The organism is Streptomyces sp. BK239 (assembly GCF_004217285.1).
Classification (GTDB): domain Bacteria; phylum Actinomycetota; class Actinomycetes; order Streptomycetales; family Streptomycetaceae; genus Streptomyces.
Window position 1 is genome coordinate 1 of the sequence record NZ_SHKS01000002.1, and the last position, 57,083, is coordinate 57,083.

Consider the following 57,083-nt stretch of genomic DNA (forward strand, 5'->3'; position numbering starts at 1 on the left):
CCACCAGATACGACAAGACCGCCACCTCATACGAAGCAGCGGTCAGTCTCGCGTCATTCCTGCTCTGGGCAAGATCCGTTTGAAGACGGACCCTAACCGCCTCTGACAGCTCGGCGCGAGAATGCCCGGGCCTTTCGTTCACCCGGTGCTCGCGCGACGCCCCCTGCGGTCCGGTCCGCCGCGTGTGCTGGACGCCGGCCCGCCGGGTGAGCCAAGGGGGCGCGAGGCCGTCACCGGGACGGGCTGTGGCCGTTCACCGCTCACCCGCGAGGTCGAGATCACCGCTGTCAGTCTCGGCCGCGTCGTCGGCGCGTCGGGGGCGGCGCCATGGGCGGGCGATCGGGCCGGACACCGTCTGCCACCAGGCCTCCGCGGGTACCTTGCCCGCCGGTTCGAACGGCTCGCCCGGGCGGGGGAGCGCCACCGCCTGGCCGGCCTCCTCGGCCGCGTCCTTCGTCCACTCCCCCGGCTCCGCCCAGGCGTGCATCGCCAGGTTGAACGTGGCCCAGTGGATCGGCAGGAGTACGCCCGTCGGCTCGCCGCCCTGGAGGTCGAGGTGGGCGCGGAGGCCCTCCTCGGGCGTCATGTGGATGTCGGGCCAGAACTCGGAGTACGCGCCGATCTGGATCATCGTGGCGTCGAACGGGCCGTGCTCCGCGCCGATCTCGCGGAAGCCGTCGAAGTAGCCCGTGTCGCCGCTGTGGTAGATGCGGTGCTCCTCGCCCGTGACGACCCAGGAGGCCCACAGGGTGTGCTGCGTGTTGCGCAGGCCCCGGCCGCAGAAGTGGCGGGCCGGGGTGGCGGTGAGGGTGAGTCCGCCGACCTTCGTCGACTCGTGCCAGTCCAGCTCGCGCACCCGGTCCGCCGAGACGCCCCAGTGTTCGAGGTGGGCGCCCACTCCGAGCGGCGCGGCGAACAGGGTGTCGGTGCCGGCCAGGGCCTTGATCGTGGGCAGGTCCAGGTGGTCGTAGTGGTCGTGCGAGATGACGACGACGTCGACCGGGCCCAGGGCCGCGAGCGGCAGCGGGGCGGGGTGCAGCCGCTTCGGGCCCGCGAAGGGGAAGGGGGAGCAGCGCTCGCCCCACACCGGGTCGAAGAGCACCCGGTGTCCGTCGATCTCCGCCAGCACGCTGGAGTGGCCGAGCCAGGTCAGCCGCAGGCCCGTCGCGGCCGGCTTGGCCAGGTCGGCGACGGTGGTGGCGTGCACGGGGAGCGTGCCGGCCGGGGCGCGGCGGGTGCGGGTCTCCTTGTCGAGGAACGCCTTGGCCAGGTCGAGTGTGGAGCCCGAGGGGCGGGTGCGCGCGGGGCCGCCGGGGTTCTGGAAGACGCCGTCGGTGAAGTGGGGCGATCTGCGGATGCGCGCCAGGCGCTCACCGCTCGGATCCGCGCCGAAGGCCTCGGGCCGGAGCGCGCGAAGCCCTGAGCGCGGGGAACGGGAACCGGCCACGGTACCTCCAGGGTGGAATCGCTGAGGGTTCCATTATGGGCGGCCCCTGTGACGACGCCGGGGCCGACCCCGTGCGCCCCGTCGGCCGACATGCCGGGGAAGCAGACGCGCAAGCAGACCGTGACCCGGCGCGGGCGCCGCCCCCGCATCGACCATGGACGTCCGGCACCGCGCCGGCACGAACGTCCGGCGCACGCCCCCGCCGCGTCACCACCGGCGCCCCGCCCCGCGTTGACACGGCGGTCCGCCACTCCCGATACTGACCTGCCGTTCAGTAATGGCCCCAGGTCGAGGAGCCCGTATGACCGCCCCCCTGCTGTCCCTCACCTGGACCGACGACGTCACCGGCCGGCAGGGCTTCCTGGTCGTCGACCGGCTGGTGCGCGGCGTGTGCAGCGGGGGCCTGCGGATGCGGGCGGGGTGCACCCTGGAGGAGGTGACCGGCCTCGCCCGCGGCATGAGCTTCAAGGAGGCGCTGCACTACGACCCCGAGGCCCGTTACGTCCCCCTCGGCGGCGCCAAGGGCGGCATCGACTGCGATCCGCGGGACCCTGAGGCGTACGGGCTGCTGGTGCGGTATCTGCGGGCGGTGCGGCCGTACGTCGAGAGCTGCTGGACCACGGGTGAGGACCTGGGGCTCACGCAGGACGTCGTCGACCGGGCCGCCGCCGAGGCGGGTCTGGTGTCGTCGGTGCAGGCCGTCTATCCGCTGCTCGACGACGAGGAGGCGGCCCGGCGGCGGCTCGCCGACGCCTTCGCCGTCGAGGTGGACGGCATCGGCCTGGACGAGCTGGCCGGCGGCTGCGGGGTCGCCGAGTCGGTGCTCACGGCGCTGGACCGGGCGGGAATGCCGTACGCCGGGACGCGCGTCGCCCTCCAGGGGCTGGGCACCATGGGCGGGGCCACCGCCCGCTTCCTCACCCGCGCGGGGCTGACGGTGGTGGCCGTCGCCGACGTCAAGGGGACGATCGCCAACCCCGAGGGCCTGGACGTGGAGGCGCTGCTGGCCGCGCGGGACGCGTACGGCACCGTCGACCGCGCCGCCCTGCGCCCCGGCGACCGTGAACTGCCGGGCGACGCCTGGCTCTCGGCGGACGTGGAGGTGCTGGTGCCGGCGGCGGTGTCGTACGCGATCGGGGTCGAGGAGCAGGGCCGGATCACCGCCCGGTGGATCGCCGAGGCCGCCAACATGCCCGTCCTCCCGGCGGCGGAGGAGCTGCTCCTCGCGCGCGGGGTGTGCGTGCTGCCGGACGTCGTGGTCAACTCCGCTACCAACGCCTGGTGGTGGTGGACGCTCTTCGGCGACATCGGCGCGGACGCGGACGAGGCGTTCGCGCACATCCGCCGCTCGATGCGGGCGCTGGTCGACGGCGTCCTCGCGCGCGCGGAGAGCGACGGCACGACCCCCTCGCGCCGCCGCCCACGCCCTCGCCGCCCGGCGGCTGCCGGCGATCACTCGACGGTTCGGCAGCCACCGCTGAGGCGGGGCGCACCGGGTGACGGCGCGGGCCTGTGCGGAGGCGGCTGTGAGCACGTCGGTGCAGGTCGCGGGGGGGTGTGTAGGGTTGCCGCGTGGCGAGAGTCCGGTTGAGCGTGGCCGAGCGGCGTGAGGAGCTGCTGCGGGCGGCCATCGAGCAGATCGAGGCGCGGGGCGTCGCGGCGGTCAGGATCGCCGACGTGGCCGCGTCGCTCGGGGTGAGCAACGCGCTGGTGCTCTACCACTTCGAGACCAAGGAGAAGCTGGTCGCCGCCGCCTTCGCGCACGCCGCCCAGGACGATCTGGCCCGGCTGCGCAAGCTGCTGGGCCGCCGGACCAAGGCCCTGGTCCGGCTGCGGTCGGCCGTGCGCTGGTACGCGCCCACGGGCCAGGCCAAGGGCTGGCGGCTGTGGATCGAGGGCTGGGCGGTGTCGCTGCGCGAGCCCGCGCTGCGGGAGGTCGCGCGTGATCTCGACCGGCAGTGGAAGGCGGCACTGGCCGAGGTGATCGCCGAGGGCGTGGCCGCGGGCGAGTTCCGCTGCCCCGACCCGGCCGGCACCGCCCTGCGCCTGACGGCCCTGCTCGACGGTCTCGCCGTACAGCTGACGTCCTACCGGGGCGGGGTGTCCCGGGCGAAGGCCCACGACTGGGTCGAGGAGACGCTCACCCGGGAACTCGGTCTGCCGACGGGGAGTTGATCAGCAGGCAGCGTCCGGGTGGACGCGCCCGCGCACGGCCGGCGACGCGGAGGGGCCGCTCGCGCCGACGCGGTCCCTCCGGCGGACGGCCTCTCACGCCACCGACTGGATCCACATCTTGATGTCGTCCGGCGACAACGCGCCCTTGGCCGTGACGTGGTCCCCGGAGGACTCCCCGCGCAGCCTGCGGCCGATCCACGGCACGAGGTACTCGCGCGCCCATTGCACGTCGTCGCGGCGGACGTCGAGGGCGCCGCGCGGCGGCAGCGGCGGCCAGGGCTGCTCCGGGTCGGCCGGGATCTCCAGGCCGAGCACCTGGCCGGCGCGCAGCGCCACGCGTGTGTGCCCCTCCGGGGAGAGGTGGAGCCGGTCGTGGTCCCAGGCCCGCCGGTCCTGCACGGACTTCAGCGACCACAGGTCCAGCACCGGACAGCCGTAGCGGTCGGCGACGGCGCGGACGTGCCCGTTGTAGGTGGCGATCTTGCCGCGCAGGTGCTTGAGGACGGGGACGCCCCGGGTGTCGAACCCGGTCGTCACCATGACCGTGCCGCACACCGCGGTGAGTCGGGCGATCGCCTGCTCGAACCGCTCGGCGACCTCGTCGGGGTCGGTGCCGGGACGGAGGATGTCGTTGCCGCCCGCGCAGAAGGAGACGAGGTCGGGCGCGAGTTCGACGGCCCTCGGCAACTGGTCGGCCATGATCTGGTCGAGCAGCTTGCCGCGCACCGCGAGGTTCGCGTACCGGAAGTCGCCCTCCGGGCGCCGGTCCGCGAGCAGTACCGCGAACCGGTCGGCCCAGCCGACGAACGCCCCGTCGGGCCCGGGGTCGCCGACGCCCTCGGTGAAGCTGTCCCCCACCGCCACGTACGACCCGATCACTGATCTGCTGTCACTCTTCGAATCGTCTGCCACAACAGTGCATGATTCACCTTCGAATGTGACCTACGCGACCGTAAGCAAGGGTTGACTGACGGTGAGAAAGGACACCCTTAAAGAATTTGCCAATCAAGGAATAAGGGACCACACGCGGAAGTCGTCGATGCGGAAGTGGCTCCACGTGGTGCGGAACGCGAAGTGCCCGCCGGTGTAGGGCTCGGGGTCGGTGTGGTCGAACACGAGCCGCCCGTTGTTCCACCACTGGACCGTGGAGCCGTCGGACACGATGCGGACATGGTTCGGCTCGCCCGCGACGAGCAGCGGCTCGGTGTAGTCGTGGAGCAGCGGCCGCTCCCCCGGCCGACCGACGTAACGGCGCATCCGGGTCGTGGTGTTGGAGTTGGCGCCGTAGCCGACGTAGTACGTCGTGAGGTGGTCGTACTCCGCGAGGGCGCCGCCCCTGGGCGTGGCGAAGAGGTCGTCCGGGGAACGGACGTCGACGGCGTTCCAGAAGTTGTTGAGGTCGGAGACGCGGTCGTTGGCCCCGCCGGCGGAGACAGGGGTCGCGGTGTACTGGAGGACGTACGGTCCTTCGAGCCGCTCCCGGTACCAGATCGTCGCGCCGGCGGGCACGTCCACCTCGAGGGTGCCCCGGGAGGCGGTGACCGTGCCGCCGTTCTCCAGTTCCACGGCCCACCGGCACAGGCCGTGCCGGAAGTCGTCGTGGGCGACGAGCCGACGGCGCCGGGGCGCGCCGCCTGCGGGGGCGGCGTTCGCGGTGGCCGCGGGGGCGATCGCGGCGAGGGCGGCGCCGGCGGCCAGGGCGCCGAACGCTCTGCGCGAGGTCGTCATGGGGGAACGGCTCCTTCGGGACGCGCGGAGTACGGCGGACAGCGCGGAAAGCGCTTGCCCGCCGAGGGGCGGAGCTCACTGTGCCCTCGCCCCGCCACCGCTGTCGACACCCCGGGAGCCGTGCCACGAGACCGCAACACGACGGTCACGAACTCGTGGCGGCCACGGGGGGCCCGTCAGCCGACGGAGACGCCGCGCGCGCGGAGGTAGGCGACCGGGTCGACGTCGGAGCCGTAGTCCGGCGTGGTGCGGATCTCGAAGTGCAGGTGCGGTCCGGTCACGTTGCCGGTCGAGCCGGAGAGGCCGACCTGCTGGCCGGGGAAGACGCTCTGGCCGGCCGAGACGGAGAGCGCGGAGAGGTGGGCGTACTGGGCGTAGTGGCCGTCGGCGAGCCGGATGACGACCTGGTTGCCGTACGCGCCGCCCCAGCCCGCGGAGACGACCGTGCCCGCGCCGACGGCCTTGAGGGAGGTGCCGGTCGGGACGACGAAGTCGACGCCGGTGTGGTAGCCGCTGGACCACATGCTGCCGGACATCCGGTACGGGGTGCCGACGGACGCGTCGGACACGGGGAGGCGGAAACCGGAGACGTTGCCGCCGCCGCGGGTGGACTGCCCGGCCGACGCCTTCGTGGCGGACCGCGAAGAGTGCGAGGACTTCGAGGAGCGCGAGGAGTGCGAGGACTCCGAGGAGTGGGAGGACTTCGGGGCGGACGACTTGGAGGAGTGCGCGGAGCGCGATCCCTTCGACGCCGTGTCACCGGAATGGGCGGTGCCCGCGGAACCGGCCGCCGCCCGCTTGCCGATCGACAGCTTCAGTCCGGGGTGGATGAGCGAGGGGTCCTCGCCGACGGCCTCGCGGTTGTCGGCGTACAGCTTCTGCCAGCCGCCGCGCACGTGCTGCTCGTCCGCGATCCTGGAGAGGTAGTCGCCGGAACGGACCGTGTAGGTCGTGGTGTTCGCCGCGGCCGGGGCCTCGGCGGCGGCGGTGCGCTGCGCGACCGGGACGGTCTGCACGGGCTTGTCCGAGACGGAGGAGACGGACTGGGCCGCCGACTGGGCGGGAGCCGCGTGGGCGCCGGCGGCGCCGATCAGCGGGAGGGCGAGAGCCGCGCCGCCGGTGCCGGCGGCGGCGATGGAACGACTGAAGCGCGGGGCCTTGGGACGGCGGTGCTTACCCTTCGCGGGCATGGCGGGTTCCTCTCCGGCGCCTGCGAGGTGAGCTGTCGGGTGCGGGCTGGAGATGCCCGGCCGCGCCGGAGCGCGGCTTTACCCCAAGCCTGTTCCGGAGACCGGAACAGGCGGTCTTGCCTGTGGGTCCCCCGCTCCTGCCGTGGACGGGTGAGTGTCTGCGGGTTCCGGTCGGCGGCAGGATTCGGCGTCCGTCCGGATTGGCGTGAAACCTAAGCGACCCGGACACGCGGCGACAAGCGACACGTGCCCCGGTGACGTCCGCGTCGTGATCCGCTGCGCCGCGCTCCCGTCACACTCCGTGCACCTGGTGACGGATTCTGCTGGAAACGCCCATGAAAACTCCACGAATTACGTGAACATGGCTAATGACGCACGGTCACGAATATGACGCTGCTCACGCCGCACCGTTCCAGCGGCCCTTATTCCAGACCGAGTTGAACGAAGAACTCCAATTCGGGCAGAGCGCTCAGATGCGACGCAGACGGACAACCGTCGCATCCAGGTCACCGCGCAGTCCCGTACGCAACCCGTGATGCAACAGCACCGCCCCTCGGTGCACTTCGCCCGTTTCGAGGCATTCGTACGACGCCTTCGGGTCCAGGCCGCGCAACCGCACCGCCGGCGCCGGCTCACCGTAGCGCTGCGCCTGGAGCCAGGCGAGGACGACGCTCTCGTCCCCGCGCACGTACTGCACCGCGCTCAGGCCGCCCTCGGGGGCGCGCAGCCGGTGGAGGTCGCCGTGCTGGACGAGGGGCCGGATCTCCTTGTAGAGATCCACCCAGCGCCGGGCCTCGGCGAGTTCCTCCTCGGTCCACTCGGACAGGTCGCCGCCGACGCCGAGCACTCCCGCCATCGCGCTGACGAACCGGAACCGCAGCGAGCTGACGCGGCCGTTGAGCTGGGTGTTGGGGCTGTCGGTGACCCAGGCGGCCATCACCCGCGCGGGGTGGACCTGACTGAAGCCGTGCTGGATGGCGAGCCGGTCCAGCGGGTCGGTGTTGTCGGAGGTCCACACCTGGTCGGTACGGCTCATGATCCCGAGGTCGATCCGCCCGCCGCCGCCCGAGCAGGACTCGAAGGCGACACCGGGGTGCGCCTCCCGCAACCGGTCCAACAGGGCGTACAAGCCGCGCACATGGTCCACCCAGAGCCGCTGCGGATACGGGTCGTCCGGCCAGCCGGCGTCGGTGAAGCAGCGGTTGAAGTCCCACTTGACGTAGTCGACGGGCGCACTGGACAGCAGGGTGTGGAGCCGCTGCCAGAGGTACTCCTGAACGTCCTCGCGGGCGAGGTTGAGGACCAGTTGGTTGCGCAGTTCCGTCCGCTTGCGTCCCGGCTGGAACTGCACCCAGTCGGGGTGCGCCCGGTACAGGTCGCTGTCCGGGTTGACCATCTCGGGCTCGACCCAGATGCCGAACTGCATGCCGAGCGCGTGCACGTACTCGGCGAGCGGCTTCAGGCCCTTGGGGAAGCGGTCGGGGTTGGGCGTCCAGTCGCCGAGCCCCGCGTGGTCACCGGTGCGCGCGCCGAACCAGCCGTCGTCGACCACGAACAGCTCGACGCCGACGGCCGCGGCGCGGCGGGCGAGGGTGGCCTGCTGCTCCTCGGAGATGTCGAAGTAGGTGGCCTCCCAGGAGTTGAACAGCACCGGCCGGTCGCGCTCGGCGTCGGGGATCACGTGGGCGCGCTGGTAGGCGTGCCAGGCGCGGCTGGCGCCCCCGAAGCCCTCGTCGGTCCACAGGCCGGCGAAGACGGGCGTGGTGAAGTCCTCGCCGGGCGCGAGCAGCAGCAGGCCCGAGTCGTCGTGGCCGGCGCCGCCGGTGATCTGCACGCGCGCGTCGGGCAGTTGGGCGACGGAGATCCGCCACGACCCGGACCAGCCCAGGGCACAGCCGTAGACCTCGCCGCGCTCCTCGGTGGCGTCGGCGTCCAGGGCGACCCAGGGCAGGTGCTGGTGGCCGGTGTGGCCGCGGCGGCTGCCGATGACCTTCTCGCCGTAGGTGAGGGGCGCGCGGGTGAGCCGGGACTCCGCGGCCCAGCGGCCGTGCAGCTGGGACAGCCGCCAGCCGTCGCGGTCGGGGAGCGTCCAGACGGCGGAGTCGGCGCGCAGCAGCTCCAGCGGCTCGTCGCCCTGCCCACCCTCGTGACGAAGGGTCGCCCAGCGCTCCACGACGTCGCCGCGCATCCGGTAGTGCAGGGTGACGGCCAGTGGGCCGTCGCGGAAGCGCAGCCTCAGCTCGTCGCCCTCCTCGCCGCCGTCCGTCTCATGGCCGACGAACGTCCACTCGGTGCCGCGCCGTCCGGTGGTGCGTACCGACAGGGCGGGCCGCACGAAGCGGGCCCCGCCCTCCACGGGGTACTCCTCGCGGCCGTCGAGGGGGGATTCGAAGGCCCAGTAGTCCGGCAGCGGGCGCACGGCGAGCGCCTGCGCGTCGGCGAGCTCGATCCGGGGGCCCCAGTGCAGGTGCACGAGCTCGTCGGACTCGGTGACATGGACGGCGTAGCTGCTGGCGGGGCCGGAGAGGAGCCAGGTACGGCCGTCGGCGTCGGACTCGGGCATCAAACCCCCACTGATTCGAACAGGTGCGATCAATCGCCGACATCATCCGACGTGGACGTTCGCTGAGCAAACGTCAGGGGGTGCGCTTCACCCGTGGACGCCGGGACAGCAGCGGCAGCACTCCGTGGACGGTGCGGATTCGTCGCCGGGTGCGGGGTCGTCGTGGCTCGTCGCGCGGTTCCCCGCGCCCCCGAGGCCCGCGGCGCGTGAGCCGAGCCTCGTGGGTGGCTGTTCGGGCCTTGGAGGGTAGGGGGTGCGGGTCGTGGGAAGCGGTGGGCTTCGGCCTGTGGTGGTGGGGGGTGGACGGCTGCCGGGGGTGTGAATCGATGTCGTATCGTCAAGGAAGTTCCGTCGGTCACCGAGCCGCGCCGGCGGGGACCGACCGGGAGGGAGCCCCCGTGACGCAGCAGATCCCGTCGACCGAGCCCGAGCTGGCCGGGGTGCGCAACTTCCGCGACGTGGGCGGTCTGCCGACCACCGACGGCCGCAAGGTGCGGCACGGCGTGCTGTTCCGCAGCGGCCACCTCGCGCACGCGACCGGCGAGGACGCCGCGTTCCTGGCCACCCTCGGCCTGCACACCGTCTTCGACTTCCGCAACGCGGCGGACCTCAGGCTGGAGGGCCCGGACGTCGAGCTGCCGGGCGTACGCAACGTGAACCTGCCGCTGTCCGACCCGGCGGACGGCGCGGAGTTCTGGAAGATGGTCCGGGACGGCGACATCGAGCAGCTGCGCCAGATCCTCGCCGACGGCAAGGCCGCCGGCCGGATGATCGCCTCCTACCGCTCGATCATCACGCAGCGCACGGCCGAGCACTCCCGGGTGCTGCACGCGCTGGCCGAGGACAGCGTCCCCGTGCTGATGCACTGCGCGGCGGGCAAGGACCGCGCCGGACTGTCCGTCGCGGTGACGCTGCTCGCGGTGGGTGTGGAGCGCGACGCGATCCTCGCCGACTACCTGGAGTCCAACGCCAAGCACCGCCGCTACAAGGTGCGCCGCAGCGGCACCTCCGCGGACGCCTACTCCCCGGAGGTCATGGAGCTGCTCGGCCCCCTGTTCGACGCCCGCGCGGAGTACCTCTCGGCGGCGCTGGAGACCATCGAGACGACCTGGGGCGGCGTCGACCCCTACCTGGAGCAGGGGCTCGGGCTCTCGGAGCAGACCCGGGAGCGGCTCCGGGAGCGGCTCCTCGACTGAGGGGCCCTCGCGCCGCCCTCCGGGCGGCCCCGCTACTTCGCGCCGACCTCGAACAGCAGCCAGATGAACGCGGCGAGGACGTGTCCCACGGCGATGTAGATGATCAGACGGATCCAGATCCCGCGCGGGAACCTCTCCTCGATGTCACTCATGACGTCTCTCCAGGGGTGGGGCCGAGGCACAGGGCGGCCGTCGGGCTCTGCAGCAGGGTGTGGACGAAGAGCAGGTCGACCCCGTCGGGGTCGCGGGCCGCGATGCGGTGCGGGGTCAGCGAGTCGAAGTGGGCGCTGTCACCCGGCCCGAGGCGGTGGGTGGCGTCACCGAGCCGGAGCACCAGCCGGCCGCGCAGGACGTGCAGCCACTCCTCGCCGGGGTGGACGCGCACGATGTCGCCCTGGGAGCCGTGGGGGACGTGGACGCGCAGGGCCTGCATGCCCCGCCCGGACGCGCCGGCCTGCCAGTACGTCCAGCCGCCCGCGCGGGTCGGTTCCATGTCGTCGGCGCGCACCACGGCGTCCCGGTCGGCGGCCGTCTCGCCGAGCAGGTCGGAAACCGTCGTACCGTAGACGCGGGCGAGTGCCAGCAGCATGGGCAGCGAGGGTTGTCGCCGCCCGGTCTCCAGGCGGGAGAGATGGGCGGGCGAGAGCCCGGCGGCGCGGGCCGCGGCCTCCAGGGTGAGACCGGCCAGGCGGCGCAGGGAGCGCAGCCGCGGCGCGACGACCGGCAGGACGTCGCCATCGCCCCCGCCCTCGCCGGGTTCGGCGTCGGAGGGTGTCATGCCTCCATTCAGCCCGAGTTTTGCCTCTGCGGCAAACTTCTTGCCTCAGAGGCAAAGCCTCACCGCTCGGTGACCGCCTGCTTGACGAGGGTCTTGCCGAAGTCCCACATCAGCCCGCCCCCGTTGTGCGCGTCGTCCATCACCTCGGTGAAGGCGGCGACGAACCGGTCGACCTCCCGCTCCCCGATGACGAGCGGCGGGATCAGCTTGATCACCTCCAGGTGGTCGCCGGAGACCTGGGTGAGGATCCGGTGCCGCTGGAGCAGCGGTACGACCACCATCTGGGCGAACAGCCCCTTGCGGGCGGCCTGGAGCATCGCCCACCGGCTCCGCAGCTTCAGCGACTTCGGCCGGCCGAACTCGATGCCGATCATCAGCCCCCGGCCGCGGACGTCGGCGAGCAGCTCGTACTCGCCGGTGAGCGCCGCCAGCCGCGACTTCAGCAGCTCGCCGGTGGCGCGGGCGTTGGCGACGATCTGCTCGTTCTCCATGACCGACAGCACGGCGAGGCCGGCGGCCATGGCCTGGGCGTTGGACCCGAAGCTCGCCGAGTGGACCAGCACCCGGTCCATGGAGGAGTAGACCTTCCTGAAGATCCAGTCCTTGCCGAGGGTGGCTCCGACCGGCACATAGCCGCCGGAGAGGGCCTTCGCCACGCACACCAGGTCGGGTTCGACGCCGTCCTCGTGCTGGTGGGCGTAGAAGTCGCCGGTGCGGCCCAGGCCCGTCTGCACCTCGTCGGCGACGAGCAGCGCCTTGTGCCGGTGCAGGAGTTCCTGGGCGGCGCGCAGATAGCCGGGCGGGGCCTCGTGCACGCCCTTGCCCTGGATCGGCTCGACGATCAGTGCGGCGACGTCGCCCTTGGCCAACTCGCGGGCGAGGGCGTCGAGATCACCGAGGGGCACGGCCGTGTCGGGCAGCAGCGGGGCGAAGCCGTCGCGGAAGCCGGACTCGCCGTTGACGGACAGGGAGCCCGTGGTCAGTCCGTGGAAGGCGTGGTCGCAGTAGAGGACGCGGGGTCTGCCGGTCGCGTAGCGGGCGAACTTCAGCGCGGTCTCGACGGCCTCCGTGCCGCTGTTGCCGAAGAACACGCGGTCCAGGTGCGGGCTGTGGGCGAGGAGTCTCTCCGCGAGCAGTCCCGGCAGCGGCTGGCAGTCGAAGCGGGTGAGGTCGGCGAGCTGCGCGTCGAGCACGTCGTGCAGCGCCCGGCGGACGACGGGATGGTGCCGGCCCAGCCCCATCACGCCGAACCCGGCGAGCATGTCGAGGTAGTCGTGCCCGTCGGCGTCCCAGAAGTAGGCGCCCTCGGCTCGCTCGTAGACCTTGTCGAAGCCGATGGTGTGCAGCATGCGCGGCAGCTGGTGGTTGAGGTACCTGTCGTGCAGTGCGTAGCGTTCGGCTCCGCGCTCGGCCAGGAGCGCGCCGAGGTCGAACTCCTTGCTCATCGGCTCTCCTTGACCGGACCGGCGAGGTCCCTGACGGCGGCGCTCGCACCGATCCGTCCGGCGATCTCGACGGGCGTGAGGCCGATGTCGGCCAGCACTTCCGAGCGTTTGGCGTGGGCGAGGAACTGCTCGGGGATGCCGAACCGCCTTACCGGCACGTCGACTTCGGCGTCGCTCAACGCCAGGGCCACGGCCGAACCGACGCCCGCGGCACGGCTGTTGTCCTCGACGACGGCGACGAGCCGGTGCGCGGCGGCGAGTTCGGGCAGCGCCGGGTCGACGGGCTTGACCCACCGCGGGTCGACCACCGTGCAGTGGACACCGCGTGCCGCGAGCAGTTCGGCGGCCCGCAGGCACACCGGCGCCATGACGCCGACCGCGACCAGCAGCACGTCAGGGCGTTCGCCCCGGCGCAGCACGTCCATGCCGCCCACCCGGTCGACGGCGGGGACGGACGGGCCGACGGACTCCTTAGGGAAGCGCACCAGGGTGGGCGCGTCGTCGACGGCGACGGCCTCCCGCAGCTGGGCGCGGAGCTGGTCGGCGTCGCGGGGCGCGGAGATCCTCAGGCCGGGGACGACCTGGAGGACGGACATGTCCCACATGCCGTTGTGGGAGGCCCCGTCGACGCCGGTCACCCCAGCCCGGTCGAGGACGAACGTGACCCCGCAGCGGTGCAGGGCCACGTCCATCAGCAACTGGTCGAAGGCGCGGTTGAGGAAGGTGGCGTAGACGGCGACGACGGGGTGCAGTCCGCCGGTGGCGAGGCCGGCGGCGCTCACGGCGGCGTGCTGTTCGGCGATGCCGACGTCCCAGACCCGGTCCGGGAAGCGCTCGGCGAACGGGCCGAGGCCCACCGGGTGCAGCATGGCCGCGGTGATCGCCACGACGTCGTCGCGTTCCTCGCCGATGCGTACGATCTCCTCGCCGAACACGGACGTCCAGGAGGGGCCGCCGGCCGGTACGAGCGGCGCGCAGGTCAGGGGGTCCATCACGCCGACGGTGTGGAAGCGGTCCTCCTCGTGGGCGAGGGCGGGTTCGCAGCCGCGGCCCTTCTCGGTGAGGCAGTGCACCAGCACCGGGCCGTGGAAGCGCTTGGCGCGCCGCAGCGCGGACTCGACGGCCCCGATGTCGTGCCCGTCGATCGGGCCGACGTACTTCAGGCCGAGGTCCTCGAACATGCCCTGCGGGGCGAACGCGTCCTTGAAGCCCTTCTTCGCGCCGTGCAGGGACTCGTAGAGCGTGGGGCCGACGACAGGGGTCCGCTGCAGGACGTCCTTGCCCCAGGCGAGCACCTTCTCGTAGCCGTCGGTGGTGCGCAGGGCGGCCAGGTGGTTGGCCAGGCCGCCGATGGTCGGCGCGTAGGAGCGTTCGTTGTCGTTGACGACGATGATCAGCGGCCGGTCCCTGGCGGCGGCGATGTTGTTGAGCGCCTCCCAGGCCATGCCGCCGGTGAGCGCGCCGTCGCCGACGACCGCCACGACGTGCCCCGTCTCACCCAGCACCTGGCGGGCCTTGGCCAGTCCGTCGGCCCAGCCGAGTGCGGTGGAGGCGTGGCTGTTCTCGATGACGTCGTGCTCGGACTCCTCGCGGGAGGGGTAGCCGGACAGGCCGCCCTTGCCGCGCAGCTTGGAGAAGTCCTGACGGCCGGTCAGGAGCTTGTGGACATAACTTTGGTGGCCGGTGTCCCACAGGATGCGGTCGGCCGGAGAGTCGAAGACGCGGTGGAGCGCGACGGTCAGCTCCACCACGCCCAGGTTGGGGCCGAGGTGCCCGCCGGTGCGGGCCACCGCGTGCACCAGGAACTCCCTGATTTCGTCGGACAGTTCACCGAGTTCCGCCTCGGACAGCGCCTTCAGGTCACGCGGTTGCCGGATGTTCTCCAGGATGGTCACGCTCGGGCCCCCTCTCGTTGCGTACGGCTGCTCTCACGGCGCCGGCCGGCCCGCCCTCACTCCCGGTTGCCGGAGACGGTCTCGCGCATCGCGCGCAGCGACTCCTTCAGCGAGCCCATGGTGGCGAGGACGGCGGTGGGCTCGTAGCCGCAGTGGGCCATGCAGTTGGCGCAGCGCGGGTCCTTGCCGCGGCCGTAGCGGTCCCAGTCGGTGTCCTCGACGAGCTCGCGGTACGTGGGCACGTATCCGTCGCTCATCAGGTAGCAGGGCCTCTGCCAGCCGAACAGGGAGTAGTTGGGGATCGCCCAGGCGGTGCAGGGGAAGTCGACCCTGCCTTCGAGGAAGTCCAGGAAGAGCGGGGAGTGGTTGAGCCGCCAGCGGCGCCGGTTGCCGCCCGCGAAGGCCTTCCTGAACAGCTCGCGGGTCTGTTCCACGCCGAGGAAGTGCTCCTGGTCGGGGGCCTTCTCGTAGGCGTACGCGGGCGAGATCATCATCTCGTCCACCTTGAGGTCGTCGTTGAGGAAGTTGAGCACCTCGACGATGGTCTGCGGGGTGTCGGTGTTGAAGAACGTGGAGTTGGTGGTGACCCGGAAGCCGCGCCGCTTGGCCTCCTTGATCGCCGCCACGGCCTCGTCGAAGACGCCCTCCTTGGCCACCGACTCGTCGTGGCGTTCGCGCAGTCCGTCGATGTGCACGGCGAAGGCGAAGTAGGGGGACGGGCTGAACCGGTCCATCTTCTTGCGCAGCAGCATCGCGTTGGTGCAGAGGAAGACGTACTTCCGTCTCGCCACCAACTGCCGCACGATCTCGTCGATGTGAGGGTGCATCAGCGGTTCGCCGCCGGCGATGGAGACCATCGGGGCGCCGGATTCGAGCACCGCTCCCACGGCCTGGGCGACCGGCATGCGCTGCTTGAGCACGCCCGCCGGATGCTGGATCTTCCCGCAGCCCTCACACTTGAGGTTGCAGGCGAAGAGGGGCTCCAGCTCGACGATGAGCGGGAACTTGTCGCGTTTGCGGAGCTTTTGTTCAGCCAAGTATGTAGCGACCTTGATGGACTGGCGCAGCGGCATGGCCATCTGGCTCACCTCCGGGGGAGCAGCACGTTTCGGTGCCATTCGAAGAATGCAGGCAGGACGGAGCGAAGGACGCGGAAAGCCGATATTCCACCGCGCACCGTGCCGATCCGGACGAGTTCATGTTCAGGAGCGTCCACGACCACCCGGACGGCCGCAACCGGGCGCATCGAAGCGCGGAGGGCGCTCAGGAGCGTGGCCGCGGACTCCATGTCGGCGGCGATCGCGCCGGTGCCGAGCAGGTCGGAGCGCTCCGGGCCGCGCACCACGTGGTCGGAGCCGGTCAGCGGGCCGGTGTGGACGGTGCGGCCGGGCAGGATGCGGGTGAGTTCCTTGACGAGCAGTTCGGTCCCCACGCACGCCACGGTGCCGCGCGGGTCGCGGGTCTCCTCGGCGACGACCAGGTCGCCGGGGTGCATTCCGGGGGCGAGTCCGGCGCAGAAGCCGGTGGCGATGACCGCCGCCCCGCCGAGCGGCGCGCCCGACAGGGCATGGGTGACGGAGCGTTCGGCCGCCTTCGGTCCCATCCCGGTGCGCAGGACGGTGACCGGCCCGCCGGCCCCGCCGCGGTCGCCCATGCGCAGGGCGAGGTGCTCGATGCCGAGGGCGCAGGCGATCAGCAGCGGGGCGGAGGCGGGCCGTGCGTTCATCAGCGTCCCTCGGCCTTCGCGGCCACCGTGCCGGCCGTGTCCTCGGCAGCCGCCCGGACCGTCTTCTCGGCGAACGGCTCTCCGTGGACGTAGCGGCCGAGCGCGGTCAGCGGGAACACCTGCCGGTAGAGGTGGTAGTTGATGGAGAAGTCCCAGGGGAAGCCGGTCCCGGTGAACTGCGGCTCGTCCCAGGAGCCGTCCTCCCGCTGGGTCGCGGCGAGCCAGTCCACGCCCCGCCGGACGGCCTCGGACTCGCGCTCCCCCGCCGCGAGCAGCGCCATCAGCGCCCAGGCGGTCTGGGAGGCGGTGGAGACGCCCCGGCCGCTCCAGCGGGCCGGGTCCTCGTAGGAGCGCAGGTCCTCGCCCCAGCCGCCGTCGTCGTTCTGCACCCGCTCCAGCCAGGCCACCGCCCGCCGGATCGCCGGGTGCTGGGCGGGCATCCCGGCGGCGGTCAGCGCGGGCACCACCGAGCCGGTGCCGTAGATGTAGTTGACGCCCCAGCGCCCGAACCACGAGCCGTCCGGCTCCTGTTCGGCGAGCAGCCAGTCGATGCCGCGCCGGGTGCGCGGGTCGCCGGCGAGTCCCTCGACGGCCAGCATCTCCACGACGTGCGCGGTGACGTCGGCCGAGGGCGGGTCGATGACCTCACCGAAGTCGCAGAACGGCAGCCGGTTGGGGAAGGGGCTGGTGTTGTCGACGTCGAAGGCGCCCCAACCGCCGTCGCGCGACTGCATCCCGAGGTTCCAGCGCACTCCGCGCTCGACGGCCTTGTCCAGCCGCTGCGGGTCGTGGTGGCGGACCCGGCGCAGTGCGAGGACCACCTCGGCGGTGTCGTCCATGTCGGGGTAGTTGTCGTTGTGGAACTCGAACGCCCACCCTCCGGGCGGGAGTTCGGGCCTGCGCACGGACCAGTCGCCGGGCCGTACGACCTGCTCGCCGAGCATCCAGTCGGCCGCCTTGACCAGTTGAGGGTGGTCGGCGGGCACCCCCGCATCGGCCAGCGCGATCGTGGCGAGGCAGGTGTCCCACACGGGCGACTGGCAGGCCTCGATCATCCGGGCCCCGTCCTCGCGCCGGACCGCGTACCGGTCGAGGGACTCGAGGCCCGCCCGCATCACCGGGTGCTGGAGGTCGTAGCCGAGCAGGTGCAGAGCGATCACGGAGTACACGGCGGGCGGCTGGATGCCGCCCCAGCAGCCGTCGTTCTCCTGCCGTTCGATGATCCAGCGTGCGGCGGAGTTCAGGGCGGCGCGGCGCAGCCGGCGCACCGCGACCGTGCGGTAGGCGCGCACCACCTTGTCGAGGCGCTGGAAGAGGCCGTCCCAGGTGTGCAGCGGCGCCGGCGGCCTGGGCGGGTTGGGCCGTGCGGGGTCGGTGTGCAGCTCGTCGAGCGGGAAGGGCGCCGGGCGCACCGGGCGCTTGGCCGAGACGACGGTGAGCGGGACGATCGTCTGCCGTGCCCAGCAGCCGAAGTTGTAGATGCTGAGCGGGAACCACTTGGGGAAGTAGAGGAGTTCCGGCGGGAGTTCGGGCAGGTCCTCCCACTTCCACCAGCCGAACAGGGCGAGCCAGATCCGGGTGAAGACGCGGGCGGCGGCGATGCCGCCGTGCGCGCGGACCCAGGCGGAGGCTCTCGCCATGTGGGGCGCGTCGGGCGGGTCCCCGGCCAGGCGCAGGGCGACGTAGGCCTCGACGGTGGCGGAGAGTTCGCCGGGGCCGCCATGGAAGGTGGCCCACGTCCCGTCCTCGCGTTGCTCGCCGCGGATGAAGAGGGCGGCGGCCCGGGTCGTCGACTCGTCGCGGATGCCCAGGAACTGACGGAGCAGCAGGTCCTCGGCGTCCATGCTGACGTTGGTCTCGAGGTCGCCCTTCCACCAGCCTTCGGCGTCCTGCCGGGCGAGCAGGAAGTCTCTGGCGCGCCGCATGGCGCGCTCGGCGGTCTGCTGTGCCCCGGCCGCCTCGGGGATGTCGCTGTCGGTGTCGCTGGCCGCCGCGGCCCGGGGCGGCAGGGCCCCGGGGGTCGGGTCGGTCGTCGCTGTCATGGCTTCCCCTTCGTGCAGTGTGCATGGCGTTGCGTCTGCTGTGGGTCCGCCGTCGGCCGGTGCGTCTCTTCCCTCGACACCGGCCGGCGACTACGCGAGGGCTATTCGACCGATGGGGATCATCTCTTGCGCACGACGACGAAGTCGGCGAGCGCCGTGAACCGGTCCCGCACCTGCTCGGGCATGTCGACGGCGTTCAGCGCGTCGAGGGCGATCGTGTGCTGACGGCGTGCCTCCTCGGCGGTCCACGCCCGTCCGCCGGCCTCCTCGATGAGGGCGGCGCGGGCCGCGAACTCCTCCTCGGAGAAGTTCTCGATGTCGCTGCTCTTGGCGTCGGCGGCGAGCATCTCGCCGAGCCGCTCGGAGGCGGGTCCGCCCGCGGCGAGCGCCGCCACGACCGGCAGGGACTTCTTGCGCTGGCGCAGGTCGCTCCAGGTCTGCTTGCCGGTGGAGACCGGGTCGCCCCAGATGCCGAGGAGGTCGTCGATGGCCTGGAAGGCGAGGCCGAGGTGGTAGCCGTAGCGCTCCAGGGCGTCGGCGGTGGGGTCGTCGGCGCCGCCGAGCACGGCGCCGACGGAGCTGGCGCAGGCCAGCAGCGCGCCGGTCTTGTTGCCCTCCATCTCCAGGCACTCCTCGACGCTGACCCGGTCGCGGTGCTCGTAGGAGATGTCCTGCGCCTGACCGTCGATCAGGGCGCGGGTGGCGGTGGTCAGCCGCCGGGTGGCCCGTGCGGCCTCGGCCGTGCCGAGCTCCAGCAGGACCTCGCCGGCGAGGGCGAACAGGGCGTCGCCGACCAGGATGGCCTGGGCGGGGCCGTGCACCTTCCAGACGGTGTCGCGGTGCCGGCGCTGCTCGTCGCCGTCCATCAGGTCGTCGTGCAGGAGCGAGAAGTTGTGGACCAGCTCCACGGCGACGGCGCCGGGCACGCCCACCTCGGGGCGGGCGCCGGCGACCTCAGCGGAGAGCACCGCGAGCGCGGGACGCACGGCCTTGCCGCCGTCGCCTTCGGTCGGGTTGCCCTGGGCGTCGATCCAGCCGAAGTGGTAGGCGGCGACGGTGTCCATGGGGGGCGCCAGCCGGTCGACGGCCGCCCGAAGCACCGGTGTCGCCAGGGTCCGGCCGCGCTCGAGGAGCGCGGCGACGTCCACCGCGGTCTTACGAGCGGCCGTCGTGGCCGTGGGCACAGGGGGCACGGTTTCTCCTCTTGTCGCGGTGCCGGAGGGGGTGCGGGAATGTGCCGAGCCGTGCTGATCTCGTTCGAGCGTCATGCGGCCTCCTCGATGGCGAAGAGGTGGCGGGGGCGGGACCGGCCGAGGGCGCCGAGCGCGGCGTCCGCCGCGCCGACGCCGCTGCGGACCGCACTCTCCATGGTCGCGGGCCACCCTGTGGCGGTCCACGCTCCGGCCAGGTACAGGCCGGACGCCTTGGTGCGGGCGCCGGGCCGCAGACGCCCGACGCCGGGGGCGGGGGCGAACGTGGCCGTGCGCTCCCGGGTCACGAAGAAGTCGTTCACGCGTGCGCCGCGGGCACGGGGCAGCAGCCGCTCCAGCTCGGGCAGATAGCGCTCGCGCAAGGCTGCGACGGGCTCGTCGATCTCGTTCCGCGCGGCCGACTGCGACAGCGCGAGGTACTGCCCCTCGCGCAGCCCGGAGGCTTCGGTGCGGTCGAAGACCCACTGCACGGGCGTGCCGAGCGCGGCGAGGAACGGCGCGGCGAGGACCTGGCGGTCGTAGACGACGTGCACGTTGAGGATCGGGGCGACACCGATGTCCAGGAGCCGCTCGGGGGCGTCGAGCGCCCCGTCCGGCAGCAGGTCGTAGGTCTCGCGCTGGGGTACGGCGAGGACGACGGCGTCGGCGCTCAGCGTGCCGTCGGCCGTCCGCACGGTCCAGCCGCCCTGTCCGGCCGGGGAGACGGAGGTGACGCGGGCGCGGACCTCGGTGCGCACGCCGGCCGCGGCGAGCGCCTCGCGGGCCAGCCCGTCGTGAAGGTCGCCCAGCGGGACGCGCGCCCAGCCGATGTCGGCGGCGCCCGGTTCGGACAGCAGGCCGGTCTTGAAGACCATCGCGGCGAGCTGGAGGGAGGCGTCGCGGGCGACGGCGTTGAGGGTGGCGACGCCGACCAGGTCCCACAGGGCCTCGACGGCGCGCGGGGACTGGCCGTGCGCGGCGAGCCAGCCGCCGAAGTCCTGGTCGTCCAGGGCGGGATCGGCGAGGTCGAGCCGCTTGAGGGCGAGCGCGGCCCGGCCGACGCGGGCGCGTTCGGCGAGCGAGAGGTGCGGGTAGGCGGCGAGGCCGCGGCCCAGGTGGAGGGGGACGGGCAGGGCGTCGCGGCGCAGCCTGCCGAGCCGTCGCCCCTCGGGCCGCGCCAGGTCGACAACGGGCACGTCGAGACGTTCCTGCAGGGGCGCGAGCCCCGTCGCGCCGATGCGGTCGAGGAACCAGCGGTAGGCGGTGCAGCAGCGCAGGTAGACGTGCTGGCCGTTGTCGACGGTGAGTTCGCCGCGCCGGAAGGAGAAGGCGAGGCCGCCCAGCCGGGGCCGGCCTTCGAGCAGAGTGACACGGACGCCGGCGTCGGCGAGCGCGAGCGCGGCGGTCACCCCGGCGAGCCCGCCGCCGACCACCACCGCCTCGTGCGGCGCGTCCGGGCGGGGACGGCGCAGCGGATCGTCGCTCATCACGCACCCTCCCCCGCACGTCCGCCGTGACGTGTCCGCCTGCGGCGGGCCGTCGCAGTCAGGGACGCCGCGGCGCGCCGGAGGGTTGCGTGCCGCCGCGTCCCGGTCGCCTCGCCGCGGTCCGGCCGGGACGCCGCGGCGCGCCGGAGGGTTGCGTGCCGCCGCGTCCCGGTCGCCTCGCCGCGGTCCGGCGCGCCGCCCGTCACAGCGGCCTCCTGACGGTCAGCCGGGACACGTGGCGGGCGTCCAGGCCGGACAGTCCGCGCACGGCGACGTACGCCTTCTCGCGCCCCGGCAGCGAGACCCGGCCGCGCAGCACCGCCTCGGGGTCGCGTTCGATGCGGTCCAGCAGGCGGCGGTAGATGCCGGCCATCGCCGCGACGCACGCGCCGCTGCGCCGGTCGAGCAGGGGCAGCAGGCGGTAGCCCTCGGCGAAGAGGGCGCGGGCGCGCCGTACTTCGAAGTGCACGAGGCCGGCGAAGTCGGAGCCCTCCGGCGGCGTCGGCCCGTCGAACCCGGCCGAGCAGCCGAACTTGGCGAGGTCGTCGGAGGGCAGGTAGGTCCGGCCGCCCGCGGCGTCCTCGCGTACGTCCCTGAGGATGTTGGTGAGCTGGAGGGCGAGCCCGAGGGTGTCGGCGTACTCCGGCGCGCGTTCGGCGCCGCGTGCCCCCGGTTCGGTGCCGAACACGCCGAGCGAGAGGCGTCCGATGGCGCCCGCGACGCACCGGCAGTACGCCTTGAGGTCGTCCCAGGTCTCGTAGGTCTCGCCGCGGACGTCCATCAGGACGCCGTCGATCAGCTCGTCCAGGCCGCCGAGCGGGATCGGGAAGACCCGCGCGGCGTGCGCCAGGGCGACCGCCACGGGGTCGGTGTCGTCCTCCTCCACCTCGCCCTCGCGGACGCGGGTGAGCAGCGCGCGGGTGTCCTCCAGCCGGGCGGCCTTGACGTCGTCGTCGAGCGGGCCGTCGCCGATGTCGTCGACCCGGCGGGAGAACGCGTACAGCGCCGACATCGCGCGCCGCTTCGGCGTGGGCAGCAGCCGGATGCCGTAGGCGAAGTTGCGGGCCTGCTGCCCGGTGACGGCCTCGCAGTAGCCGTAGGCGGCGAGTACCGGTGCCGACGCGTGTGGCGCGGAGTCCACTGCCTGGCTCACCCCTCTCCTCGCAGGGTCGCGCCCGTCTCGCGCAGCAGCCGCAGTCGGCCGGGGCGGGGCGGGCCGGGAAGGACGTCGTACTGGGCGGCGGCGATCGCGTGGAGCGCCGCCCTCCCTCCGGCCACGAACCCGGCGAGCAGCAGCCTGAGCCTGCCGTGGACGCTGTGCACCAGCGGGGCGCCGTCGGCGAGGAGGTCGTGGGCGCGCTGGGCCTCGAAGGCGATCAGGGCGCGCACCGAGGCGCCGGCGGTGGGCGCGGCGAGGTCGGTCTCCTGGACGTGGAAGCGCTTCATGTCGGCGGCGGGCAGGTAGACGCGGTCGCGGTCGAGGTCCTCGGCCACGTCCTGGAGGTGCTCGACGATCTGGAGCGCGGTGCAGATCGAGTCGGAGCGGCGGATCCGCTCGGGGGTCGCGGTGCCGGTGACGGCGAGGACGAGCCGGCCCACGGGGTTGGCGGACAGCTCGCAGTAGGCGAGGAGGTCGTCGTAGGTCTCGTGGCGCGTGACGAGCTGGTCGCGGCGGTTGGCGGCGATCAGGCCGAGGAAGGGCTCGGGGGTGAGCCGCCGGCGGCGGACGACGGGCTGGAGGCGGCGCAGCAGCGGGTGGTGCGGGGCGCCGTCGAAGACGCGGCGCAGGTCGGCCTCGAAGGCGTCCAGCAGGACCAGCCGGTCGTCGGCGTCCGCGTCGTCGACGCCGAGCAGGCGGGCGTCGGCGCCGCCCGGGGTCAGGTCGCCGTCGCCGATGTCGTCGACGAGACGGGCGAAGCCGTAGACGGCCATGAGGTCGTAGCGCCAGGCGCGCGGAAGGAAGAAGGGGGCCACGGGGAAGTTCTCGTCCGCGGCCTTGGCGAGGGTGTCGCGCTCCGGGTGCCCGGTGCGCGACGCGGTCGGCGCCGTCACCGTCGGCTGCCCCGGACGGGAACGGCACGTGCTGCGCTGAGCTGGGGAGTTTCCGTAGCCATTGCCGTCACATCTCCCGTTCTACACCGACAACCCGATACCCACTATTTCGGACACGCCGCCCAGCCGCCGCACGGCGGCCCGCGTGAGGATGTCGCGCCGCAGGGGTCCTTGCACTACGCCCGTCCGGGTCGCGTGGCCTGGCACCGCAACTCGCCACCAGACCACGCGCCCTCATCGGACGCTCATAGTACAAGGACCCCTTATCGCCACACTTGCACGTGTTTCGGGACCGGTACAGCTTACGTTGTACAACGGCGTACGGTTCGCGGGGGTGTCCCGCAGATCACAAGAACACACCGATGGGCGTCAAGCATCCTGCGCCGCACCGGAGTTGACGCTTCCTTTGCAGACGCCGGGCCCCGCCGGGCAGGTTCCGGCGGGGCCCTGACGGACCGGCGGCTACTTGGCCGTGAACTTCTCGTACTCCTTGAGCACCTCTTCGGTCGGACCGTCCAGGCGCAGTTCGCCGCGCTCCAGCCAGAGCACGCGGTCGCAGGTGTCCCGGATCGACTTGTTGCTGTGGCTGACGAGGAACACCGTGCCGGCCTCCTTGCGCAGCTCCCGGATGCGTTCCTCGGAGCGCAGCTGGAACTTGCGGTCGCCGGTGGCCAGCGCCTCGTCGATCATGAGGACGTCGTGGTCCTTCGCGGCGGCGATGGAGAACCGCAGCCGGGCCTGCATGCCGGAGGAGTAGGTGCGCATCGGCAGCGTGATGAAGTCGCCCTTCTCGTTGATGCCGGAGAAGTCGACGATGCCCTGGTAGCGCTCCTTGATCTGCTCCCGGGACATGCCCATGGCCAGACCGCCGAGGATGACGTTGCGCTCGCCGGTGAGGTCGTTCATCAGGGCCGCGTTGACGCCGAGCAGCGAGGGCTGGCCGTCGGTGTAGACCTTGCCCCGCTCGGGCGGCAGCAGTCCGGCGATGGCCCGCAGCAGCGTGGACTTGCCGGAGCCGTTGGAGCCGATGAGGCCGATGGCCTCGCCCCGGTGCGCGACGAAGGAGACGCCCCGCACCGCGTGCACCTTGCGCACACCGCGTTCCTCGCCTCGCCTGAGGATGCGGCTCAGCGCCGCGGTGGCGCTGCCCTTGCCGGTCTTCGCGCCGTTGACGCGGTAGACGATGTGGACGTCGTCGGCGATGACGGTGGGGACCCGCTCGCCCGGAGCCCGCTCAGCCACGGCCATACCTCTCCTCCGCCTTCCAGAAGTACACGAAGCCGCCGACGGCGAACAGCACCGCCCAGCCGCACGCGATCGCCCACACGTGGTCCGGCAGGTACCGGGCGCCGTACTCGTCGATGAGCGCGAAGCGCATCAGGTCCATGTAGACGGCGGCCGGGTTCCACTGCAGCAGGGTCGACAGCCACTGCGGACGGTCGGCGAGGAAGACCGGGATGGAGAACATCACGCCGGACGCGTACATCCACGTCCGCATCACGAACGGCATGAGCTGCGCGAGGTCGGGGGTCTTCGCGCCGGCCCGGGCGAAGATCAGCGCCAGGCCGGTGTTGAAGCAGAACTGCAGCAGCAGCGTCGGCACGATCAGCGCCCAGGACGCGGACGGGTAGCTGCCGAAGGCGATCGCCACCAGGAACAGCACGACCATCGAGTACAGCAGCTGCTGGAGCTGCTGGAGGGCGAAGGAGACGGGCAGGGAGGCGCGCGGGAAGTGCAGGGCGCGCACCAGGCCGAGGTTGCCGGAGATCGCGCGCACGCCGCTCATGACCGAGCTCTGCGTGAAGGTGAAGACGAAGACGCCCGTGACCAGGAACGGGATGTAGACGTCGCGGGGCATGCCCCTGCCGGCGTCGAGGATCACGCCGAAGATGAAGAAGTAGACGCCCGCGTTGAGCAACGGGGTGGCGACCTGCCACAGCTGCCCCAGCTTGGCCTGGCTGTACTGGGCGGTCAGCTTCGCCTGGGAGAAGGCCAGGATGAAGTGCCGGCGCCCCCACAGCTGCCGGACGTACTCCCGCAGCCGGGGCCGCGCACCGCTCACGGCCAGCCCGTACTTGGCGGCCAGTTGCGCCGCCGTGAGGCCCTCGTCGGGCGACGGGGGCGCGCTCACCGCGACTCCGCCGTCATGCGTTGTCTCACTCACAGGTCGGAAACTTTCGTCTTCGGGGCGCCCGGCCGGAAGGGGGCCGGGCAACAGCCGGGGGGCCGCGGCAGGCTCCGGGGCCCTCGGATGGAGCTTGTCAGATGACCGGGAGGACGGCCCAGCCGGCCTGGTCGGACGACGGGAGGACGGCTCGGCCGGCCCGGTCGGACGACGGGGGCCTGGCCGCCCGGCCAGGTCAGATGACGGGGGGCCGGCCCAGCCGGGTCAGCCGCCACACCGTACGCCACTTCATCGGCCGGCGCGGTCCGCACGGGGTGGCCCAGCCTTCGCGGAAGCCGCCGAACCAGGCCTTGAGCGCGGGCCCCGAGGGGCGGCGCAGCAGGGTCAGGAGCAGCCACACCCCGAGGTACACCGGGACGAGCGGCGCGGGCAGGTTGCGGCGGGCCAGCCAGACGCGGTTGCGGGCGACCATGCGGTGGTAGACCGCGTGCCGCGAGGGCGCGGTCGTCGGGTGGTACAGCACCATGTCGGACCGGTAGTCGATCATCCAGCCCGCGTCGAGGGCCCGCCATGCCAGGTCGGTTTCCTCGTGCGCGTAGAAGAACTCGTCCGGGAGCACGCCTGCTTCGGCGAAGACCCGGGTGCGTACGGCGTTGGCGCCGCCGAGGAAGGTGGTGACCCGGGAGGAGCGCATCGGGTCCGAGGCGCGCAGCCGGGGCACGTGGCGGCGCTGGGTGACGCCGGTCTCCGGGTCGGCGATGCGGAAGCTGACGATGCCGAGCTTGGGGTCGGCGGCGAAGGCCTGCCGGCACAGCTCGGCGGTGTCGCGCCGGGCCAGCAGTCCGTCGTCGTCCAGGAAGAGGAGGATGTCGACGTCGCGGCCGCTGGGCCCGAAGGCCTCGATGCCGACGTTGCGCCCGCCGGGGATGCCGAGGTTCTCCGGCAGCTCGACGGTGCGCACGCCCTCGGGTACCTCCGGGACGGGCGAGCCGTTGCCGACCACGACCACCTCGACCCGGTCGCCGTCCTGCCCGGCGACCGAGTCGATCAGCGCGCGCAGCTCCTCGGGGCGGTTGCCCATCGTGATGACGACCGCGCCGACCTTCAGTGGCGCGCTCACTTCAGCCTGCTCGACGCGAGGATGGACACCAGGTGCAGCACCGTCTGGAGCAGCGCGATGCCGGCCAGCACGGCGACACCGAGCCGCGAGAAGAACAGGTCGCCGCGGACCTGGTCCACGATCGCGAGGACCACGATCAGCAGGGACGCCTCGATGCCCAGGATCAGCCGGTGGAACTTGAGCGCGGCGGCGGCCTTGCGGGCCAGCGCCATGCCGGAGGAGCGCGGTTCGGACGCCGCCTCCTTGACCGGCGGCAGCCCGCCCTGGTGCCGGGCGACGCCGACCAGGTCCGTCTCGGCCTTGATCAGGATCGCGCCGAGCGCGGCCAGGGTGCCGAGGAACGCCCACAGCCAGTCGATACGGCCGCTGCCCCACAGGTCGGCGGCGCGCAGACCGAAGCCGACGAGGACGGCGGCGTCGGTGAGGTAGGCCCCGACCCGGTCCAGGTAGACGCCGGCGAGCGAGTACTGCTTCTTCCAGCGCGCGATCTCGCCGTCGACGCAGTCCAGCAGCAGGTACATCTGGACGCACACCACGCCGAGCACGGCGCCCCAGACCCCCGGCACCAGCAGTGCCGGGGCGGCGAGGACGCCGAAGACGGTCATCAGGTACGTGAGCTGGTTGGGCGTGACCCTGGTGTTGACCAGGTAGCGGTCGACCCGCAGGGACACCTCGCGCATGTAGAGGCGTCCCATCCAGTGCTCACCGCTGCGCCGGTCCTTCACCCCCGGAGGGTGGACGACCGGTCTGAGTTCAGCTACCGATGGCCTTGACATAGTCGGCGTAGGTGTCCTTGATCTGTTCGGGGGTCAGGGCGAGGTGTTCGAGGATGGTGTAGCGGCCGGGGCGGGTCTCCGGGGCGTACTCGACCGCGCGGACGAACTCCTCCACGGTGAAGCCGATCTCCTGTGCGAGCACCGGCAGCCCGTGCCGGCGCAGCACCCGCGCCATGTGGGCGGACTCCTCGTGCGCGCCGCGCAGGTACATCGCGAAGGCCGCGCCCAGTCCGCACTGCTCGCCGTGGGCCGCGGCCCGGGTGGGGAAGAGCAGGTCGAAGGCGTGGTTGATCTCGTGGCAGGCGCCCGAGGAGGGCCGCGAGTCACCCGAGACGGACATCGCGATGCCGCTGAGGACCAGCGCCTCGGCGAGCACCTGGAGGAAACCGGTGTCGCCGATCCCGCCCGGGTGCCGCAGCACCGCCTCGCCGGCCTGGCGGGCGATCGCCGCGGCCAGACCGTCGATCTTCTCGCCCTTGACCCGGTTGGCCAGCTCCCAGTCGGCGATCGCGGAGATGTTGGAGACCGCGTCGCCGATCCCGGCCCGCACGAACTTGGCCGGCGCCTGGGCGATCACGTCCAGGTCGATCACGACCGCGATCGGGTTGGGCACGCCGTACGAACCGCGGCCGGCGTCGTTGTCCAGCGTCGCCACCGGCGAGCACAGTCCGTCGTGCGCGAGGTTGGTCGGCACCGCCACCAGGGGCAGCCCGACGCGCGCGGCGGCGAACTTCGCACAGTCGATGATCTTGCCGCCGCCCAGTCCGACGACCGCCTCGAACCGGCCGGCCCGCATCTCGGCGGCCAGCCGCACCGCGTCGTCCAGCGTGCCGCCGCCGACCTCGAACCATGTGGCGCCCGGCATCGAGCCGGCCAGCCGCTCCCGCAGCCGCGCGCCCGAACCGCCGCTGACCGCCACGGCCAGCCGGCCCGAGCGGGAGATCCGCTCGTCGGCCAGCACGCCCGCCAGGTCGTCCAGCGCGCCCGCGCGGATGTCGACGACGACGGGCGAGGGAATCAACCGCGTCAGTACCGGCACGCGATCTCCCTGCCCCGTGCGAGGTCGTCGTGGTTGTCGATCTCGACCCACGACACGTCGCCGATCGGGGCCACGTCGATGCGGAAGCCCCGGTCCACCAGCTCCTGGTAGCCGTGCTCGTAGAACTGCTGCGGGTCGGCGTTCCACACGGTGTGCAGCGCGTCCGCCAGCTCGGCCGCCGCGTCGCCCTCGATCAGGGTCACGCCGATGTACTCGCCGCTCGCCTCCGCGGGGTCCATCAGCTTCGTGATCTTCGTCATCCCCCGCTCGGGGTCGACGACGACCTTCATCTCCTCGTCCGCGAGCTTCTTCACGGTGTCGACGGCGAGGATGATCTTCTTGCCGTCGCCGCGGGCGGCCAGCAGCGTCTTCTCCACCGACACCGGGTGCACGGTGTCACCGTTGGCGAGGATCACACCGTCGCGCAGCGCGTCCCGGCCGCACCACAGCGAGTAGGCGTTGTTCCACTCCTCCGCCTTGTCGTTGTCGATCAGCGTGATCTTCAGCCCGTACTTGGCCTCCAGCGCGGCACGCCGCTCGTACACCGCCTCCTTGCGGTACCCCACGATGACGGCGACCTCGGTCAGGCCGATCTCCGCGAAGTTGCCCAGCGTCAGGTCCAGCACCGTGGGCCCGTCGGCTTCGCCCTCGGGTCCCACCGGCACCAGCGCCTTGGGCAGGGTGTCGGTATAGGGACGCAGACGCCGTCCGGCGCCGGCGGCCAGCACGAGGCCGATCATGCGGGTTCTCCTTCGTCGTGTACGGCGGGCGCGCCACCCAGATGAGCGGCCACCCAGAAGCGGATGCTCTCGGTGAGCACCAGCAGGGCCACGGCCACGGCGAGGGCCGTGAGCGCGACCGTGAACTGCGCGGCGGTGAGCAGCGCGGCCAGGACGGTGACGAGCAGCGTCCGTCCTTCGTGTCCCCCTGCGGCGCGCACCAGCCAGGCCGGTGGCGGCGCTCCGGTGTCTCCCCAGTTGCGGTACACCGTGTCGTAGTGATGGTAGGCGACGGCGGCCACCAGCCCGAAAGCCGCAGGCAGCGCTCCGTCCACGTCCGACCTGGCGGCCAGGAGGAGGACGGCGCCGTACTCGGCCGCGCGGAAGACCGGGACGACCAGCCAGTCCAGGGAGCCCGTGAGGGGGCGGGCGACGGCGACGGCGGAGCACAGGACGTACACGCCGGCCGCGGCGACGACCCACCAGCCGGGTCCCTGGAGCCAGGCGACGGTGAGAAGGACCACGGCTCCGGCGAGGGCGCCGAGCGGCGCGAGGCGGGGGACGGCGGGGACGCGTCCGCGCAGGCCGCGGGCGAGGAGTTCGGCGAGCGGTCCGCTGTCGGCGAGGGCGGCGAGCGAGCGCGCCTCCCGCTCGGTCGACGCCGTACGACGGCGGAGCGAGCGCAGCACCCGCCCGGCCGTGGTGTACAGGGCGGCGAAGGCGGAGCCGGCCAGCAGCGCGTAGAACGTGACGCGCGGGGTGGTCACGGCGGTGAGGACGGCGATCATCGCCCAGCGTTCGCCGATGGGCAGCACGATGATCCGGCGCGCCCAGACGGTCCAGCCGACGCGGGCCGGCCGGTCGGTGGTGGCGGGGGCGTCGGCGCCGGCGCCGGTCGTGCCGGCGGTCTTCGCGGCGGCGGTCGCGGCTGCGCGGGCGGCGTCGCGTTCGGCTTCGTGGAAGGCGAAGTCGACGACGTGCCGGCAGGTCTGGAGCACCATGGCGGCCAGCGCGAGGGCCCATACGTCGTCGCCGTCGCGGGCCGCGCCGAGAGCGAGGCCCGCGTAGAACGCGTACTCCTTGGCCCGGTCGAACGTGGCGTCGAGCCAGGCGCCGAGGGTGGAGTACCGCAGCGAGTAGCGGGCGAGCTGGCCGTCCGTGCAGTCGAGGACGAAGGACAGGATCAGCAGCACGCCGGCCGCCACGAACCCGCCCCGGGTGCCGGTGGCCGCGCTGCCGGCCGCGATCAGCGCGGTGATCAGCGAGGCGGTGGTGACCTGGTTCGGGGTGAGGCCCCGGCGGGCGCACCAGCGGGCGATGTAGCGCGAGTAGGGGCTGACGAAGTAGGTGGTGAAGAAGCCGTCGCCGGCCTTCACGGCCGACTTCAGGCGTACGGCCTCGTCGTCGACGGCGCTGACGGCCTGCCGTGCCTCGTCGCGGGCCCGCGGGTCGGCGGGGACGGCGGCGACCAGGCTGCCCAGCTCGGGGCGGTGGACGGCGGCGCCGTCGGCGTCCAGCGCGGTGACGACACGGTCGGCCACGCCCGCGAGGCTGCCGACGGCGAGGGCGGCCCCGCCGGCGGCGGAGTGCTCCCGGGCCATCGCGCGGGTCAGGGCCTGGCGGCCGTCGGGCTGCGCGGTGAGGGCGCCCGGGATCGCCGCGAGCGGGTAGCGGGGGTCGGTCAGGCCGAGGCGCAACGCGTGCGTGTGGCCGACGAAGCGGCTGTCGACGAGGGCGACGCGCTGGTCACCGGGCACCTCGGCGAGGAGTGTCTCCGCCTCGGCGGCGTCGGCGGCGGTCCGGACGTCGAAGCCGAGGGACCGCAGGTCGCCCTCGATCGACGATCCCGGAACCGGCTGACCGGTGAGGATGGCGGTCGGCAACCGAACTCACTCCCTGGTTCCCGGCGCGCCCGCGCCGGTCGTGTGCATGGTGGGGGACGCCCCTTGGCTGCACCAGGCGGGCGGCATGTCGGCAGAGGCTATCGGATGCCCGGAAAGCGGTGCTCACCGGCCGTTCAGCCGCACTGGACACACCGAGATCATCTCGGATCATCTTGGGGGATCGACCCCCCGCCCGACAAACCGCGCCCGGCTCCCGGCCGTTCGGCGCCCGAGGGCCGGTTCCGTGCGGGCGGGACGACGAGAGCCGTGCGGCGCTGGACGGCGGGCCCGTGCGGCCCAGGGCGGCGGGCCCGTGCCGCGATCGACGGCAGGCCCGTGCGGCCCAGGGCGGCGGGCCCGTGCCGCGTTCGACGGCGGGCCGTGCGGGGCATGGCGGCGGGCCCGTGCCGCGTTCGACGACGGGCCCGAGCGGCCATGGCGGCGGGCGGGCGCGGCGCTCGGCGGCGGACCCGGGCGGCCCACGGCGGCGGGCCCGGGCGGCGCTCGACGGCGGGCCGTGCGGGGCATGGCGGCGGGTTCGAGCCGCGCTCGGCGGCAGGCCCGTGCGGCCCGTGCGGGCGCCCCCATAGAGTGGACCGCCATGACCTGGCTGATCACCGGCGGAGCCGGATACATAGGCGCCCACGTGGCACACACCATGACCGCCGCCGGCGAACCCGTCGCCGTCCTCGACGACCTCTCCTCGGGAGACCCCGCCCGCCTCCCGTCCCGCGTCCCCCTCGTCACCGGCGACACCGCCGACCCGGCCCTGCTCAAGCGCGTCCTCGCCGACCACCAGGTCACCGGTGTGATCCACCTGGCGGCCCGCAAACAGGTCCCGGAGTCCGTGGCCCACCCCACCCGCTACTACCGGGAGAACGTGGGCGCGCTGGCCACCCTCCTGGAGGCGGCGGCCGAGGCCGGAGTGCGGCGCTTCCTCTTCTCCTCCTCCGCGGCCGTCTACGGAACCCCCGACGTGGCCCTCGTCACGGAGGACACCCCGTGCGCCCCGGTGAACCCGTACGGCGAGACCAAGCTCGCCGGGGAGTGGCTGGTGCGGGCCGCCGGCCGGGCGCACGGCATGGCGACGACCTGCCTGCGCTACTTCAACGTGGCCGGCGCGGCCGCCCCCGAACTGGCCGACACCGGGGTCTTCAACATCGTCCCGATGGTCTTCGACCGGCTGACGCGCGGCGAGGCCCCGCGGATCTTCGGCGACGACTACCCAACCCCGGACGGCACCTGTGTGCGCGACTACATCCACGTGGCCGACCTGGCGGAGGCGCACCTCGCGGCGGCCCGGCGGCTGGCCGCGCCGGACACGGCCGGGGACCTGACGGTGAACATCGGCCGGGGCGAGGGCGTCTCGGTGCGGGAGCTGGTCACGCTGATCGGCGAGGTCACCGGGGACCGGCGGCCGGCCGTGGTCGAGGGGCGCCGGCCGGGGGACGCCCCGCGTGCGGTGGCCTCGGCCGCGCTGGCCGGGCGGGAGCTGGGCTGGACGGCGTCGCGCGGGGTGCGCGAGATGGTCGGTTCGGCCTGGCGGGGCTGGCTGCTGCACCAGGGCGCGGCCCGCTGAGGCTGCCCTGACCTGCGGTTCGTTTGCGCAGGTCAGGGCACATGACAACGGTGTTCAGTGCCGCGTTGCCGGATACCCCCCACCCGTAGTTGACTGTGCTTTCGGACCCGCTCCGACGGGCCCCCGACCGGCGTCGGCAGGCACCGTCGGACACGGACGGACGGCAGGAAGGCTTTCCCCATGGGGGCTGGGCACGACCACGGCCACGCGCACGGGCCGGTCACCGGCACCGCCGCGGCGGCGTACCGGGGGAGGCTGCGCGTCGCACTGTCGATCACGCTGACCGTGATGGTGGTCCAGATCGTCGGCGGGCTCCTCGCGGACTCCCTCGCCCTGATCGTGGACGCGGCGCACATGGCGACGGACGCGCTGGGTCTCGGCATGGCGCTGCTCGCCATCCACTTCGCCAACCGGCCCCCGAGCGAGAGCCGTACCTTCGGCCTCGCCCGCGCCGAGATCCTGGCCGCCCTCGCCAACTGCCTGCTGCTGCTCGGGGTGGGCGGCTACGTGCTGTACGAGGCGGTCGAGCGGTTCCTCACGCCGGCCTCCACCGAGGGCGGGCTGATGCTCGTGTTCGGCGCGATCGGCCTGGTCGCCAACTCGGTCTCGCTGACGCTGCTGATGCGCGGCCAGGCGGAGAGCGTGAACGTGCGCGGGGCGTTCCTGGAGGTGGCGGCGGACACGCTGGGCTCGGTCGCGGTGATGGTCTCGGCGGCGGTGATCCTCACCACCGGCTGGCAGGCCGCCGACCCGATCGCCTCGCTCGTCATCGGCGTGATGATCGTGCCGCGGACCGTGAAGCTGCTGCGGGAGACGCTGGACGTGCTGCTGGAGGCGGCGCCGAAGGACGTGGACATGGCGCAGGTGCGGGCGCACATCCTGGAACTGGAGGGGGTCGAGGACGTGCACGACCTGCACGCCTGGACGATCACTTCGGGGATGCCGGTGCTGTCGGCGCACGTCGTGGTCCGCTCGGACTGGTTGAACGCGAGCGGCCACGAGAAGATGCTGCACGAGCTCCAGGGCTGCCTCGGCGACCACTTCGACGTGGAGCACTGCACCTTCCAGCTGGAGCCGGGCGGGCACGCGGAGCACGAGGCGCGATTGTGCCACTGACACCGCCCTCCCGCTGACCTGGACCTCTCGCCGACGGGGCCTCACCGGGAGGGCGTCCGCACATCCGTTCAGGGCGGTTCCGTGCCCGCGCCGCAGGGCAAGATCACCTCTGCGCGGGACATGCGGGCGTTCGCGCGAAGTGCCGGAGGCGCCGGACGCGTACGGCAGACTGGGGCGCGAGGACCGATGCTAAGGATGGGTATGCCGATCACTTCTGCCACCACGACGAACGGTTCGTCGAACGGCGCCGCGGACGCGATTTTGCTGGAACTGGTCGACGCCGACGGCCTGACCATCGGCACCGCGGAGAAGCTCGCCGCCCACCAGCCCCCCGGGCAGCTGCACCGGGCGTTCTCGGTCTTCCTCTTCGACGAGCGGGGCCGGCTGCTGCTCCAGCGGCGGGCGCTGGGCAAGTACCACTCCCCCGGCGTGTGGTCCAACACGTGCTGCGGGCACCCCTACCCCGGTGAGGCGCCGTTCGCGGCGGCGGCGCGGCGTACGTTCGAGGAGCTCGGGGTGTCGCCGTCGCTGATGGCGGAGGCGGGCACCGTGCGCTACAACCACCCGGACCCGGCGTCCGGGCTGGTGGAGCAGGAGTACAACCACCTCTACGTGGGACTGGTGCAGTCGCGGCTGCGGCCGGACCCGGAGGAGGTCGGCGACACGGCGTACGTGACGCCCGCCGAGCTGGCCGAGCGGCACGCGAAGGACACGTTCTCGGCCTGGTTCATGACGGTGCTGGACGCGGCCCGGCCGGCGGTCAGGGAGCTGACCGGCCCGTCGGCGGGCTGGTGACGCACGCCGCGGCGGCGTTGGAGCTCACATGAAACGGGCGTCCTGGAGCGGCAGGGAGGCCCAGATCACCTTCCCGCCGCTCGCCGTGTGCTGGACGTCGCACATCCCGCCGGCCTCCCTCGCGATCTCGCGGACGAGGAGGAGCCCCCGGCCGCCGGTGCGGCCGTGGTCGGTCTCCAGGGCGGTCGGGCGGTAGGGGTGCTCGTCCTCCACGGCGACCCGCACCCACCCGGCCCCGACCGCGACCTCCACCCCGAGCGTCGGGGACAGCACCGCCGCGTGCCGTACGGCGTTGGTCACCAGCTCGGAGACGATCAGCAGGAGTCCCTGCACCAGGTCGTCGCGGAGGGGCACCCCCTGGCGGAACAGCAGGTCCCGTACGGCGTGGCGGGCCTGCGGGACGGAGGCGTCCACGGCGGGCGCGGTGAACCGCCAGACCCCTTCGTACGGCAGTGGCCGGGGACCGTCCTCGTCGGCGGGGTCGTCCTGCGCGCCCGTGTCTCCGTCGGGGCGTGGGCCGGGTCCCCGCCCGTCGTCGTCCATCGTCCGGTCGCCGCCCTCGCGCTCGATTGTCGCCACACGTCGAGGTTGGCACCGAGGTGCGCACCCCCCGATGGCTGAACACAAGTCAGCGGATATCGAGCGTCCCCGACCGTCTCGGCTCGGGACGGCCGACGACACGACCGCTTCTGTCCGCCTCGCGCCGCCTTCACGCATTGTTCGGGTTGTACGGCTTCGGCGGGGCGCCGGCCTGCCCGCCGGCGCCGCGGCAGGCGACGTTCGCCCGTGAAGGAGCGTCGCGACGGAGCGGACGTCGCCTGCCGGGGCGCTAGCATCCGGCGCATGGAGCCCGAACTGTTGCACGGTGTCATCGATGAGGTGGCCACCGTCGTCCTGCACCACCCGGCCAAGCGCAACGCCATGACGGCCGCGATGTGGCGCGCGCTGCCGCCGCTGCTCGACGAACTGGCCGCACGCAAGGACGTGCGGGCCCTGGTGCTGACCGGGGCGGGGGGCACGTTCTGCGCGGGGGCCGACATCTCCACGCTGCGGGGCTCGCCGGCCGAGGCGCAGGAACTGGCCGTACGGGCCGAGGAGGCCCTCGCCGCGTTCCCCAAACCGACGCTCGCGGTGGTGCGGGGTCACTGCGTGGGCGGCGGGGCACAGCTCGCGGCCGCCTGCGACCTGCGCTTCGCCGAGGAGGGCGCCCTGTTCGGGGTGACTCCGGCGAAGCTCGGCATCGTCTACCCGTCCTCCGCGACCCGGCGCCTGGTCTCCCTGGTCGGCCCGGCGACCGCCAAGTACCTCCTCTTCTCCGGCGAGTTGATCGACACCGAACGGGCCCTGCGCACCGGCCTGATCGACGAGGTGCTCCCCGGCGCCGAACTCGACGCCCGCGTCGAGGAGTTCACCCGGACTCTGGCCTCCCGCTCCCAACTGACCCAGGCCGCCGCGAAGGAGTTCGCAGGCGGCCGCACGGACCGGGACGCCCACTGGACCGCCCAGTCCCGAACCGCCCCCGACCCCACCGAGGGAGTAACCGCCTTCCTGGACCGCAGGGAGCCCCGCTTCACCTGGACTACTTCAGGATGAATCTGCTCCGGGAGCGAAGCCGCTCGACGAGATGCGCGGGCGCCTTCTCGGGCGACCCGGCGTCGTAGGGCGGCTGCGGGTCGTACTCCGCGGCCAGTTGAACCGTCTGGGCGTGCTCGTCGCCTGCGATCGTGCCCAGCAGGGTGAGCGCCATGTCGATGCCGGCGGAGACGCCGGCCGCCGTGACGTACTTGCCGTCGGCCACCACCCGCTCCCCCGTCGGCACGGCGCCGAACGGCTTCAGATGGTCGAGGGCGAGCCAGTGCGAGGTCGCCCGACGCCCGTCGAGGAGCCCGGCGGCGGCCAGGAGCAGGGAGCCGGTGCACACCGAGGTCGTCCAGGTGCTGGCGGCGTCGGCGGTGCGCAGCCAGTCCAGCAGGACGCCGTTCCCCATCTGCGCGTTCTGGCCGGGTCCGCCGGGCACCACCACGATGTCCGGGCTGGTGACCTCGGCAAGCGTCCGGTCGGCGGTGAGGGCGAGGTTGCCCGTGTCGGCACGTACGGGCCCGGTCCGCTCGGCCACGAAGACGGTACGGGCGTCGGGGAGCCGTCCCAGGAACTCGTAGGGGCCGACGGCGTCCAGGGCGGTGAAGCGGTCGAAGAGGACGATGGCGATCTGCATGCGTTTCCTTCGGCTCGGTGGACCGGTCGGGAGACCGGCGTTCAGTGGACTTGCGTGGTGTCCGGTGCGGGGCGGAAGCGACGGCGGTATTCGGCGGGCGGGACGCCGAGGGTCTTGAGGAAGGCGCGTCGCATGGCCTCGGGCGTGCCGTAGCCGCTCGCCCGGGAGATCCGTTCGACGCCGTCCGCTGTGTCCTCGAGCAGACGGCGTGCGTGTTCGAGGCGGACGTGCTCCACGTGGCGACCGGGGGTCGTTCCGGTCTCGGCGCGGAAGGCACGGGCGAAGTGACGGGGCGACAGTCCGGCGCGCGCGGCGAGGGACTCGATGCTCAGATCGTCGGCGGGATGCTCGGTGATCCACTGCTGGACCTCCCGCAACGGTTCGCGCGTCGCCGTCTGGGCGGCGAGCTGGGCGCTGAACTGGGCCTGGTTGCCGGGGCGGCGCAGGAAGACGACAAGATGCCGGGCGATGGTCAGCGCGACGTCCCGGCCCAGGTCCTCCTCGACCAGCGCGAGGGCCAGGTCGATGCCGGAGGTGACGCCCGCCGAGGTGTAGACGTCGCCGTCCCGGATGTAGATCGGCTCAGGGTCCACCTCGACGGCCGGATGACGGCGTGCCAGCCGGTCCGAGTGGGCCCAGTGGGTCGTCGCCCGCCGCCCGTCCAGCAGCCCGGCCGCGGCCAGCAGGGCGGCGCCGGTGCAGACCGACACCAGTCGCCCCGCGCGCGGACCGTGCGCCCGCAGCCAGTCGACCAGCGGCGGATCCGGCCTTCGCGTACCCTCACCGCCGGGCACCACCAGGGTGTGCGGATCGGGCGCCTCGGCCAGGATCCCGTCCGGTACGAGGGTCAGGCTGCTGGTGCGCACGGGAGCGCCGTCGAGTGAGGCTGTGCGGATGCGGTAGGAGCCCGGGGTGTGTTTCTCCGCCCCGGCGAACACCTCCACGGGACCGCTCACGTCGAGGCTCTGGACGCCGTCGAAGAGGACGACGAGAACGGTTCGTTGCGCCATGCGGACGATTCTTCGCGGGCCGGGCGATGTCCACAACGACGAGTTCCCCACCCTTTCTGCCATGCCTCGCCCGAAGGCGAAGCGAAAGGCGGGGCATGGTCCGGCGTCGAGGAGGTACACGAGGGGTTCCGGTCATTGGGGCCGGGGGACGAAAGGAGTTGGTCGTGTTCCGTGCTATCGGTGATGTTCTGCGGCAGATCGGTGGGGCGATCGCCACTGTGGTGACGCTTCCCTTCCGGGCGCTGGCGCGGTTGTTCGGGGGCGCCTCCTCCTCGGCTCGGGGCAGCAGGGCCTGAGGACGCCTCGCAGGGCGTGCCCTGATCCGCCGGTGCCGGTGTCGCCTGCCACAATTGCCGCGCAACCTTAAGCGGAGAAGGCGGTACGGGATCGTGACGACACCCGGGTCCAGCGAGGCCATGGCAGCAGTGTCCATCGAAGGCAGGATCGCCGAGGAGCTCGGCGTACGGGAGCGGCAGGTGAAGGCCGCCGTCGAGCTGCTGGACGGCGGCTCGACGGTGCCCTTCATCGCCCGCTACCGCAAGGAAGCGACCGAGATGCTCGACGACGCGCAGCTGCGCACGCTCGAGGAGCGGCTGCGCTACCTGCGGGAGCTGGAGGAGCGCCGGGCGGCGATCCTTGAGTCGGTGCGTGAGCAGGGCAAGCTCACCGACGAGCTGGAGGCGCGGATCCGGGGCGCCGAGACCAAGGCGCGCCTGGAGGACGTCTATCTGCCGTACAAGCCGAAGCGGCGGACGAAGGCGCAGATCGCCCGGGAGGCTGGTCTTGAGCCGCTGGCCGAGGGGCTGCTCGGGGACCCGGGCGTCGAGCCGCTCGCCGCGGCGGCCGCGTTCGTCGACGCCGGCAAGGGCGTCGCCGATCCGCAGGCCGCGCTGGACGGCGCGCGGGCGATCCTCACCGAGCGGTTCTCGGAGGACGCCGACCTGATCGGCGAGCTGCGCGAGCGCATGTGGGTGCGGGGGCGGCTGGCGGCGAAGGTGCGCGAGGGCAAGGAGGAGGCCGGCGCGAAGTTCGCCGACTACTTCGACTTCGCCGAGCCGTTCACCGACCTGCCCTCGCACCGGATCCTGGCGATGCTGCGCGGCGAGAAGGAGGAGGTCCTCGACCTCGTCCTGGAGCCGGAGGAGCCCACGGAGGGCCCCTCCTCGTACGAGGGGATCGTGGCCGCCAGGTTCGGCATCGCCGACCGGGGCCGGCCGGCCGACAAGTGGCTGACGGACACGGTCCGCTGGGCCTGGCGCACCCGCATCCTCGTCCACCTGGGCATCGACCTGCGGCTGAGGCTGCGCACCGCCGCCGAGGACGAGGCGGTCGACGTGTTCGCGGCGAACCTGCGCGACCTGCTGCTGGCCGCCCCGGCCGGCACCCGCGCCACCCTCGGTCTGGACCCCGGCTTCCGCACGGGCGTGAAGGTGGCCGTGGTCGACGCGACCGGCAAGGTCGTCGCCACGGACGTGATCCATCCGCACGTCCCGGCCAACAAGTGGGACGAGGCGATCGCCAGGCTCGCCCGGCTGGCCAGGGAGCACGCGGTCGAGCTGGTCGCGATCGGCAACGGCACCGCCTCCCGCGAGACCGACAAACTCGCCGGTGAACTCATCGCCAAGCACCCCGAGTTGAAGCTCACCAAGGTGATGGTGTCGGAGGCCGGCGCCTCGGTGTACTCGGCGTCCGCGTTCGCCTCGCAGGAGCTGCCCGGCATGGACGTGTCGCTGCGCGGCGCGGTGTCCATCGCGCGCCGCCTCCAGGACCCGCTGGCCGAGCTGGTGAAGATCGACCCGAAGTCGATCGGCGTCGGCCAGTACCAGCACGACCTGTCCGAGGTGAAGCTGTCGCGTTCGCTGGACGCGGTGGTGGAGGACTGTGTGAACGGCGTCGGCGTCGACGTGAACACCGCGTCCGCCCCGCTGCTCGCCCGTGTCTCCGGCATCACCTCCGGGCTCGCGGAGAACATCGTGGCGCACCGCGACGCCAACGGGCCGTTCACCTCGCGCTCCGCGTTGAAGAAGGTGCCCAGGCTCGGCCCCAAGGCGTACGAGCAGTGCGCGGGATTCCTGCGGATCCGGGGCGGCGACGACCCGCTGGACGCCTCCAGCGTGCATCCCGAGGCGTATCCGGTGGTCCGGCGGATGGTGAAGACCTCCGGGCAGGAGGTGGCCGCCCTCGTCGGCAACACCTCCGTCCTGCGCTCGCTGCGTCCCGCGGACTTCGTGGACGAGACGTTCGGTCTGCCGACCGTCACCGACATCCTGAAGGAACTGGAGAAGCCCGGGCGCGACCCGCGGCCCGCGTTCAAGACGGCCACCTTCAAGGAGGGGGTGGAGAAGATCTCCGACCTGGCGCCCGGGATGGTGCTGGAGGGGGTCGTGACGAACGTGGCCGCCTTCGGGGCGTTCATCGACGTCGGCGTCCATCAGGACGGTCTGGCGCATGTGTCCGCCTTGTCGCGGACGTTCGTCAAGGACCCGCGGGACGTGGTCAAGCCGGGTGACATCGTCAAGGTGAAGGTCCTGGACGTCGACATCCCGCGCAAGCGGATCTCGCTCACGCTCCGCCTCGACGACGAGGCGGCCCCGGGCGACGCGGGCGAGGGCGGCCGGTCGCAGCGCGGGGGCGGACGTCCCCCGCAGCAGCGGCAGGGCGGCCGGCGCGGCGCGGGCGGTGGCGGCAACGGCGGCCAGCGGGGCTCGGGCGGAGGTCAGCGCGGCGGCGCCGGCGGCGGGCGGCAGGCCCCGCCGCCGGCGAACAGTGCGATGGCCGACGCGTTGCGCAAGGCGGGGCTGCTGGATCGCGGCAAGCGCTGAGGGTTGCGGGGAGCTGCGGGCCGGTTGTGGCTGGTCGCGCAGCTCCCCGCGCCCCTCTCGGCGCGCACCTCGTTTCCTAGCGCTCGGTCACCTTGCCGTCCGCCACCTCCAGCCGGCGGGTGACGTGGACCGCGTCCAGCATGCGGCGGTCGTGGGTGACCAGCAGCAGGGTGCCCTCGTAGGCGTCGAGGGCGGACTCCAGCTGCTCGATGGCCGGGAGGTCGAGGTGGTTGGTCGGCTCGTCGAGGACGAGGAGGTTGACTCCCCGGCCCTGGAGGAGGGCGAGGGCGGCCCTCGTCCGCTCCCCCGGTGACAGCGTGGCCGCCGGGCGCAGCACATGGTCCGACTTCAGACCGAACTTGGCCAGCAGGGTGCGCACCTCGACCGGCTCGGTGTCCGGGACGGCCGCGCGGAACGCGTCGAGCAGCGCCTCGGACCCGTGGAACAGCTTCCGCGCCTGGTCGACCTCCCCGACCAGGACGCCCGAGCCGAGAGCGGCGTGACCGGCGTCCAGCGGGATCCGGCCGAGGAGCGCGCCGAGCAGCGTCGACTTCCCGGCGCCGTTCGCGCCGGTGACCGCGACCCGGTCAGCCCAGTCGATCTGCAGGGTGACCGGGCCGAAGGCGAAGCCGCCGCGCCGCACCTCGGCGTCCCGCAGGGCGGCGACGACCGCGCCGGAGCGTGGTGCGGCCGCGATCTCCATGCGCAGCTCCCACTCCTTGCGCGGCTCCTCCACGACGTCCAGGCGTTCGATCATGCGCTGGGTCTGACGGGCCTTCGCGGCCTGCTTCTCGCTGGCCTCGCTGCGGAACTTGCGGCCGATCTTGTCGTTGTCGTTGCCCGCCTTGCGGCGCGCGTTCTTCACGCCCTTGTCCATCCAGGAGCGCTGGGTCTGGGCGCGCTCCTGGAGGGCGGCCTTCTTGTCGGCGTACTCCTCGTAGTCGTCGCGGGCGTGCCGGCGAGCGATCTCGCGCTCCTCCAGATAGGCGTCGTAGCCGCCGCCGTAGAGGTTGATCCGGCCCTGCGCGAGGTCGAGTTCGAGGACCTTGGTGACCGTGCGGGTGAGGAACTCGCGGTCGTGGCTGACGACGACGGCGCCGGCGCGCAGGCCGGCGACGAAGCGTTCGAGGCGCTCCAGGCCGTCGAGGTCGAGGTCGTTGGTGGGCTCGTCGAGGAGGAAGACGTCGTAGCGGGACAGCAGGAGGGAGGCGAGGCCGGCGCGGGCGGCCTGGCCGCCGGACAGGGACGTCATCGGCTGGTCGAGGTCCACGCCGAGGCCCAGGGAGTCGGCGACCTCCTCCGCGCGTTCGTCGAGGTCGGCTCCGCCGAGGCCGAGCCAGCGCTCCAGGCTGACGGCGTAGGCGTCGTCGGCGCCCGGGGCCCCGTCGACCAGGGCCTGGGTGGCCTCGTCCATGGCGTGCTGCGCTTCGGCGACCCCGGTGCGGCGGGCGAGGAACGCGCGCACGCTCTCGCCGGGGCGGCGCTCCGGTTCCTGGGGCAGGTGCCCGACGGTCGCGGTAGGCGGGGAGAGCCGCAGCTCGCCGGCCTCCGGCGCGGTGAGGCCGGCGAGGAGCCTGAGCAGGGTGGACTTCCCCGCGCCGTTGGCTCCGACCAGCCCGATCACGTCGCCGGGGGCGACGACGAGGTCGAGCCCGGAGAAGAGGGAGCGGTCGCCGTGCCCGGCGGCGAGGTTCTTGGCGACGAGGGTGGCGGTCACAGACGCCAGATCCTAGTCGGCCCGGAGCGCCCCCTCTTCTCCGGCCTGTCACGGGATGCGCGGTGCGGGACGCGGGGCGCGGACGCCGTCCGCCGGCGCGGAGCGGGAGGCGTCGGGCGCCGTCGTCGCGGCGCCGGAGGCGGTGCCGGTGGAGGTGGCGGTGGAGGTGGCGGTGGAGGTGGCGGCGGTGGAGGTGGCGGCGGCGAACGCCCTGGCGCCGCCGACGAGCGGGACCCGGGCCGACGTGCGGGACAGGTCCAGGGTGAGGGTCGGGGTGTCGGCGGGCGGGTCGATGAGGTCCTTGTCGGTGCCCGCGACGATCAGCGCCAGCCGGTGGCCCGCGGGCACCACGTGGTCGGTGGCCGCCAGGTCGAGGGTGATCGAGTACGCGCGGCCCGGGGTGAGCGGGACGCCCCGGCCGGCGTCGGCGTAGGTGCCCAGGTCGGCCCAGCCGCGGCTGACGACGGTGTGGCCGACGTCGGCCGTGCGCGGCGCGGTCTCCTTGAAGCAGGCGCTGTCGCCGGCGCTGCTGACGCCCCAGCAGGTGCGGTCGGCGAGGGTGGTGATGCCCTCGCCGCTCGCCGCGTAGTCACGGATGGTGTCGGGGCCGAGGTCGACGAGGACGGCGGTCAGATGGGCCGTGGGGGTGGTGGGCGTGGCGGTGACGGTGACCTCGGAGGAGCCGGACAGGCGCAGGTCCCGGGTGAGGGGCGCGGTGACGAAGCCGGCCTTGTCGGGGGTCGCGGTGTCGATCCGCGCCGCCCAGTCGGTCTCGCCGAGCCGCGGGTCGTCGGTGAAGGCCGCGGCGCCGTGTCCCTTGCGCAGACCCAGGGCGCCGACGCCGGGGTGGACGCCCTGGTCGGGGCGCAGGGTGGTGGTCCGTGTGCCGCGCGGCGGCCAGGACCGCGAGGTGACCCACTGGTCGGGGTGGCGTTCGACGTCGGCCATCGGCTCGCGGTCGATGCCGTTGTCGTAGCCGAGGAGTTCGTGGTCGAACCAGCGGTGCAGGGTCTTCACCCAGTCGGCGCGGCGGAAGTCGAAGGGGTCGACGTGTCCGGTCTGGGAGAGCCAGATCTTGCGTTCGACGCCATACTTGGCGAGCGCGTCCCACCACTGGCCTACGTGCTTCATACGGACGTTGAGGTCCTGGAGGCCGTGGACGAGGAAGACGCTGGCCTCGACCCTGCTGGCGTGCCTGACGTAGTCGCGTTCTTTCCACAGCCCGGTCCGGTCGCCCGTGCGGGGCGCCTGCTCGACGAGTCTGCGCTGCACGGCGGCGCACTTGGCGCGGGCGTCGGGGCTGTCGACGTAGTCCGAGAGCCAGTCGGGGCCGGAGTCGTAGAGCGGGGCGCCCTGCTGGAAGTAGTAGTCGTACCAGGAGGAGATGGCGCTGATCGGGACGATGGTCTTCAGGCCCTTCACACCGGTGGCGGCGACGCCGTTGGCGATCGTGCCGTCCCAGCTCTTGCCGATCATGCCGGTCGTGCCGTCGGTCCAGCCCGCCTTGACGGCGGTGGCGCCGGTGCGGGTGGTGTACGCGGTGCCGCGTCCGCCCAGCCAGTCGATCACGGCCTTCGCGGAGAGGACGTCGGAGCGGCCGCCGACGTCGACACAGCCGTCGGAGCGGTTGGTTCCGGCCAGGTCGACGGCGACGAAGGCGTAGCCGCGGGGCACGAAGTAGTTGTCGTAGAACAGCGGGGTCTGGACGACGGCGCCGTTCGCGTCGTACGTCTTGCGCTGGCTCTCGTTGCCGCGTCCGCAGCACGAGTAGTAGGGGCTGGCGTCCATGATGACGGGCACCTTGCGGCCGCGGGCGGCGGGTTCGCGCGGGCGGACGATGTCGACGGCGACCCGGTCGGTCCTTCCGTCGCCGTCGCCGTCGAGCCGGGTGTCCACCCAGACGGCCTGACGGACGGCGTCGTCGTAGGAGTACACCGGCAGGCTCTCGCGCGGGGCGGCACGGGCGGTCGGGGTGAGGAAGGCGGCCGTCAGGAGGGTGACGGCCGCGGCCGCGAGCGGTCTCCAGATCGTGAAGCGCGTGCGTATCGGCATGCGCCTGGACGGTACAGCGGGCAACTCCCGTGCAGAAGGGGGCGATTGTGCGCAGTATGTGGCTGGAACGGGTCCCTGGGCATGGTCGGTCATGACGGCCGAATGGCGATCGTGTGACAGCGGCGGCTGTGGGCAGGTCCCGGGCACAGGGAGTCCATAGGCTCTCAACAGATCTCACGTCCCCACGACTTGGAGTTCTTCGTGCACCGCAGAATCATCGCGCCGGGCGCACTGGCCGCCGCGTCCGTGCTGCTGGCGATCCCGGCGTCGGCCGCGGGCGGCTCCCCCGGCGCGCCGGGCATCGGCGACCCCTACTACCCGGCCTACGGCAACGGCGGATACGACGTCTCCCACTACGACCTGAGGCTGAAGTACCAGCCCGTGACGGACCGTCTGGAGGGCACGGCGACGCTCCTCGCGAAGACGACGCAGGACCTGTCGCGCTTCGATCTGGACTTCCTCCTCGACGTGAGCGAGGTGCGTGTCAACGGCGTGCCGGCCGCGTTCACCGCCTCGGGGGAACACGAGCTGCAGATCACGCCGAGGACGCCCCTGGCGAAGGGCGCGGCGGTGACGGTGGTGGTCCGCTACGGCGGCGTCCCCTCCTCGAAGCAGGCGTACGGCTTCACCAGTTGGCACCGCACGCCGGACGGCGGTGTCGGCGCCAACGAGCCCGAGGCGGCCTGGTGGTGGTTCCCGAGCAACGACCACCCGCTCGACAAGGCGACCTACGACGTGTCGGTGCAGGTGCCCGACGGCACCCAGGCCATCTCCAACGGCACGCTCCAGTCGACCGTTTCACGGGCCGGCTGGACCCGGTACAGCTGGCGGTCGGGCAAGCCGCAGGCGACGTATCTGGCCACGCTCGCGGTCGGGAAGTTCGACGTCACGACCGGCCGGACCGAGAGCGGTGTCCCGGTCGTGAACGCCTACAGCAAGGACCTGGGGGCCGACGCGGGCGCGGCGCGGGCGAGCGTCGAGCGGACCGGGGAGATCGCCGACTGGCTGGCCGAGTACTTCGGGCCGTACCCGTTCGACGCGCTCGGCGGATACGTGCCGAACGTGACCACGGGGTACGCGCTGGAGACGCAGACCCGGCCCTTCTACAGCCCGCGGCAGTTCGCGAACGGCTCGAACACCTCCGTGGTGGTCCACGAACTGGCCCACCAGTGGTATGGCGACCTGGTGTCCGTCGCCGGCTGGAAGGACATCTGGATCAACGAGGGCTTCGCCCGGTACGCGCAGTGGCTGTGGTCGGAGCACGAGGGTGAGGGCTCGGCCCAGGAGATCGCGGACTACGTGTACGCCTCCCGTGCCGCCGACGATCCGTTCTGGACCGTGCGGCCGGGCGACCCGGGCCCGGAGAACCAGTTCCACGCGGCGGTGTACGACCGGGGCGCGCTCGCCCTTCAGGCGCTGCGGAACGAGATCGGCGACGAGGCGTTCTTCGCGCTCCTGAAGGGCTGGCCGCAGCGCCACGCCTACGGCAACGCCACCGTCGCCGACTTCAGGCGGTACGCGGAGGAGGTGTCGGGCCGGCCGCTGGCCGCGCTCTTCGACACCTGGCTGTTCCAGCCGTCGAAGCCGGCGGCGCCGGCGGCCGCCGCGGCTTCCCTCTCGTCCCGGCCGCTCGGGACGCGGGGCGCGCCCGTGCGGCCGAAGTCGTGGCAGAAGATCGCCGCGACGAACGGTGTGCACGAGCACCGGCACTGAGTGACGTCCGGGCGGCTCAGGGGCAGAGATCGCTGTGGCTCACCGAGCCGCCCGGACGAGGAGTTCCTCCCGGTCGATGGCGTTCGTCGCCGTCGCCGGCACGGTGCAGGCGTGCGCGCCCGCCACCGCGCCGTACAGGGCGCAGCGCTGCGGCGGCTCGCCGGTGAGGCGGCCGTAGAGGAAGGCCGCCGCGAAGGCGTCGCCGGCGCCGTTGGAGTCCACCACCGGGCCGGGCGGCGGCACCGCCGGTATCCGGGTCAGCTCGCCGTCGGCCAGCAGGTACGCGCCCTCGGCGCCGGCCGTGGCGACGACCGTGTCGGCCCGGCCCCGCTCGGCGACCCGGCGCATGGTCGCCTCGGGGTCGGTGAGGTTGGACGCGGACAGGAACACGACGTCGGCCGCGTGGGCGAACGGCTCGTGGTACGGGTTCTCGCCGTCCCAGTCGTGCAGGTCGGTGGAGATGCTCACGCCGGCCTCGCGCAGCGCGGGCAGGGCGTGCGCGCAGGGCTGGGTGATCGAGACGTGCGCGTGGCGACTCGCCCCGGCCAGGGCTCGGAGCGTGGACGGCGGGAACCGGTCGTCGGGGCCGGTGCGGCTCGTGTCGTACAGGGAGAGCCTCCGGCCGTCGGGGCCGACCAGGTTGACGGCGCGCTTGGTGCCGGCGGGCTGCGGGACGGCGGTCAGCCCGATGCCGCGGTCGCGGTGCAGGGCGCGGACCAGCGCGCCCTCGGGGTCGTCGCCGAGGAAGTCGAGATGGTGGGTGCGCAGGCCCAGGGCGGCCAGGCCGACGGCGACGAAGTCCCCCGTCTGTCCGGCGCGGGTGCGGATCCCGCTGCCGATCATGTAGCTGTCTGCGTACGGGAGCGGCAGCTCGGGGACGTACACGATGGTGTCCACGCCCGCGCCGCCCAGGACGAGGACGTCGGTGTCCCGGCCGGACGGGGCCGACCGAGCGGGCCCGGTGGACCGGCTCACCTCAGGCCTCCCCGTGGTCGTACACCGTCACCGCGATGCCGCGCTTCACCAGGCGTTCGGTGATCAGCGGCTCCACCCGGGACCACTTGCCGCCGGCCAGGCCGCAGCCGATGCGGGGCATGTGGACGGAGGCGTCGAGTTCGGCGGCCTTGTCGGCCAGGGCCTGAAGTGCCGTGTCGATGGCCTCGTAGCGCACGGGGACGCCCTTGCTGCCCGTGCCCATACCCCGCTGACCGACCAGGTTGGCGACCCAGACGTACGGCTCGACCTGGACGAACTGGGCGGCGCCCAGCCCGAAGTCGTTCGCCGCGCGCTCCCGGTGCCAGGCGCGGTAGGCCGCCTCGGGCTGCGGCCAGCGGCGGGAGAGCGCCACGACGAAGCCCTTCCCCCATCCCCCGATGTCGTTGCAGACATGGGCGATCACCTTGACGCCCTTCACCGACGGCACGGTGGCGTCACCCCGGATGTAAGTGATCTCCGACATGACGCCACCGTAGGCGATGCCACTGACAGTGGCCTGCGAGTCACCGCGTGGGCCGGCCCGCTACTTCGTGGGGCCGGTCAGCTCCTGGTCGGCGGTCCGCGCCACCCTGTTGCGGATCCCGAACCAGCCGGCGACGAGTGCGGCGGCGATGAGCGGGACGAGCAGGACGGTCTTGCGGCCGACCTCGGGGTCGTTCCACATCAGGCCGAGCACGGCGATCAGGAAGGCGATCGTGACGATCTCCGTGCCCGGGCTGCCGGGGAGGCGGAAGGACGGCCGGTGGAGCAGGCCCGCCCTGGCGCGGCGGACGAAGACCAGGTGGCAGACCATGATGATCACCCAGGTGCTGATGACGCCGAGGGAGGCGACGTTCAGCACGATCTCGAAGGCCTGCTCCGGCACGAGGTAGTTCAGGCCGACGCCGAGGACGCAGACCCCGCAGGTGAGCAGGATGCCGCCGTAGGGGACCTGGCTGCGGTTCATGCGGGCGGTGAACTTCGGGGCGGAGCCCGCCATCGCCATCGAGCGCAGGATGCGGCCGGTGGAGTACAGGCCCGAGTTGAGCGAGGACATGGCGGCGGTGAGCACGACGAGGTTCATCACGTCGCCGGCGCCGGAGACGCCGATCTTCGACAGGACGGTGACGAACGGGCTCTGGTCGGCGGAGTAGGCCGAGCCGGGCAGCAGCAGGGCGAGCAGGACGACCGAGCCGACGTAGAACAGGCCGACCCGCCACATGATCGAGTTCACCGCGCGCGGGACGACCTTCTCCGGCTCGGCGGTCTCGCCCGCGGCGACGCCGACCAGCTCCAGTGCGGCGTACGCGAAGATCACGCCCTGCATGACGATGACGACGGGCATCAGGCCGTGCGGGAGGAGGCCGCCGTTGTCGGTGATCACGCCGAGGCCGGGCGCCCGGCCGTCGACCTCGTGCCGGGTGGCGAGCAGGAAGATGCCGATGCACATGAACGCGACGAGGGTGGCGACCTTGACGACGGAGAACCAGAACTCCATCTCGCCGAAGATCTTCACCGAGATCAGGTTGACGGCCAGCACCACGGCCAGTGCGGCCAGCGCCAGCACCCACTGGGGGATGCTGGTGAACAGACTCCAGTAGTGCGTGTAGAGGGCGATCGCCGTGATGTCGGCGATGCCGGTGGTCGACCAGTTCAGGAAGTACATCCAGCCGGCGACGTAGGCGCCCTTCTCGCCGAGGAACTCGCGCGCGTACGACACGAACGAGCCGGAGGACGGCCGGTAGAGGACCAGCTCGCCCAGGGCGCGGACGACGAAGAAGGCGAAGACGCCGCAGACGAGGTAGGCCGCGGCGAGCGCCGGGCCCGCGGTGTGGAGGCGTCCTCCGGCGCCCAGGAAGAGGCCGGTGCCGATGGCGCCGCCGATGGCGATCATGTTGACGTGGCGGTGCTTCAGGTCCTTGCTGTAGCCGGCGTCGCCCGCGTCCGCGGGTGTCGCGGTCGCCCCGGTGGGGGCGGCGACCTCGGCCGTGTGCACGGTGTCCTTGCTCACGGGAGTTCCACTCTCTGGTGCGCCCGGGCGTCGTGCGCCCGGGTTTCCTTACGGTCATGGCCCGCGGCTCCCGGGTCGGGGCACAGACCAAGGGGGCAGCTTCCCAGCGTGTGACCGCCCATGCGGTGGCTCATGTCACAGAGGGTGACTTCTCACAGGGTCCTCACTCCCGCCCCTCGGCTTTCACAGCGGTGGTGTGACAGCGATACTGCTGCGCATGACGATCGAGACCGAGGAGCCGTCCCTCACGGTCGACGAGCTGGCCGCCCGGGCCGGTGTCACGGTGCGCACGGTCCGCTTCTACGGCACCAGGGGCCTGCTGCCGCCGCCGGTCATCGGTCCGCGCCGGGTGGGCCGCTACGGCGCGGGGCATCTCGCGCGGCTGGCGTTGATCGAGGAGCTGAGGCGGCAGGGCATGACACTGGCCGCGATCGAGCGCTACCTGGACCGGCTGCCCGCCGGTCTCGACGCGCACGACCTCGCCGTCCACCGCGCGGTGGTGGCGTCCTGGGCGCCGGACGCGCGGGAGACGGTGACGCGGGAGGAGCTGTGCCGGCGGGCGGGGCGGGCGCTGGAGCCCGGGGACGTGGAACGGCTCACGGCGATGGGCGTGCTGACCGGGGGCCCCGGCGAGGACTCCTACCGGGTGGATCCGGGGCTGCTGAGGCTGGGCGTGCGGCTCCTGGACGTGCCGCTGTCGCCGGAGTCGATCCTCGCGGCGCGCACCGTGCTCGTGGAGCACGCGCGGGCCGCCGCGCACGAGATGTCGCGGCTGCTGCGCGAGGAGGTGGCCCAGGACGACGCGCGCGCGGTGCGGTCGCTGTCGGCGCACATGCAGCCGCTGGTGGTGCAGGCGCTGCTCACGGCGTTCCAGCGGTCGCTGACCGAGGAGGTGCGGGAGTGGCTCGGGGAGCCGCCGCCGAGGGACGGCTCCCCTGGAGGAAGCGGCTCGCCCGGGGAAAGCCGCTCCCCTTGAGGTCGCTCAGCGGAGGTCGGTGAAGGTCTCCCCCTTCTCCGCCTTCTCGACGAGCAGCGCGGGCGGGGTGAAGCGGTCGCCGTAGCGCTCGGCGAGTTCGCGTGCGCGTGCCACGAAGCCGGTGAGGCCGCCCTCGTAGCCGTTGACGTACTGGAGCACGCCACCGGTCCAGCCCGGGAAGCCGATGCCGAGGAGGGAGCCGATGTTGGCGTCGGCGACGGAGGTCAGCACGCCCTCCTCCAGCAGCCGGACCGTGTCGAGGGCCTCGGCGAAGAGCATGCGCTCCTGCATGTCCCGGAACGGGATCTCCGAGCCCTCGCGGGTGAAGTGCTCGCGCAGGCCCGGCCACAGGCCCTCGCGCTTGCCGTCGGCCCCGTACTCGTAGAAGCCGGCGCCGCCGCTGCGGCCGGTGCGGCCGAACTCGTCGACCATGCGGTCGACGACGGCCTCGGCGGGGTGCGCGGTCCACACGCCGCCCGCGTCCTCCACGGCCCGCCGGGTCTCGTGGCGGATCCTGCGGGGCAGGGTGAGGGTCAGGTCGTCCATCAGGGACAGCACCTTGGCCGGGTAGCCCGCCTGGGCGGCCGCCTGTTCGACGGAGGCGGGCTCGATGCCCTCGCCGACCATGGCGACGCCCTCGTTGATGAAGTGGCCGATCACCCGGGAGGTGAAGAAGCCGCGCGAGTCGTTGACGACGATCGGCGTCTTCTTGATCTGCCGGACCAGGTCGAAGGCGCGCGCGAGCGCCTCGTCGCCGGTCCGCTCGCCCTTGATGATCTCGACGAGGGGCATCTTGTCGACGGGCGAGAAGAAGTGCAGCCCGATGAAGTCGGCCTGGCGCTCCACGCCCTCGGCGAGGACGGTGATGGGCAGGGTGGAGGTGTTGGAGCACAGCAGGGCGTCGGGCGCGAGCAGGTGCTGTACCTCCTGGAACACCTTGTGCTTGAGGGAGGTGTCCTCGAACACGGCCTCGATGACGGCGTCACAGCCGGCCACGTCCTGCGGGTCGGCGGTGGGCGTGATCCGGGCGAGCAGGGCGTCCGCCTTCTCCTGGCTCGTACGGCCCCGGGAGACGGCCTTGGCGCACAGCTTCTCGGAGTACGCCTTGCCCTTGACGGCCGCCTCCAGGGAGACGTCCTTCAGGACGACGTCGATGCCCGCGCGGGCGCACGCGTAGGCGATGCCGGCGCCCATCATCCCGGCGCCGAGGACGGCGGCCTTGCGGACCTGGCACCGCGGGACGTCCTGCGGACGGCTGGCGCCGGAGTTGACGGCCTGGAGGTCGAAGAAGAACGCCTGGATCATGTTCTTGGAGATCTGCCCGGCGGCCAGCTCCACGAAGTAGCGGGCCTCGATGACCTGCGCGGTCTCGAAGTCGACCTGGGCGCCCTCGACGGCGGCGGCGAGGATGTTGCGCGGGGCCGGGTAGGGGGCGCCGTTCGTCTCCTTGCGCAGACTGGCCGGGAAGGCGGGCAGGTTGGCCGCGAACTTGGGGTTGGCGGGCGTGCCGCCGGGGATGCGGTAGCCGGGCAGGTCCCAGGGCTGGCGCGACTCGGGGTGGGCGTCGATGAAGGCGCGGGCCCTGGCGAGCATGTCCTCGGGCGTGTCGGCCACCTCGTGGACCAGGCCGTTCTCCAGGGCGCGCCGCGGGCTGTACTGGGTGCCCTTGAGGAGGACCTTGAGGAGGGCGTCGGCGATGCCGAGCAGGCGCACGGTGCGCACCACGCCGCCGCCTCCGGGGAGCAGTCCGAGGGTGACCTCGGGGCAGCCGATCCGGGAGCCGGGGGCGTCGAGGGCGACGCGGTGGTGGCAGGCGAGGGCGATCTCGTAACCGCCGCCCAGGGCCGCTCCGTTGAGGGCGGCGACGACGGGCTTGCCGAGGGTCTCGATGCGGCGCAGGTTGCGCTTGATCTCCAGGCCGCCGTCGAGGAGCTGCCCGGCGGTGTCGGGGGTGACGCGGATCAGGTCGCGCAGGTCGCCGCCGGCGAAGAAGGTCTTCTTCGCGGAGGTGATGATCACGCCCCGGACGGTGTCCTTCTCGGCCTCCAGGCGGTCGGCGATCACCGCGAGGGAGTCGCGGAACGCCTGGTTCATGGTGTTCGCCGACTGTTCGGGATCGTCGAGGACGAGGGTGACGAGGCCGGTGCGGTCCTGTTCCCAGCGGATGGCAGTGCTCTGTGTCATGACAGGGTCTCCAGTGAAGTCTGTTGTTCCGCCGGGCAGTTCAGAGGCGTTCGACGACGGTCGCGATGCCCATGCCGCCGCCCACGCACAGCGTGGCGAGGCCGTAGCGCTTGTCCTGGCGCTCCAGTTCGTCGACGAGCGTGCCGAGGATCATCGCGCCGGTGGCGCCGAGGGGGTGGCCGAGGGCGATGGCGCCGCCGTTGACGTTGACCTTGTCCAGGGACAGGCCCATGTCCTTGACGAAGCGCAGGACGACGGCGGCGAAGGCCTCGTTGATCTCGACGAGGTCGATGTCGTCGACGGTCAGGCCCGCCTTGGCGAGGGCCTTGCGGGTGGCGGGGGCCGGGCCGGTGAGCATGATGGTGGGCTCGGAGCCGGACACGGCGGCGGAGACGATCCGCGCGCGCGGGGTGAGCCCGTACCGTTCGCCGACCTCCTTGGAGCCGATGGCGACGAGCGAGGCGCCGTCGACGATGCCGGAGGAGTTGCCCGCGTGGTGGACGTGGTCGATCTTCTCCACCCAGTGGTACTTCTGCAGGGCGACCGCGTCGAAGCCGCCGAGTTCGCCGATGTCGGCGAAGGACGGCTTGAGGCCGGCGAGGGAGTCGGCGGTGGTGCCGGGGCGCGGGTGCTCGTCGTGGTCGAGGACGACCAGGCCGTTGCGGTCCCTGACCGGCACGACGGAGCGGTCGAAGCGGCCGTCCTTCCAGGCGGCGGCCGCCCGCTCCTGGGAGAGGGCCGCGTACTCGTCGACGTCGCGCCGGGTGAAGCCCTCGATGGTGGCGATGAGGTCGGCGCCGATGCCCTGGGGCACGAAGTTCACGGCGAGGTTGGTCATCGGGTCGTTGAACCAGGCGCCGCCGTCGGAGGCCATCGGCACCCGGGACATCGACTCCACACCGCCCGCGAGGACGAGGTCCTCCCATCCTGAACGGACCTTCGCGGCAGCCAGGTTGACGGCTTCCAGGCCCGAGGCGCAGAAGCGGTTCTCCTGGACGCCGGCGACGGTGTCGGGCAGTCCGGCGGCGATCGCGGCGATGCGCGCGATGTCGGATCCCTGGTCGCCGACGGGGCTGACGACGCCAAGCACGATGTCGTCGACGGCGGCCGGGTCGAGTCCGGGGAAACGGTCGCGCAGCTCGTGGATGAGGCCGACGACGAGGTCGACGGGCTTGGTTCCGTGCAGGGCGCCGTTCGCCTTGCCGCGCCCGCGCGGGGTGCGGATCGCGTCGTACACGTACGCTTCGGTGCTCACTGGGAGGCCTTTCGGGGAGGGTGGGCCGAGGAGGATCGGTCGCCCTGGCGGGGAGGGTCCGTGACGAGCAGGGGGACGTCCCAGTCGCGCGCCACCTCGGCGGTGTCGGCGCCGGGCCGGGCGGGGCCGCCGCGCACGGCGGCCGGGGTCAGGGAGAAGCGGGGCGCGGGGGCGGGCTGGGTGATGCCCCCGTGGTCGGTGAAGGTGCCGCGGGCGGCGAGGTGCGGGTGGCGGGGGGCCTCGGTCAGCGACAGCACGGGCGCCACGCACGCGTCGGTGCCGGCGAAGAGGGCCGTCCACTCGTCCCGGGTGCGGGACTTGAAGCGGGCGGCGACGGCCTCGCGCAGGTCGTCCCAGCGGGATGGGTCCTTGCGGGCGTCGGTGAAGTCGTCGAGCTCCAGCAGGCGTACGAAGGTGTCGTAGAACTGCGGTTCCAGGGCGCCGACGGCCATGTGGCCGCCGTCGGCGGTCTCGTAGGTGCCGTAGTAGGGGCAGCCGCCGTCGAGGAGGTTGGCGGCACGGCGGTCCTGCCAGCGGCCGGCGGCGAGCATGCCGTGGAGCATGGCGGACAGGTGCGCCGTGCCGTCGACGATGGCGGCGTCGACGACCTGGCCCTCGCCGGTCGCGCGCGCGTGGTGCAGAGCGGCCAGGACGCCGACGACGAGGTAGAGGGAGCCGCCGGCGTAGTCCCCGAGGAGGTTGGCGGGGGCGGGCGGAGGTGTGTCCGGGGGGCCGATCAGGCCGAGGGCGCCGGTGAGGGCGATGTAGGCGATGTCGTGGCCGGCGCGGGGGGCGAGGGGGCCGTCCTGGCCCCAGCCGGTCATCCGGCCGTAGACCAGCCGCGGGTTGCGGGCGTGGCAGGCGTCGGGGCCGACGCCGAGGCGTTCGGCGACGCCGGGGCGGTTGCCCTCCAGCAGCACGTCGGCGCGGGCGGCGAGGTCGAGGACGCGCGCGGGACCGTCGGGGGACTTCAGGTCGACGATCACCGAGCGCTTGTTGCGGTTGGTGACGTCGTGCGCGGGGTCGACGGCGAGGGCGGAGCCGCCGGGGCGGTCCACGCGGACGACGTCGGCGCCGAGGTCGGCGAGGAGCATCGCGGCGAAGGGGCCGGGGCCGATGCCGGCGAGTTCGACCACGCGCACGCCGGTGAGCGGGCCGTGCCGGGGCGTGGGTGCCGCGTCCGCGGTGTCTGCCGTTGTCATCGAGCCCCCTTGCTGTGACACAACCGATGTAACACCAGTGATGCTAGGAACGTGTTCCCATGGGCACAAGAGGCGAGCGAGCAAGCGCTTAGCCAGTTTAGTGCGCGGAGCGGGGTTTCTCCCGACGGGCGATCGGAAGGGAGCGGACGCGGGCGGGAACCGTGCCTTCTCCCGCTTTTTCCGGGCGTTCCCGGTCGCGGCCGGCCGCTGCTCGCGGCCTCGTGGACGGACTCGGCTCCGCTCGCGCTAACCTCGCCACCCACAGCTGCGCGGGCTGCACGACAAAGGGGTGTCATGAGCAGGCTGAACAGGTCGGACCGTCCGTACGACATCGTGCTCTTCGGGGCCACCGGCTTCGTCGGGGCGCTCACCGCGGAGTACCTGGCCGCCCACGCGCCCGAGGGCCTGCGCTGGGCGATCGCCGGGCGCGACGAGGTCAAGCTGCGCCGGCTGCGCGACCGGCTTCCGGGCGGCGCGGAGCCGGGGGTGCTGCGGGCCGACGTGTCCGACACGGCCTCGCTGCGCGCGCTCGCCGGGCAGGCACGCGTGGTGGCGACGACGGTCGGCCCCTATGTGACCTACGGCGAGGACCTGGTGGCCGCCTGCGCGGACGCCGGCGCCGACTACCTCGACCTCACCGGGGAGCCGGAGTTCGTCGACCTGACGTACGTCCGGCACGACGCACGTGCGCGGGAGACCGGCGCGCGCCTGGTGCACGCGTGCGGCTTCGACTCCGTGCCGCACGACCTGGGCGTGTACTTCACCGTCCGTCAGCTGCCCGAGGGCGTGCCGCTGACGGTGGACGGCTTCGTGACCGCCGACGCCGCCTTCTCGGGCGGGACGTTCGCCTCGGCGCTGGGGCAGTTCGCGCGCGGGCGGCGGATGGTGGCCGCGGCCCGGGAGCGGCGCCGGCACGAGCCCCGGCTGATGGGCCGCCGGGCGGGTGCGCCCACCGGGTCGCCCCGGTTCGCGCCGGAGGTCGGCGCCTGGGCGCTGCCGCTGCCGACCATCGACCCGCAGATCGTGCGCCGCTCCGCGAAGGCGCTGGAGCGCTACGGGCCCGACTTCCGCTACCGGCACTACGCGGCCGTACGGCGCCTGCCGGTCGCCGTGGGCGGTGTCGCGGGTGTGGGGGCGCTCTTCGCCGCCGCCCAGGTGCCGCCCGTGCGGCGCTGGCTGTCGGAGCGGCTGAAGCCCGGCGACGGGCCGAGCGCCGAGCGGCGGGCGCGCAGCTGGTTCTCGGTGCGGTTCGTGGGCGAGGGCGGCGGCCGGCGGGTCTTCACCGAGGTGTCGGGCGGCGACCCCGGCTACGACGAGACGGCGAAGATGTTCGCCGAGGCGGCGCTGGCCCTGGCCCTCGACGACCTGCCGGAGACGGCCGGCCAGGTCACGACGGCGGTCGCGATGGGCGACGCGCTGATCGACCGGCTCGGCGCCGCGGGCATCCGCTTCCGGGTGGCGGCGCGCCGCTGAGGCCTTGATCCGGCGGTTCAGAGGTTCCAGCTTGCCAGGGTGTAGATCATTCCGACTGTCCAGCCCAGTCCGGCCACCACGGAGAGGACCAGGGCCGCGTTCATGGCGCGCCGCACGGGCAGGGCGGGGCCGGCCGGAGGCTCGGGGAAACGGTGCGTCGTCATGGCGGCCACACTGCCGGGCGGCGGCCGGGCGTCGCATCCGTACGGGTACTCAGACGGCGTACTCAGGCGGCGGGTCCCGCTCAGCGGCTCGCCGTCGCCTCCCGGAGAGCCCGCCGGCACAGCGCGTCGGCCCGGCGGGTCGACTCCGGGAGCCGGTACCGCGGGGTGAGCGCGAGCGTGTGGGCGCAGGCGTTGTCCAGGCTCACCCGGTGCCCGACGGACACGAAGACCGGCTTGACGCCCTCGCGGGTGCGCAGGGCGCGGCCCACCTCGTCGGCGCCCGCGAGGAGCGGGGACGCCGATCCGCGGGGGACGCCGGGCTCGTCGTACGTGAAGGCGAAGGGGTTCTTGGCGACGCCGATCGTGGGCAGGCCGGTGAGGACGCCGAGGTGGCTGGCGAGTCCGAAGCGGCGCGGGTGGGCGAGGCCGTAGCCGTCGCACACGACGAGGCCCGGCGGGCAGGGCAGCGCGTCGAGCGCGGCCAGCACCGTGGGGATCTCGCGGAAGGCGAGCAGACCGGGCACGTACGGGAAGGAGATCCGTCCCACGGCGGTCGCCTCGGCGACGACGTCGAGGGTCGCCGCGTCCAGCACGACGGCCGCGGCGGCGACGACGTCCCGCTCGTCGTCGTAGGCGACGTCCACCCCCGTCACCCGGCCGGCGCCGGGCGGCGGGCCGGGCTCGTCGAGCACCAGTCGGGCCCGCAGCGCGTCCTGGACGGCGTGGGCCTCTGCCTCGGTCGCGGGCCGGCCCGCGGGAATGGGTACGGTCGTCATGGTGGTGACGAGCGTACGGCCCCCGCGGGCCGGTCCGCGATCGTGTTCCCCGGCGGCCGGGTCAGCCCTTGTCGTCCAGGGCGCGCTGCAGCTGGCTCTTGTTCATGTCCGAACGGCCGTGGACGCCGCGGCGCTTGGCCTCCTCGTACAACTGGTCGTACGTGGGCCCCTGTGCGCCCTTGTGGGACCGCCGGCCGCCGCGCTCGCCGGACGACATGTCCTGTGTGGAGGTGCGGCTGGCGGTCTTGGACTCGCCGGCCCGGGCGCGTTCCTTGTTGACGGTCCTGGCGGCGATCTCCTCCGCCCGGCCGGTGCTCTCACCCCGGTCCTGCGCGCTCTTCTTGATGTGCTCGTACTGGCGCTCCCGCTTGGGGCTGGAACCGCGTGGCATGTGCGCTCACTCCTTTCGCGGCTGTCGCGTTCGCACCTGCCGGGTACCCCGCAAACCGCTCACCTCTCCAGCCGTGCCACC

Annotated in this window: 50 protein-coding genes, 1 pseudogene and 1 riboswitch (1 of these 52 running past the window's edge); of the genes and pseudogenes, 12 read left to right on the plus strand and 39 right to left on the minus strand. The window is 72.9% G+C overall.

The genetic code is table 11. The annotated features are described in order from the left end of the window. Positions 1-253: 253 nt before the first annotated feature. Positions 254-1,447 (minus strand): MBL fold metallo-hydrolase, encoded by a 1,194-nt coding sequence (locus EV567_RS05920; RefSeq protein ID WP_130437596.1) that lies wholly within the window; start codon positions 1,445-1,447, stop codon positions 254-256. 301 nt (positions 1,448-1,748) lie between these two features. Here EV567_RS05920 and EV567_RS05925 point away from each other — a divergent pair. Continuing rightward, a pseudogene (locus tag EV567_RS05925) lies at positions 1,749-2,928 on the plus strand (Glu/Leu/Phe/Val dehydrogenase dimerization domain-containing protein). Between the two features lie 91 nt (positions 2,929-3,019). Beyond that, the gene (locus EV567_RS05930; protein ID WP_130437597.1) at positions 3,020-3,622 is read left to right on the plus strand and encodes a TetR/AcrR family transcriptional regulator; all 603 of its coding nucleotides are present in this window, start codon (positions 3,020-3,022) and stop codon (positions 3,620-3,622) included. A 93-nt stretch (positions 3,623-3,715) separates the two neighbouring features. On the opposite strand, the gene EV567_RS05935 is transcribed toward EV567_RS05930, so the two are convergent. The 4 genes from EV567_RS05935 to EV567_RS05950 form a co-directional block, all read right to left on the minus strand. Beyond that, complete coding sequence (locus EV567_RS05935; RefSeq protein WP_130438275.1) at positions 3,716-4,501, minus strand: SGNH/GDSL hydrolase family protein; 786 nt, start codon at positions 4,499-4,501, stop codon at positions 3,716-3,718. A gap of 126 nt (positions 4,502-4,627) precedes the next feature. After that, complete coding sequence (locus EV567_RS05940; RefSeq protein ID WP_130437598.1) at positions 4,628-5,350, minus strand: DUF6250 domain-containing protein; 723 nt, start codon at positions 5,348-5,350, stop codon at positions 4,628-4,630. Positions 5,351-5,526: 176 nt separating this feature from the next. After that, entirely contained in the window at positions 5,527-6,540 is a 1,014-nt protein-coding gene (locus EV567_RS05945; RefSeq protein ID WP_130437599.1) for a peptidoglycan DD-metalloendopeptidase family protein, read from the minus strand. A gap of 4 nt (positions 6,541-6,544) precedes the next feature. Then, a riboswitch (cyclic di-AMP (ydaO/yuaA leader) is annotated at positions 6,545-6,703 on the minus strand. Between the two features lie 306 nt (positions 6,704-7,009). After that, positions 7,010-9,103, minus strand: coding sequence for an alpha-galactosidase (locus tag EV567_RS05950; protein WP_130437600.1), 2,094 nt, complete (start codon positions 9,101-9,103; stop codon positions 7,010-7,012). 398 nt (positions 9,104-9,501) lie between these two features. On the opposite strand from EV567_RS05950, the gene EV567_RS05955 reads away from it, so the two are divergent. Then, positions 9,502-10,299 (plus strand): tyrosine-protein phosphatase, encoded by a 798-nt coding sequence (locus tag EV567_RS05955; protein ID WP_130437601.1) that lies wholly within the window; start codon positions 9,502-9,504, stop codon positions 10,297-10,299. A 32-nt stretch (positions 10,300-10,331) separates the two neighbouring features. Here EV567_RS05955 and EV567_RS05960 read toward each other — a convergent pair whose 3' ends face one another. From EV567_RS05960 to EV567_RS06045, 19 genes are all read right to left on the minus strand, one after another. Next, complete coding sequence (locus EV567_RS05960) at positions 10,332-10,451, minus strand: DUF6126 family protein (RefSeq protein ID WP_130437602.1); 120 nt, start codon at positions 10,449-10,451, stop codon at positions 10,332-10,334. Further along, positions 10,448-11,077: a helix-turn-helix domain-containing protein gene (locus tag EV567_RS05965; RefSeq protein ID WP_130437603.1), complete on the minus strand. Its 630-nt coding sequence runs from the start codon at positions 11,075-11,077 to the stop codon at positions 10,448-10,450. Before EV567_RS05965 ends, EV567_RS05960 begins: the two co-directional genes overlap by 4 nt. Before the next feature lie 59 nt (positions 11,078-11,136). Continuing rightward, the gene (locus EV567_RS05970; protein WP_130437604.1) at positions 11,137-12,522 is read right to left on the minus strand and encodes an aspartate aminotransferase family protein; all 1,386 of its coding nucleotides are present in this window, start codon (positions 12,520-12,522) and stop codon (positions 11,137-11,139) included. Further along, positions 12,519-14,417 carry a 1-deoxy-D-xylulose-5-phosphate synthase gene (dxs, locus tag EV567_RS05975; RefSeq protein ID WP_130437605.1) on the minus strand — a complete coding sequence of 633 codons (1,899 nt, stop codon included), beginning with the start codon at positions 14,415-14,417 and terminating at the stop codon, positions 12,519-12,521. The genes EV567_RS05970 and dxs overlap by 4 nt, the downstream gene beginning before the upstream one ends. A 56-nt stretch (positions 14,418-14,473) precedes the next feature. Beyond that, entirely contained in the window at positions 14,474-15,496 is a 1,023-nt protein-coding gene (gene hpnH / locus EV567_RS05980; RefSeq protein ID WP_130437606.1) for an adenosyl-hopene transferase HpnH, read from the minus strand. 5 nt (positions 15,497-15,501) lie between these two features. Then, on the minus strand, positions 15,502-16,143 hold the full coding sequence (locus tag EV567_RS05985; protein WP_130437607.1) for a 1-hydroxy-2-methyl-2-butenyl 4-diphosphate reductase: 642 nt from the start codon (positions 16,141-16,143) through the stop codon (positions 15,502-15,504). Then, a complete protein-coding gene (gene shc / locus EV567_RS05990) occupies positions 16,143-18,185 on the minus strand; it encodes a squalene--hopene cyclase (RefSeq protein ID WP_130437608.1) in 2,043 nt (680 codons plus the stop codon). The genes EV567_RS05985 and shc overlap by 1 nt, the downstream gene beginning before the upstream one ends. Before the next feature lie 119 nt (positions 18,186-18,304). Then, positions 18,305-19,369, minus strand: coding sequence for a polyprenyl synthetase family protein (locus EV567_RS05995; protein WP_165430337.1), 1,065 nt, complete (start codon positions 19,367-19,369; stop codon positions 18,305-18,307). An 80-nt stretch (positions 19,370-19,449) separates the two neighbouring features. Then, positions 19,450-20,862 carry a hydroxysqualene dehydroxylase HpnE gene (gene hpnE / locus EV567_RS06000; protein WP_130437610.1) on the minus strand — a complete coding sequence of 471 codons (1,413 nt, stop codon included), beginning with the start codon at positions 20,860-20,862 and terminating at the stop codon, positions 19,450-19,452. Further along, complete coding sequence (locus tag EV567_RS28570) at positions 20,862-21,068, minus strand: DUF6380 family protein (protein WP_407071568.1); 207 nt, start codon at positions 21,066-21,068, stop codon at positions 20,862-20,864. Before EV567_RS28570 ends, hpnE begins: the two co-directional genes overlap by 1 nt. After that, positions 21,065-22,015: a presqualene diphosphate synthase HpnD gene (hpnD, locus tag EV567_RS06005; protein WP_165430314.1), complete on the minus strand. Its 951-nt coding sequence runs from the start codon at positions 22,013-22,015 to the stop codon at positions 21,065-21,067. The genes EV567_RS28570 and hpnD overlap by 4 nt, the downstream gene beginning before the upstream one ends. Further along, entirely contained in the window at positions 22,012-22,914 is a 903-nt protein-coding gene (gene hpnC / locus EV567_RS06010; protein WP_130437611.1) for a squalene synthase HpnC, read from the minus strand. Before hpnC ends, hpnD begins: the two co-directional genes overlap by 4 nt. A gap of 462 nt (positions 22,915-23,376) precedes the next feature. Further along, entirely contained in the window at positions 23,377-24,162 is a 786-nt protein-coding gene (locus tag EV567_RS06015; RefSeq protein ID WP_388483091.1) for an ABC transporter ATP-binding protein, read from the minus strand. Then, complete coding sequence (locus EV567_RS06020) at positions 24,149-25,078, minus strand: ABC transporter permease (RefSeq protein WP_130437613.1); 930 nt, start codon at positions 25,076-25,078, stop codon at positions 24,149-24,151. The genes EV567_RS06015 and EV567_RS06020 overlap by 14 nt, the downstream gene beginning before the upstream one ends. Positions 25,079-25,274: 196 nt before the next feature. Further along, positions 25,275-26,159 carry a glycosyltransferase family 2 protein gene (locus EV567_RS06025; protein ID WP_130437614.1) on the minus strand — a complete coding sequence of 295 codons (885 nt, stop codon included), beginning with the start codon at positions 26,157-26,159 and terminating at the stop codon, positions 25,275-25,277. Then, positions 26,156-26,935, minus strand: a complete 780-nt coding sequence (locus EV567_RS06030; RefSeq protein WP_130437615.1) for a CDP-alcohol phosphatidyltransferase family protein — start codon at positions 26,933-26,935, stop codon at positions 26,156-26,158. Before EV567_RS06030 ends, EV567_RS06025 begins: the two co-directional genes overlap by 4 nt. After that, positions 26,913-27,974, minus strand: coding sequence for an iron-containing alcohol dehydrogenase family protein (locus EV567_RS06035; protein WP_130437616.1), 1,062 nt, complete (start codon positions 27,972-27,974; stop codon positions 26,913-26,915). Before EV567_RS06035 ends, EV567_RS06030 begins: the two co-directional genes overlap by 23 nt. Beyond that, entirely contained in the window at positions 27,962-28,714 is a 753-nt protein-coding gene (locus EV567_RS06040) for a sugar phosphate nucleotidyltransferase (protein WP_130437617.1), read from the minus strand. The genes EV567_RS06035 and EV567_RS06040 overlap by 13 nt, the downstream gene beginning before the upstream one ends. Beyond that, positions 28,711-30,576 (minus strand): DUF5941 domain-containing protein, encoded by a 1,866-nt coding sequence (locus EV567_RS06045; RefSeq protein WP_130437618.1) that lies wholly within the window; start codon positions 30,574-30,576, stop codon positions 28,711-28,713. Before EV567_RS06045 ends, EV567_RS06040 begins: the two co-directional genes overlap by 4 nt. A gap of 601 nt (positions 30,577-31,177) precedes the next feature. Here EV567_RS06045 and galE point away from each other — a divergent pair. The 3 genes from galE (at position 31,178) to idi (ending at position 34,066) form a co-directional block, all read left to right on the plus strand. Further along, positions 31,178-32,155 (plus strand): UDP-glucose 4-epimerase GalE, encoded by a 978-nt coding sequence (galE, locus tag EV567_RS06050; RefSeq protein ID WP_130437619.1) that lies wholly within the window; start codon positions 31,178-31,180, stop codon positions 32,153-32,155. A 180-nt stretch (positions 32,156-32,335) separates the two neighbouring features. After that, positions 32,336-33,271 (plus strand): cation diffusion facilitator family transporter, encoded by a 936-nt coding sequence (locus EV567_RS06055; protein ID WP_130437620.1) that lies wholly within the window; start codon positions 32,336-32,338, stop codon positions 33,269-33,271. Between the two features lie 201 nt (positions 33,272-33,472). Continuing rightward, positions 33,473-34,066, plus strand: a complete 594-nt coding sequence (idi, locus tag EV567_RS06060) for an isopentenyl-diphosphate Delta-isomerase (RefSeq protein WP_130437621.1) — start codon at positions 33,473-33,475, stop codon at positions 34,064-34,066. 24 nt (positions 34,067-34,090) lie between these two features. On the opposite strand, the gene EV567_RS06065 is transcribed toward idi, so the two are convergent. Next, the gene (locus EV567_RS06065) at positions 34,091-34,609 is read right to left on the minus strand and encodes an ATP-binding protein (protein WP_130438277.1); all 519 of its coding nucleotides are present in this window, start codon (positions 34,607-34,609) and stop codon (positions 34,091-34,093) included. A 300-nt stretch (positions 34,610-34,909) separates the two neighbouring features. On the opposite strand from EV567_RS06065, the gene EV567_RS06070 reads away from it, so the two are divergent. Then, positions 34,910-35,659, plus strand: coding sequence for an enoyl-CoA hydratase/isomerase family protein (locus EV567_RS06070; RefSeq protein WP_130437622.1), 750 nt, complete (start codon positions 34,910-34,912; stop codon positions 35,657-35,659). On the opposite strand, the gene EV567_RS06075 is transcribed toward EV567_RS06070, so the two are convergent. After that, positions 35,646-36,281, minus strand: a complete 636-nt coding sequence (locus EV567_RS06075) for a DJ-1/PfpI family protein (RefSeq protein WP_130437623.1) — start codon at positions 36,279-36,281, stop codon at positions 35,646-35,648. The two genes, EV567_RS06070 and EV567_RS06075, sit on opposite strands and share 14 nt — an antisense overlap. A 41-nt stretch (positions 36,282-36,322) precedes the next feature. After that, positions 36,323-37,291: a GlxA family transcriptional regulator gene (locus EV567_RS06080; RefSeq protein ID WP_130437624.1), complete on the minus strand. Its 969-nt coding sequence runs from the start codon at positions 37,289-37,291 to the stop codon at positions 36,323-36,325. Between the two features lie 164 nt (positions 37,292-37,455). Here EV567_RS06080 and EV567_RS28375 point away from each other — a divergent pair, with 164 nt between their 5' ends. Continuing rightward, complete coding sequence (locus tag EV567_RS28375) at positions 37,456-37,587, plus strand: LPFR motif small protein (RefSeq protein ID WP_278044736.1); 132 nt, start codon at positions 37,456-37,458, stop codon at positions 37,585-37,587. A gap of 93 nt (positions 37,588-37,680) precedes the next feature. Next, complete coding sequence (locus EV567_RS06085; RefSeq protein WP_130437625.1) at positions 37,681-40,113, plus strand: Tex family protein; 2,433 nt, start codon at positions 37,681-37,683, stop codon at positions 40,111-40,113. Between the two features lie 76 nt (positions 40,114-40,189). Here the strand turns inward: EV567_RS06085 and EV567_RS06090 are convergent, their stop codons facing one another. Together EV567_RS06090 and EV567_RS06095 are read right to left on the minus strand one after the other, a co-directional pair. Further along, complete coding sequence (locus EV567_RS06090) at positions 40,190-41,830, minus strand: ABC-F family ATP-binding cassette domain-containing protein (protein ID WP_130437626.1); 1,641 nt, start codon at positions 41,828-41,830, stop codon at positions 40,190-40,192. A 48-nt stretch (positions 41,831-41,878) separates the two neighbouring features. Beyond that, positions 41,879-43,882, minus strand: coding sequence for a Xaa-Pro dipeptidyl-peptidase (locus EV567_RS06095; protein WP_130437627.1), 2,004 nt, complete (start codon positions 43,880-43,882; stop codon positions 41,879-41,881). Between the two features lie 201 nt (positions 43,883-44,083). Here EV567_RS06095 and EV567_RS06100 point away from each other — a divergent pair, with 201 nt between their 5' ends. Then, positions 44,084-45,595 (plus strand): M1 family metallopeptidase, encoded by a 1,512-nt coding sequence (locus EV567_RS06100; protein WP_165430315.1) that lies wholly within the window; start codon positions 44,084-44,086, stop codon positions 45,593-45,595. 39 nt (positions 45,596-45,634) lie between these two features. Here EV567_RS06100 and EV567_RS06105 read toward each other — a convergent pair whose 3' ends face one another. From EV567_RS06105 to EV567_RS06115, 3 genes are read right to left on the minus strand one after another with little or no spacing between them, the layout of a single operon-like run. Beyond that, positions 45,635-46,570 (minus strand): PfkB family carbohydrate kinase, encoded by a 936-nt coding sequence (locus EV567_RS06105; RefSeq protein WP_130437629.1) that lies wholly within the window; start codon positions 46,568-46,570, stop codon positions 45,635-45,637. Between the two features lies 1 nt (position 46,571). Beyond that, positions 46,572-47,054: a macro domain-containing protein gene (locus EV567_RS06110; protein WP_130437630.1), complete on the minus strand. Its 483-nt coding sequence runs from the start codon at positions 47,052-47,054 to the stop codon at positions 46,572-46,574. A 60-nt stretch (positions 47,055-47,114) separates the two neighbouring features. Next, positions 47,115-48,581, minus strand: coding sequence for an amino acid permease (locus EV567_RS06115; protein ID WP_130437631.1), 1,467 nt, complete (start codon positions 48,579-48,581; stop codon positions 47,115-47,117). A 217-nt stretch (positions 48,582-48,798) separates the two neighbouring features. Between EV567_RS06115 and EV567_RS06120 the strand changes: the two genes are divergently transcribed. Then, complete coding sequence (locus EV567_RS06120) at positions 48,799-49,557, plus strand: MerR family transcriptional regulator (protein WP_130437632.1); 759 nt, start codon at positions 48,799-48,801, stop codon at positions 49,555-49,557. A gap of 6 nt (positions 49,558-49,563) precedes the next feature. On the opposite strand, the gene EV567_RS06125 is transcribed toward EV567_RS06120, so the two are convergent. Genes EV567_RS06125 through EV567_RS06135 form a run of 3 tightly spaced genes read right to left on the minus strand, consistent with a single transcriptional unit; the run spans position 49,564 to position 54,198 of the window. After that, the gene (locus tag EV567_RS06125) at positions 49,564-51,741 is read right to left on the minus strand and encodes a 3-hydroxyacyl-CoA dehydrogenase NAD-binding domain-containing protein (protein ID WP_130437633.1); all 2,178 of its coding nucleotides are present in this window, start codon (positions 51,739-51,741) and stop codon (positions 49,564-49,566) included. 40 nt (positions 51,742-51,781) lie between these two features. After that, positions 51,782-52,996: an acetyl-CoA C-acetyltransferase gene (locus tag EV567_RS06130; RefSeq protein ID WP_130437634.1), complete on the minus strand. Its 1,215-nt coding sequence runs from the start codon at positions 52,994-52,996 to the stop codon at positions 51,782-51,784. After that, complete coding sequence (locus EV567_RS06135) at positions 52,993-54,198, minus strand: CaiB/BaiF CoA-transferase family protein (protein ID WP_130437635.1); 1,206 nt, start codon at positions 54,196-54,198, stop codon at positions 52,993-52,995. Before EV567_RS06135 ends, EV567_RS06130 begins: the two co-directional genes overlap by 4 nt. 294 nt (positions 54,199-54,492) lie before the next feature. On the opposite strand from EV567_RS06135, the gene EV567_RS06140 reads away from it, so the two are divergent. Beyond that, a complete protein-coding gene (locus EV567_RS06140; protein ID WP_130437636.1) occupies positions 54,493-55,671 on the plus strand; it encodes a trans-acting enoyl reductase family protein in 1,179 nt (392 codons plus the stop codon). Positions 55,672-55,688: 17 nt separating this feature from the next. Here the strand turns inward: EV567_RS06140 and mmpA are convergent, their stop codons facing one another. From mmpA to EV567_RS06155, 4 genes are all read right to left on the minus strand, one after another. Further along, positions 55,689-55,835 carry a morphogenic membrane protein MmpA gene (gene mmpA, locus EV567_RS27775; protein ID WP_165430316.1) on the minus strand — a complete coding sequence of 49 codons (147 nt, stop codon included), beginning with the start codon at positions 55,833-55,835 and terminating at the stop codon, positions 55,689-55,691. Between the two features lie 80 nt (positions 55,836-55,915). After that, the gene (locus tag EV567_RS06145; RefSeq protein ID WP_130437637.1) at positions 55,916-56,611 is read right to left on the minus strand and encodes an endonuclease V; all 696 of its coding nucleotides are present in this window, start codon (positions 56,609-56,611) and stop codon (positions 55,916-55,918) included. Positions 56,612-56,672: 61 nt separating this feature from the next. Beyond that, on the minus strand, positions 56,673-57,002 hold the full coding sequence (locus EV567_RS06150) for a plasmid stabilization protein (protein WP_130437638.1): 330 nt from the start codon (positions 57,000-57,002) through the stop codon (positions 56,673-56,675). Between the two features lie 59 nt (positions 57,003-57,061). Beyond that, positions 57,062-57,083: the end of an oxidoreductase gene (locus EV567_RS06155; RefSeq protein WP_130438278.1), read on the minus strand. It continues 1,034 nt past the right edge of the window; 22 of the gene's 1,056 nt are visible here — the last part of the coding sequence; its start codon lies beyond the right edge, outside the window; its stop codon occupies positions 57,062-57,064.

What these genes read in the sequence shown, in the direction of transcription:
- hpnH (WP_130437606.1), bottom strand. Translation starts at nt 15,496, where the DNA reads ATGGCCATGCCGCTGCGCCAGTCCATCAAGGTCGCTACATACTTGGCT.
- galE (WP_130437619.1), top strand. Translation starts at nt 31,178, where the DNA reads ATGACCTGGCTGATCACCGGCGGAGCCGGATACATAGGCGCCCACGTG.
- EV567_RS06075 (WP_130437623.1), bottom strand. Translation starts at nt 36,281, where the DNA reads ATGCAGATCGCCATCGTCCTCTTCGACCGCTTCACCGCCCTGGACGCC.
- EV567_RS05940 (WP_130437598.1), bottom strand. Translation starts at nt 5,350, where the DNA reads ATGACGACCTCGCGCAGAGCGTTCGGCGCCCTGGCCGCCGGCGCCGCC.
- mmpA (WP_165430316.1), bottom strand. Translation starts at nt 55,835, where the DNA reads ATGACGACGCACCGTTTCCCCGAGCCTCCGGCCGGCCCCGCCCTGCCC.
- EV567_RS06070 (WP_130437622.1), top strand. Translation starts at nt 34,910, where the DNA reads ATGGAGCCCGAACTGTTGCACGGTGTCATCGATGAGGTGGCCACCGTC.
- EV567_RS06030 (WP_130437615.1), bottom strand. Translation starts at nt 26,935, where the DNA reads ATGTCAAGGCCATCGGTAGCTGAACTCAGACCGGTCGTCCACCCTCCG.
- EV567_RS06055 (WP_130437620.1), top strand. Translation starts at nt 32,336, where the DNA reads ATGGGGGCTGGGCACGACCACGGCCACGCGCACGGGCCGGTCACCGGC.
- idi (WP_130437621.1), top strand. Translation starts at nt 33,473, where the DNA reads ATGCCGATCACTTCTGCCACCACGACGAACGGTTCGTCGAACGGCGCC.
- EV567_RS05965 (WP_130437603.1), bottom strand. Translation starts at nt 11,077, where the DNA reads ATGACACCCTCCGACGCCGAACCCGGCGAGGGCGGGGGCGATGGCGAC.
- EV567_RS06145 (WP_130437637.1), bottom strand. Translation starts at nt 56,611, where the DNA reads ATGACGACCGTACCCATTCCCGCGGGCCGGCCCGCGACCGAGGCAGAG.
- EV567_RS06015 (WP_388483091.1), bottom strand. Translation starts at nt 24,162, where the DNA reads ATGGCCGTGGCTGAGCGGGCTCCGGGCGAGCGGGTCCCCACCGTCATC.
- EV567_RS06040 (WP_130437617.1), bottom strand. Translation starts at nt 28,714, where the DNA reads ATGATCGGCCTCGTGCTGGCCGCCGGCGCCGGACGGCGTCTGCGTCCC.
- EV567_RS06140 (WP_130437636.1), top strand. Translation starts at nt 54,493, where the DNA reads ATGAGCAGGCTGAACAGGTCGGACCGTCCGTACGACATCGTGCTCTTC.
- EV567_RS06095 (WP_130437627.1), bottom strand. Translation starts at nt 43,882, where the DNA reads ATGCCGATACGCACGCGCTTCACGATCTGGAGACCGCTCGCGGCCGCG.
- EV567_RS05985 (WP_130437607.1), bottom strand. Translation starts at nt 16,143, where the DNA reads ATGAACGCACGGCCCGCCTCCGCCCCGCTGCTGATCGCCTGCGCCCTC.
- EV567_RS05970 (WP_130437604.1), bottom strand. Translation starts at nt 12,522, where the DNA reads ATGAGCAAGGAGTTCGACCTCGGCGCGCTCCTGGCCGAGCGCGGAGCC.
- EV567_RS06120 (WP_130437632.1), top strand. Translation starts at nt 48,799, where the DNA reads ATGACGATCGAGACCGAGGAGCCGTCCCTCACGGTCGACGAGCTGGCC.
- EV567_RS05945 (WP_130437599.1), bottom strand. Translation starts at nt 6,540, where the DNA reads ATGCCCGCGAAGGGTAAGCACCGCCGTCCCAAGGCCCCGCGCTTCAGT.
- EV567_RS06125 (WP_130437633.1), bottom strand. Translation starts at nt 51,741, where the DNA reads ATGACACAGAGCACTGCCATCCGCTGGGAACAGGACCGCACCGGCCTC.
- EV567_RS06110 (WP_130437630.1), bottom strand. Translation starts at nt 47,054, where the DNA reads ATGTCGGAGATCACTTACATCCGGGGTGACGCCACCGTGCCGTCGGTG.
- EV567_RS05950 (WP_130437600.1), bottom strand. Translation starts at nt 9,103, where the DNA reads ATGCCCGAGTCCGACGCCGACGGCCGTACCTGGCTCCTCTCCGGCCCC.
- EV567_RS05960 (WP_130437602.1), bottom strand. Translation starts at nt 10,451, where the DNA reads ATGAGTGACATCGAGGAGAGGTTCCCGCGCGGGATCTGGATCCGTCTG.
- hpnE (WP_130437610.1), bottom strand. Translation starts at nt 20,862, where the DNA reads ATGAGCGACGATCCGCTGCGCCGTCCCCGCCCGGACGCGCCGCACGAG.
- EV567_RS06150 (WP_130437638.1), bottom strand. Translation starts at nt 57,002, where the DNA reads ATGCCACGCGGTTCCAGCCCCAAGCGGGAGCGCCAGTACGAGCACATC.
- shc (WP_130437608.1), bottom strand. Translation starts at nt 18,185, where the DNA reads ATGACAGCGACGACCGACCCGACCCCCGGGGCCCTGCCGCCCCGGGCC.
- EV567_RS06080 (WP_130437624.1), bottom strand. Translation starts at nt 37,291, where the DNA reads ATGGCGCAACGAACCGTTCTCGTCGTCCTCTTCGACGGCGTCCAGAGC.
- EV567_RS06135 (WP_130437635.1), bottom strand. Translation starts at nt 54,198, where the DNA reads ATGACAACGGCAGACACCGCGGACGCGGCACCCACGCCCCGGCACGGC.
- EV567_RS06065 (WP_130438277.1), bottom strand. Translation starts at nt 34,609, where the DNA reads ATGGACGACGACGGGCGGGGACCCGGCCCACGCCCCGACGGAGACACG.